The organism is Aeromonas sp. R10-2, from assembly GCF_040908445.1.
Lineage (GTDB): Bacteria > Pseudomonadota > Gammaproteobacteria > Enterobacterales > Aeromonadaceae > Aeromonas > Aeromonas veronii.
On the sequence record NZ_JBFODS010000036.1, the window covers coordinates 1 to 54,936 of the forward strand.

Annotated in this window: 46 protein-coding genes and 2 pseudogenes; 25 read left to right on the forward strand and 23 right to left on the reverse strand. The window is 59.5% G+C overall.

The features are described from left to right. A pseudogene (locus AB5Y97_RS09095) lies at window positions 1-880 on the forward strand (IS1634-like element ISAs25 family transposase); the annotation flags it as partial. Between the two features lie 155 nt (window positions 881-1,035). Here AB5Y97_RS09095 and AB5Y97_RS09100 read toward each other — a convergent pair. Together AB5Y97_RS09100 and smrB are read right to left on the reverse strand one after the other, a co-directional pair. Continuing rightward, window positions 1,036-2,331, reverse strand: coding sequence for a diguanylate cyclase (locus AB5Y97_RS09100; protein WP_368157661.1), 1,296 nt, complete (start codon window positions 2,329-2,331; stop codon window positions 1,036-1,038). 57 nt (window positions 2,332-2,388) lie between these two features. After that, entirely contained in the window at window positions 2,389-2,913 is a 525-nt protein-coding gene (gene smrB, locus AB5Y97_RS09105; protein WP_021230158.1) for an endonuclease SmrB, read from the reverse strand. A gap of 82 nt (window positions 2,914-2,995) precedes the next feature. Between smrB and prmB the strand changes: the two genes are divergently transcribed. Together prmB and aroC are read left to right on the forward strand one after the other, a co-directional pair. Further along, entirely contained in the window at window positions 2,996-3,931 is a 936-nt protein-coding gene (gene prmB, locus AB5Y97_RS09110; RefSeq protein ID WP_139462539.1) for a 50S ribosomal protein L3 N(5)-glutamine methyltransferase, read from the forward strand. A gap of 12 nt (window positions 3,932-3,943) precedes the next feature. Beyond that, window positions 3,944-5,032: a chorismate synthase gene (aroC, locus tag AB5Y97_RS09115; RefSeq protein ID WP_139462538.1), complete on the forward strand. Its 1,089-nt coding sequence runs from the start codon at window positions 3,944-3,946 to the stop codon at window positions 5,030-5,032. A 111-nt stretch (window positions 5,033-5,143) separates the two neighbouring features. Here aroC and AB5Y97_RS09120 read toward each other — a convergent pair whose 3' ends face one another. Continuing rightward, window positions 5,144-5,974, reverse strand: a complete 831-nt coding sequence (locus tag AB5Y97_RS09120) for an ABC transporter substrate-binding protein (protein WP_058057659.1) — start codon at window positions 5,972-5,974, stop codon at window positions 5,144-5,146. Between the two features lie 348 nt (window positions 5,975-6,322). Between AB5Y97_RS09120 and AB5Y97_RS09125 the strand changes: the two genes are divergently transcribed. Continuing rightward, entirely contained in the window at window positions 6,323-7,723 is a 1,401-nt protein-coding gene (locus AB5Y97_RS09125) for a DEAD/DEAH box helicase (protein ID WP_005333194.1), read from the forward strand. A 119-nt stretch (window positions 7,724-7,842) separates the two neighbouring features. Here the strand turns inward: AB5Y97_RS09125 and AB5Y97_RS09130 are convergent, their stop codons facing one another. The 5 genes from AB5Y97_RS09130 to cra all read right to left on the reverse strand — a co-directional run bounded on the left by AB5Y97_RS09130 (window position 7,843) and on the right by cra (window position 12,601). Then, complete coding sequence (locus tag AB5Y97_RS09130; protein ID WP_368157664.1) at window positions 7,843-8,472, reverse strand: hypothetical protein; 630 nt, start codon at window positions 8,470-8,472, stop codon at window positions 7,843-7,845. A 116-nt stretch (window positions 8,473-8,588) separates the two neighbouring features. Beyond that, entirely contained in the window at window positions 8,589-8,837 is a 249-nt protein-coding gene (locus AB5Y97_RS09135) for an MAPEG family protein (protein WP_368157666.1), read from the reverse strand. Between the two features lie 220 nt (window positions 8,838-9,057). Next, the gene (locus tag AB5Y97_RS09140) at window positions 9,058-9,615 is read right to left on the reverse strand and encodes a hypothetical protein (protein WP_201946565.1); all 558 of its coding nucleotides are present in this window, start codon (window positions 9,613-9,615) and stop codon (window positions 9,058-9,060) included. A gap of 253 nt (window positions 9,616-9,868) precedes the next feature. After that, window positions 9,869-11,062 (reverse strand): aromatic amino acid transport family protein, encoded by a 1,194-nt coding sequence (locus AB5Y97_RS09145; RefSeq protein WP_368157669.1) that lies wholly within the window; start codon window positions 11,060-11,062, stop codon window positions 9,869-9,871. Between the two features lie 552 nt (window positions 11,063-11,614). Continuing rightward, window positions 11,615-12,601, reverse strand: coding sequence for a catabolite repressor/activator (gene cra, locus AB5Y97_RS09150; RefSeq protein ID WP_021230150.1), 987 nt, complete (start codon window positions 12,599-12,601; stop codon window positions 11,615-11,617). 296 nt (window positions 12,602-12,897) lie between these two features. Here cra and fruB point away from each other — a divergent pair, with 296 nt between their 5' ends. From fruB to fruA, 3 genes are read left to right on the forward strand one after another with little or no spacing between them, the layout of a single operon-like run. Beyond that, window positions 12,898-13,998: a fused PTS fructose transporter subunit IIA/HPr protein gene (gene fruB, locus AB5Y97_RS09155; RefSeq protein ID WP_201946562.1), complete on the forward strand. Its 1,101-nt coding sequence runs from the start codon at window positions 12,898-12,900 to the stop codon at window positions 13,996-13,998. After that, a complete protein-coding gene (gene pfkB, locus AB5Y97_RS09160; protein WP_201946560.1) occupies window positions 13,998-14,987 on the forward strand; it encodes a 1-phosphofructokinase in 990 nt (329 codons plus the stop codon). The genes fruB and pfkB overlap by 1 nt, the downstream gene beginning before the upstream one ends. Further along, on the forward strand, window positions 14,984-16,708 hold the full coding sequence (gene fruA / locus AB5Y97_RS09165; protein WP_201946559.1) for a PTS fructose transporter subunit IIBC: 1,725 nt from the start codon (window positions 14,984-14,986) through the stop codon (window positions 16,706-16,708). Before pfkB ends, fruA begins: the two co-directional genes overlap by 4 nt. 101 nt (window positions 16,709-16,809) lie before the next feature. Here fruA and AB5Y97_RS09170 read toward each other — a convergent pair whose 3' ends face one another. Next, window positions 16,810-17,061: a DUF1289 domain-containing protein gene (locus tag AB5Y97_RS09170; protein ID WP_201946557.1), complete on the reverse strand. Its 252-nt coding sequence runs from the start codon at window positions 17,059-17,061 to the stop codon at window positions 16,810-16,812. A gap of 150 nt (window positions 17,062-17,211) precedes the next feature. Between AB5Y97_RS09170 and mltA the strand changes: the two genes are divergently transcribed. Then, window positions 17,212-18,363 carry a murein transglycosylase A gene (mltA, locus tag AB5Y97_RS09175; RefSeq protein ID WP_005352128.1) on the forward strand — a complete coding sequence of 384 codons (1,152 nt, stop codon included), beginning with the start codon at window positions 17,212-17,214 and terminating at the stop codon, window positions 18,361-18,363. A gap of 128 nt (window positions 18,364-18,491) precedes the next feature. On the opposite strand, the gene yfaE is transcribed toward mltA, so the two are convergent. The 5 genes from yfaE to ubiG all read right to left on the reverse strand — a co-directional run bounded on the left by yfaE (window position 18,492) and on the right by ubiG (window position 24,330). Beyond that, window positions 18,492-18,815, reverse strand: coding sequence for a class I ribonucleotide reductase maintenance protein YfaE (gene yfaE / locus AB5Y97_RS09180; protein WP_019838758.1), 324 nt, complete (start codon window positions 18,813-18,815; stop codon window positions 18,492-18,494). Further along, on the reverse strand, window positions 18,812-19,945 hold the full coding sequence (nrdB, locus tag AB5Y97_RS09185; protein ID WP_005336708.1) for a class Ia ribonucleoside-diphosphate reductase subunit beta: 1,134 nt from the start codon (window positions 19,943-19,945) through the stop codon (window positions 18,812-18,814). Before nrdB ends, yfaE begins: the two co-directional genes overlap by 4 nt. A gap of 80 nt (window positions 19,946-20,025) precedes the next feature. Continuing rightward, window positions 20,026-22,293 (reverse strand): class 1a ribonucleoside-diphosphate reductase subunit alpha, encoded by a 2,268-nt coding sequence (nrdA, locus tag AB5Y97_RS09190; protein WP_005336705.1) that lies wholly within the window; start codon window positions 22,291-22,293, stop codon window positions 20,026-20,028. Window positions 22,294-22,918: 625 nt separating this feature from the next. Further along, window positions 22,919-23,614 (reverse strand): HAD-IA family hydrolase, encoded by a 696-nt coding sequence (locus tag AB5Y97_RS09195; RefSeq protein WP_279458829.1) that lies wholly within the window; start codon window positions 23,612-23,614, stop codon window positions 22,919-22,921. Beyond that, a complete protein-coding gene (gene ubiG / locus AB5Y97_RS09200; RefSeq protein ID WP_042053701.1) occupies window positions 23,614-24,330 on the reverse strand; it encodes a bifunctional 2-polyprenyl-6-hydroxyphenol methylase/3-demethylubiquinol 3-O-methyltransferase UbiG in 717 nt (238 codons plus the stop codon). Before ubiG ends, AB5Y97_RS09195 begins: the two co-directional genes overlap by 1 nt. Before the next feature lie 198 nt (window positions 24,331-24,528). On the opposite strand from ubiG, the gene gyrA reads away from it, so the two are divergent. Beyond that, entirely contained in the window at window positions 24,529-27,276 is a 2,748-nt protein-coding gene (gyrA, locus tag AB5Y97_RS09205) for a DNA topoisomerase (ATP-hydrolyzing) subunit A (protein ID WP_043170192.1), read from the forward strand. A 107-nt stretch (window positions 27,277-27,383) separates the two neighbouring features. Here gyrA and AB5Y97_RS09210 read toward each other — a convergent pair whose 3' ends face one another. Continuing rightward, on the reverse strand, window positions 27,384-28,781 hold the full coding sequence (locus AB5Y97_RS09210; RefSeq protein ID WP_274161698.1) for an alpha-amylase family protein: 1,398 nt from the start codon (window positions 28,779-28,781) through the stop codon (window positions 27,384-27,386). Window positions 28,782-29,043: 262 nt separating this feature from the next. Here AB5Y97_RS09210 and AB5Y97_RS09215 point away from each other — a divergent pair, with 262 nt between their 5' ends. Beyond that, window positions 29,044-29,199, forward strand: coding sequence for a hypothetical protein (locus AB5Y97_RS09215; protein WP_164536862.1), 156 nt, complete (start codon window positions 29,044-29,046; stop codon window positions 29,197-29,199). Between the two features lie 113 nt (window positions 29,200-29,312). On the opposite strand, the gene AB5Y97_RS09220 is transcribed toward AB5Y97_RS09215, so the two are convergent. Next, a complete protein-coding gene (locus tag AB5Y97_RS09220; RefSeq protein ID WP_274161699.1) occupies window positions 29,313-30,368 on the reverse strand; it encodes a PA0069 family radical SAM protein in 1,056 nt (351 codons plus the stop codon). A gap of 173 nt (window positions 30,369-30,541) precedes the next feature. Here AB5Y97_RS09220 and AB5Y97_RS09225 point away from each other — a divergent pair, with 173 nt between their 5' ends. From AB5Y97_RS09225 to AB5Y97_RS09290, 14 genes are all read left to right on the forward strand, one after another. Further along, window positions 30,542-31,129, forward strand: coding sequence for a tetratricopeptide repeat protein (locus AB5Y97_RS09225; RefSeq protein WP_368157677.1), 588 nt, complete (start codon window positions 30,542-30,544; stop codon window positions 31,127-31,129). Window positions 31,130-31,361: 232 nt separating this feature from the next. Further along, a complete protein-coding gene (gene thrS, locus AB5Y97_RS09230; protein WP_279487216.1) occupies window positions 31,362-33,290 on the forward strand; it encodes a threonine--tRNA ligase in 1,929 nt (642 codons plus the stop codon). A 21-nt stretch (window positions 33,291-33,311) separates the two neighbouring features. Further along, window positions 33,312-33,842 (forward strand): translation initiation factor IF-3, encoded by a 531-nt coding sequence (infC, locus tag AB5Y97_RS09235; RefSeq protein ID WP_196783562.1) that lies wholly within the window; start codon window positions 33,312-33,314, stop codon window positions 33,840-33,842. Window positions 33,843-33,928: 86 nt separating this feature from the next. Then, complete coding sequence (gene rpmI / locus AB5Y97_RS09240) at window positions 33,929-34,126, forward strand: 50S ribosomal protein L35 (protein ID WP_005336688.1); 198 nt, start codon at window positions 33,929-33,931, stop codon at window positions 34,124-34,126. 15 nt (window positions 34,127-34,141) lie between these two features. Further along, entirely contained in the window at window positions 34,142-34,498 is a 357-nt protein-coding gene (gene rplT / locus AB5Y97_RS09245; protein WP_005336687.1) for a 50S ribosomal protein L20, read from the forward strand. Between the two features lie 380 nt (window positions 34,499-34,878). Beyond that, window positions 34,879-35,862 carry a phenylalanine--tRNA ligase subunit alpha gene (gene pheS, locus AB5Y97_RS09250; RefSeq protein ID WP_005336686.1) on the forward strand — a complete coding sequence of 328 codons (984 nt, stop codon included), beginning with the start codon at window positions 34,879-34,881 and terminating at the stop codon, window positions 35,860-35,862. Between the two features lie 12 nt (window positions 35,863-35,874). Further along, the gene (pheT, locus tag AB5Y97_RS09255) at window positions 35,875-38,262 is read left to right on the forward strand and encodes a phenylalanine--tRNA ligase subunit beta (protein ID WP_279498281.1); all 2,388 of its coding nucleotides are present in this window, start codon (window positions 35,875-35,877) and stop codon (window positions 38,260-38,262) included. Between the two features lie 3 nt (window positions 38,263-38,265). Beyond that, window positions 38,266-38,562 carry an integration host factor subunit alpha gene (gene ihfA, locus AB5Y97_RS09260; protein ID WP_005300715.1) on the forward strand — a complete coding sequence of 99 codons (297 nt, stop codon included), beginning with the start codon at window positions 38,266-38,268 and terminating at the stop codon, window positions 38,560-38,562. A gap of 15 nt (window positions 38,563-38,577) precedes the next feature. Further along, window positions 38,578-42,567, forward strand: coding sequence for a transporter substrate-binding domain-containing protein (locus tag AB5Y97_RS09265; RefSeq protein ID WP_368157682.1), 3,990 nt, complete (start codon window positions 38,578-38,580; stop codon window positions 42,565-42,567). Next, window positions 42,554-43,798 (forward strand): response regulator, encoded by a 1,245-nt coding sequence (locus AB5Y97_RS09270; protein WP_274161703.1) that lies wholly within the window; start codon window positions 42,554-42,556, stop codon window positions 43,796-43,798. Before AB5Y97_RS09265 ends, AB5Y97_RS09270 begins: the two co-directional genes overlap by 14 nt. A 3-nt stretch (window positions 43,799-43,801) precedes the next feature. After that, on the forward strand, window positions 43,802-44,443 hold the full coding sequence (locus AB5Y97_RS09275) for a GNAT family N-acetyltransferase (RefSeq protein ID WP_274161704.1): 642 nt from the start codon (window positions 43,802-43,804) through the stop codon (window positions 44,441-44,443). Between the two features lie 60 nt (window positions 44,444-44,503). Continuing rightward, window positions 44,504-45,277, forward strand: coding sequence for a Sir2 family NAD+-dependent deacetylase (gene cobB / locus AB5Y97_RS09280; RefSeq protein WP_005336680.1), 774 nt, complete (start codon window positions 44,504-44,506; stop codon window positions 45,275-45,277). Window positions 45,278-45,368: 91 nt separating this feature from the next. After that, a complete protein-coding gene (locus AB5Y97_RS09285; RefSeq protein ID WP_139733250.1) occupies window positions 45,369-45,845 on the forward strand; it encodes a hypothetical protein in 477 nt (158 codons plus the stop codon). Continuing rightward, window positions 45,845-47,494: a diguanylate cyclase gene (locus tag AB5Y97_RS09290; protein ID WP_274161705.1), complete on the forward strand. Its 1,650-nt coding sequence runs from the start codon at window positions 45,845-45,847 to the stop codon at window positions 47,492-47,494. Before AB5Y97_RS09285 ends, AB5Y97_RS09290 begins: the two co-directional genes overlap by 1 nt. An 83-nt stretch (window positions 47,495-47,577) precedes the next feature. On the opposite strand, the gene AB5Y97_RS09295 is transcribed toward AB5Y97_RS09290, so the two are convergent. The 7 genes from AB5Y97_RS09295 to AB5Y97_RS09325 all read right to left on the reverse strand — a co-directional run bounded on the left by AB5Y97_RS09295 (window position 47,578) and on the right by AB5Y97_RS09325 (window position 54,330). After that, window positions 47,578-48,582 carry a substrate-binding domain-containing protein gene (locus AB5Y97_RS09295; protein WP_019446363.1) on the reverse strand — a complete coding sequence of 335 codons (1,005 nt, stop codon included), beginning with the start codon at window positions 48,580-48,582 and terminating at the stop codon, window positions 47,578-47,580. Further along, entirely contained in the window at window positions 48,582-49,514 is a 933-nt protein-coding gene (gene rbsK / locus AB5Y97_RS09300) for a ribokinase (protein WP_274161706.1), read from the reverse strand. Before rbsK ends, AB5Y97_RS09295 begins: the two co-directional genes overlap by 1 nt. Before the next feature lie 108 nt (window positions 49,515-49,622). Beyond that, window positions 49,623-50,498: a ribose ABC transporter substrate-binding protein RbsB gene (gene rbsB / locus AB5Y97_RS09305; RefSeq protein WP_368157687.1), complete on the reverse strand. Its 876-nt coding sequence runs from the start codon at window positions 50,496-50,498 to the stop codon at window positions 49,623-49,625. Between the two features lie 30 nt (window positions 50,499-50,528). Further along, a complete protein-coding gene (gene rbsC, locus AB5Y97_RS09310) occupies window positions 50,529-51,497 on the reverse strand; it encodes a ribose ABC transporter permease (RefSeq protein WP_005336670.1) in 969 nt (322 codons plus the stop codon). Continuing rightward, a complete protein-coding gene (rbsA, locus tag AB5Y97_RS09315) occupies window positions 51,494-53,023 on the reverse strand; it encodes a ribose ABC transporter ATP-binding protein RbsA (protein ID WP_139730691.1) in 1,530 nt (509 codons plus the stop codon). The genes rbsC and rbsA overlap by 4 nt, the downstream gene beginning before the upstream one ends. A gap of 36 nt (window positions 53,024-53,059) precedes the next feature. Continuing rightward, entirely contained in the window at window positions 53,060-53,479 is a 420-nt protein-coding gene (rbsD, locus tag AB5Y97_RS09320) for a D-ribose pyranase (protein WP_058052594.1), read from the reverse strand. A 233-nt stretch (window positions 53,480-53,712) separates the two neighbouring features. Further along, entirely contained in the window at window positions 53,713-54,330 is a 618-nt protein-coding gene (locus AB5Y97_RS09325; RefSeq protein WP_064337957.1) for a glutathione S-transferase family protein, read from the reverse strand. 131 nt (window positions 54,331-54,461) lie between these two features. Between AB5Y97_RS09325 and AB5Y97_RS09330 the strand changes: the two are divergent. Next, window positions 54,462-54,936 (forward strand): annotated as a pseudogene (locus AB5Y97_RS09330) (IS3-like element ISAeme20 family transposase); the annotation flags it as partial.

Sequence of the window (54,936 nt, forward strand, 5' to 3'; positions counted from 1 at the left end):
CACTCTCAATGAGGCAAAGCAGGCCGTGGCAACCATAGGTGCACAACCGCTGACCGCTCTGGGCAATGGCTATCATGGCCGTTGGCAACACGCGAATTATGCCGGGGTCGCGCAACGTTGGTTGCTGGTGCGCAGCGAACAAGCCAGCCACCGCGAGCAGCAGACATTGGCCAAAAACCTGCTCAAAGACAGTACCCGCGAGCTCAAAGCCTTCGCCAAATTGTGTGCCCGACGCTTTGCTTGTGAGGCGGATGCCCAAGCTGAGTTGAGCTGTTTTACCGCCAGCTTGATGCTGCTGCAACTGGATGCCGAAGTGGTAGGTGAACCCGTTTATACAGGACGTGGCAGACCCAAGCGTGGCGAAGAGCCAATTGGCCATCAGTTTCAAATCACTGGGTTGGCGGCAACTAGCCTGGCTTGCGTTGAAGAGGCCCGCAACCAGACCGGGGTGTTCATCCTGGCGACCAATGACCACAGCGATACGCTGACCATGGCCGAACTTTTGGCCACCTATAAAGCGCAGCAGAATGTCGAACGGGGCTTTCGTTTTCTCAAGAGCCCGGAGTTTTTAACCTCCTCACTGTACCTGAAAAAGCCGGAGCGGATTGAAGCGTTGCTCATGGTGATGACCTGTAGCCTGATGATTTACGCAGCGTTGGAGCACCGGATCCGGCAGGGATTAGTGGAGCAGAATCGCAGTGTGGCGGATATGAAAAAGAAACCGACCCAGCAGCCGACGGCCCGTTGGATCTTTTTGCGCTTTGGTGGCATCCATGAATATCGACTGGGAGAAGCTCCGCCACAAGTAACGGAGCTAACAGGAGACCAGCAGATCATTTTGGAGGTATTGGGTGAGCGCTATCGGCAAATTTATTCCTAAATCAGGTGCGGAATGTCGGATTGAAGAGTGCACCAAAGGCAGAACGAAAAAAGCAGCGCTACCGAAGAGAGTCGCGCTGCTTTTTGTGTTCGCTGCGGTTGGCTATCTCTGCGGCACAGGTTAGCAGTGTCACCAGAGAGCAGGGGCGTACGCCATCAGGTCGGCTCCGGTACCTCTTTGCGGCAGCAGTTGCGCCCCTGTTTCTTGGCCAGATAGAGGGCGGTGTCGGCTCGTCTAACCATCTTCTCTACAGTGTCATGGCTGCCCTTGCTGGCGCTGATCCCGATACTGATGGTGAGGGAGATCTCAAGAGCCCCGTCCAGTGCATGGTGCTGGGATTCGATGGCGAGCCTGATCCGCTCGGCGCTGGCCCAGGCGAGCTCGAGGGAGGTTTCCGGGAGCAGCACGATAAACTCTTCGCCACCCCAGCGACCCAGCATGTCCACCTCCCGCAGCTGTTTGCTGATCCGTTTCACCAGACTCAGGATCGCCAGATCTCCCTGCTGATGGCCAAAGGTGTCGTTGACTTCCTTGAAGTGGTCGATATCGATCAGCAGCAGGCTCATGGTATGGCCGAAACGCTGGCAGCGCTGCATCTCGGCGTTGACCAGCTCGTTGAAGCGGCGCCGGTTGGCAATGCCGGTGAGGGGATCCGTGGTGGCGGCGACCTTCAACTCCTCCACCAGTCGGGCTCGCTCCGAGATATCCCGCAAGATGGCGGTCATCTCGGTGGTCGGGCCCAGATTGATCTTGGCGATGGTCACCTCCAGCGGAAATTCGCTGCCGTCTCGGCGCAGACCCATCACCGAGGCGCGGGCATGCATCGGGCGCGAATTGATGGGCGAGCTGCTGAAGGCTTTGAAATAGGTCTCGTGATTGGCGCGAAAACGCTGGGGAAGCAGGGTTTCCAGCCGCTTGCCGAGATAGCTTTCGTCGATGCCGAACATCTCGCAGGCAGCGGTATTGATAAGCTCGATGCGCGATTCGCTGCTGACACTGATGATGCCGTCATAGGCGGAGTTGACCACCGCTTCGAAGCGACGGCGACTGGTGGAGAGCGCCTCTTCCAGCTGCATCCTGGCGGTGATGTCGATAGCGGTCACGATGATCCGGTTGATCCGTGCCTGCTCGGGGATGATTGGGGAGAGAATAAAGCGCCACCAACTGGTACGCGACAGGCTGTCGATAGGCAGCTCGCTCTCTAGCCCGGTCTGCATGCGCACACATTCGTGCATTGGCGGCTCGATGGTATTGGTGATGTTGCGGGGAAACATCTCGCTCAACTGTTTGCCAATGCTGCCAAGGACATCCAGCTCGAACGCCTTGGCAAAAGTATCGTTGGCAGAGACCAGCACAAAGTGATCATCCTTGTCGAGGCTGAACACCGCCACGGCAGCGCCGATGGCGTCGAGAGATGACTTTATGTCGGCATGGGAACCCTGTGTAAACATGCGACCTCCACGGCGAATAACATATTGATATTCAGTATAGTGTGGTCGTTTGGCTAACTACTCTTCGATATCCAGCAACACCAGAATGGCGCTGTCGCCACCCCATTCGCGGGGAGCCTGATGGAAGGCGCGAACATTGGGGTGCTGGGCCAGCCAGCTGGGAATGCGCTGCTTGAGAATATGTTTGCCGATGCCGTGCATCACCGAGGCGACGTGAATGTTCTCTTTCTGGCAGAGGGTGAGCAGGGCGGCCAGCTCCTGTTTTGCCTGCTGCTGGTTCATGCCGTGCAGATCCAGGTAGATCTCCGGCGGATAAATGCCCCGCTTGAGCTTTTTCAGCTCAAATTTTGACACATCTTCCCGCACATAACGGGTCGGCCCATCATCGTCGAGATGGGGCTGATACTCATCGCTGAAATAGTGGTCAACCCCAAGCTTTTCGCGGGTTTCGCGCATTTCGCGTTTCTGCTTGACCGGGCGTAACTCGGCCCTTATGGTATCTTGCTTGATTTTCCGGGTACCTTTTATCGCATCGCGGAACAGCAGGGTTTCCTCGTCTGTCGGTGAGGGCGTTTTTTTCATCAGATGCTCATGTATTAGGTATGCGTCTTGCCCGCAACGTAAACGGGGCTCGGGCCGGATATTACTCGACTTGGAGGTGGATTTGGACAAGATATTTATCGATGAGGTGGTTGCCGAGATGCACACCATCCAGGACATGTTGCGTTGGGCCATGAGTCGTTTCAACGACGCCGGGATTTTTTACGGTCATGGAACCGACAACGCCTGGGATGAAGCTGTGCAGCTGGTACTGCCCGCGTTACATCTGCCACCGGATGTAGACCCGGCCATGCGCCACTCCCGTCTCACCAGCAGCGAGCGTCACCGTATCGCCGAGCTGATTATCCGCCGCGTACAAGAGCGGGTACCGGCCGCCTATCTGACCAACAAGGCCTGGTATGCCGGTTGGGAGTTCTACGTGGACGAGCGGGTGCTCATTCCCCGTTCCCCCATTGCGGAGATGGTGGCCAACCGTTTCGCGCCCTTCCTCAAACATGAACCGACCCGGATCATGGACTTGTGCACTGGCTCCGGTTGCATCGCCATCATCATGGCCCACGAGTTCCCGGAAGCGGAAGTGGATGCCATCGACATCAGCATCGATGCACTGAACGTGGCCGAGCGCAACATCAACGATCACGGGCTGGAGCAGCAGGTCATTCCGATCCGCTCCGATCTGTTCCGCGATCTGCCGGCGGGCGACAAGTACGATCTCATCGTCTCCAACCCGCCCTATGTGGACTCCGAAGACATGTCGGATCTGCCGGAAGAGTTCCGTCATGAGCCCGAGCTGGCGCTAGCGTCCGGCTCCGATGGTCTCAAGCTGACCAAACGTCTGCTGGCCCATGCGGCAGATTTCCTCAAGGATAACGGCGTGCTGGTGGTCGAAGTGGGCAACAGCATGATCCATCTGGAAGCCCAGTTCCCCGAGATCCCCTTTACCTGGGTTGAATTCGAAAACGGCGGTCATGGCGTCTTTGTGATGACCCGTGAAGAGCTGGTGCAGTATCAGGATCATTTCGCCATCTACAAGAACTAAGCAGGAGCGCGCATGGCAGGGAACAGTTTTGGTCAACTCTTTCGGGTTACCACCTTTGGCGAGAGCCACGGCTTGGCGCTGGGCGCCGTGGTTGATGGCTGCCCGCCTGGGCTGGAGATAAGCGAAGCCGATCTGCAGGGAGACTTGGATCGGCGCAAGCCGGGCACTTCCCGCTACACCACGCCGCGCCGCGAGCCGGATGAGGTGAAGATCCTCTCCGGGGTGTTCGAGGGCAAGACCACCGGCACCTCCATCGGGCTGCTCATCGAGAATACCGATCAGCGCTCCAAGGATTACTCCGATATCAAGGATCTGTTCCGGCCGGGTCACGCTGACTACACCTACCACCAGAAGTATGGTCAGCGGGACTATCGCGGCGGCGGTCGCTCCTCGGCACGCGAGACCGCGATGCGGGTAGCGGCGGGGGCGATCGCCAAGAAGTACCTGAAACAGGTGCATGGCATCGAGATCACCGGTTTTCTCTCCCAGCTCGGCCCCATCAAGGCCGAGGCGTTTGACGCGGCGCAAATTGAGCTGAACCCCTTCTTCTTCCCCGATGCGGGCAAGCTGGAAGAACTGGATCAATACATGCGTGACCTGAAAAAAGAGGGCAACAGTATCGGTGCCAAGGTGCAGGTCATTGCCAGCAATGTGCCGGTGGGCCTTGGTGAGCCGGTGTTTGATCGTCTCGACGCCGACATTGCCCATGCCATGATGGGCATCAATGCGGTGAAAGGGGTGGAGATCGGTGACGGTTTCGCGGTAGTGGAGCAAAAAGGCTCCGAGCATCGCGACGAGATGACCCCGGCGGGCTTTGCCAGCAACCACGCGGGCGGCATTCTGGGTGGGATCTCGTCGGGTCAGGATATCGTGGTGAGCATGGCGCTCAAACCGACTTCCAGCATCACTGTGCCGGGAAAGACCATCAATACCGAAGGCGAGGCCATCGAGATGATCACCAAGGGTCGTCACGATCCTTGTGTCGGCATTCGCGCCGTGCCCATCGCCGAAGCCATGCTGGCGCTGGTGTTGATGGATCACCTGCTGCGCCATCGCGCCCAGAACCAGGGGGTGTTGACCCATACCCCGCAGCTGCGCTGATCGCTGTTGCTGCTTATCGACTGATCGCTCCCTGTTTGGGGAACAAGTTCGACAATACCAAAAAGGCGACCTTCGGGTCGCCTTTGCTATTTCAGGTAGCGGCTTATCCCGTCAATGCTTGCGGAGAGTGCGGGTCAGCAGATCCGCGGCGCCCGGATCGGCATTGAGACGACACCTGGGGGGCGAGAACTTGTTGTGGGGTTTGGGCAAGGCATGAATGGCCTCGTTGACTTTGAGGATCTGTTCTTCGCTCACGCTGTTTTTGGCAAACATCAAGCTGACCGGCTGGTGGTGTAGCAACAGTTGGCAGCTGATAAACTCTTCGGCCCCCAGCTGGGCCAGCCGGTAGCGAGCATATTGCCACTCCATGATGATGCCATCGAGGCGGCGAGCCAGCAGCAGATCGATCATCCGCTCATCGGCGTTGTATTCAGTCGCCATTTTAAGTGCCGGGCAGCTATCCATCTGATGCATGGGGCGGGTGCCGCGCAACTTGCCTATCTTGAGCCCTTTCTCGTTGCACAACGCGGACAGATTATCGAGCTGCGCCCAACGATCCTGATGGCCCGGGATAGGGTCATTGCTCAGCAGCACATAGGCACTCTGGCGGTAGGGGGTTGAGAAGCGGGCATAGCTCTGGCGCTCCGGCAGAGGGAGGGCGGCCATCGCCACATCCAGCTGATCGTGTTCTACCAGATGCAGTGCCCGCGCCCAGGGAAGCTCGCGAAACTTGGGGGCAAAGCCCGCCTGGGTAAGGATCTGGCGGGTCAGGCTGACATCCAGCCCATCCAGCTCACCCCGGTTGTTGATTTGGCTGAAGGGGGGCCAGTGACTCCAGGCCACGGTCAGGGTCTGACTGGCCTGCAGTGCAGGGCTTAGCAGCAGAAGCAGCAGGCCAATCCTTGCCTGCCAGCTGCCGCGGGGACGATATGGCGTGGTCATAGCTAAACCTCGTTATTGTGTTCTTTTATCCCGTGCTTTTGCCCTGCGAGCCATGCCTGCGAGGGCTGATATTGTGTTGCCAGTTAATAGTGTGGTGCGTGCTACATCAATCAACGGGATTATTCGGGGGGCAGGAGGGGGATTTTCTGTTCGTGCTGGGAGGAGCATCACATTTTTCTCGTTTATCCCGGACAACTCCGTTAGACTGCGCCTCTATTCTTTCCCCTTTGCTCTGCTCCCCGGGGAAATCGTTGTTTTCTCAATAGGCCCAGATCTTGTGAGATGGCATCGGCTCAGCAGAGGAGCCCCACCACAAATCCCCGGCGCCCCTATCTCTAGCAGGTAATTATGAGTTTTACTTCCCTCGGTCTGGCCGAACCCTTGTTGCGTGCCGTTGCCGAACAAGGCTACGACACCCCGTCTCCCATTCAGCAGCAAGCGATCCCCGCCGTTCTGGCTGGCCGCGATCTGATGGCGGCGGCCCAAACAGGGACCGGCAAGACCGCAGGCTTTACCCTGCCGATGTTGCAACGTCTGATGGAGAGCAAGCGCAAGGTGTCTCCGAACCGCATTCGTGCGCTGGTGCTGACCCCGACTCGCGAGTTGGCCGCCCAGGTGGGCGAGAGCGTGCGTAACTACGGCAAACACCTGCCGATGCGCAGCCACGTGGTCTTCGGCGGCGTCAGCATCAATCCGCAGATGATGGCGACTCGCCGTGGTCTGGACGTGCTGGTGGCCTGTCCTGGCCGCCTGATGGATCTTTACAACCAGAACGCCGTCAAGTTTGACGAGGTGGAGATCCTGGTCCTGGACGAAGCGGACCGCATGCTTGACATGGGCTTTATCCGCGACATCCGCCGCATCCTGGCCCTGATGCCGAAGAAGCGCCAGAACCTGCTCTTCTCCGCCACCTTCGCCGACGAGATCCGCGAACTGGCCACTGGCCTGCTGGATAACCCGGCTGTCATTGAAGTCGCCCCGCGCAACAGCACTGCCGAGCGTATCGAGCAGCTGGTGCACCCGTGCGACAAGGCCAACAAGATCGCGCTGCTGAGTCATCTGGTCACCAGCAACAACTGGCAGCAGGTACTGGTGTTCACCCGTACCAAGCACATGGCCAACCGTGTTGCCGAGACCCTCGACAAGAACGGCGTCAGCGCCGCCGCCATCCACGGTAACAAGAGCCAGGGTGCCCGTACTCGTGCGCTGGCCGGCTTCAAGGATGGTAGCGTCAAGGTGCTGGTGGCGACCGACATCGCCGCCCGTGGTCTGGACATCGACAAGCTGCCGCAAGTGGTCAACTTCGAGTTGCCGAACGTGGCGGAAGATTACGTTCACCGCATCGGTCGTACCGGTCGTGCCGGTGCTGCCGGTCACGCCATCTCCCTGGTTGCAGCCGATGAAGGCAAGCTTATCAAGGCGATCGAGCGTCTGACCAAGCAGAACATCCCGTGCGAGCAGGTAGCCGGTTTTGAAGCCTCCCGCGAGACCCTCGACAACATCGCCCGTGGTATCGGCGCGCCGCTTCGCAAAGAGCCCCGCGATCCGAGCGAGCAGCGCCGTGCGCCGCGTCCGCAAGGTCAAGGCCAGCGTCAGGGGGCCGGTCGTTCCGCCTCCAATGGCAATGCGGGTGGTGCCCGTACCGGTAACGGTGGCAAGCCCAAGCCGCAAGGTGGTCAGCGTCCGGCTGATGGTGCCGGCAAACCGGCTCAGGCCCGTCGTCCACGTCGCTCTACCCACAACCAGTAAGCTGCTCGGGAGCTTGACTCCCCAGCTATGCGGTTGACTGAAAAAGCCCTGCCAATCTGGCAGGGCTTTTTGTTTTTTCAGCCATGTAATCGACACTGTGTGGTGCTGCGAGAACAGCGCTAGATGGCGGAGAGGTACTGCTTTTGCATCGCCAGCCAGCGGCCGTTATTGATAAACGCCAGCTGTACCTTGAGCAGGGCCGCAATTTCCGCTCGGTGCTTTTTATCGAGATAGAGAAAGACCTGCTCTTTGGTGATCTTCTGCCAGGGGGACGCCAGTGCAGGTTGAGAGGCGGGGCGCATCTTGATGAGCCAGTCCACTTTGCCTCGATTCAGTTGGGCAAGCCCCTGCTTCTCATCGTTCAACCAGATGACCTGATAGTTGCCGAGGAAGCGCTCGCACCACTGGATGCCACGCAGGCAGCCAATCACGGTACCCCTGGCAGGGGGCCAGCTCGGGTTATCCCTTGGCTGACCATAAATCGCCGCCTCCGAGATGGGGGCACCGATCTGCAGCAAGTGGGGATAGGTCTGATCAAAGCCCTTGATCCGGGCCATATCGCCATCGACGGCATGGTCTGCCTCATAGGTGCAGGGGATCAACTGAAAGTCGATGCCGGCCCGGCCAAACCAGTCATGAATAAAAGGGCGCAATATCGCAGTGTGTTCGACCGCTGCCGCCAGCTTTAGCGGGGTTGCGTGGGCAACGGGAGTCAGCCCGACAAGCAGTAACCAGCCAATCCACTTCATATCGTACTCCAGAATCGGGCTTGTTTAAGCAGCACTGTTGTGACTATCTGTGCAGTGAAGAATAGCCGATGGGGATGGCTGCCAGACCGCTTCGCCAGCTATTCGTGACGGCCGGGTCAGGGGAGCAGCGCCGTGATCAGGATATGGGCCGCGCTCACCAGGATCACCGTGAAGGTCAGCCCCATTCCCGCCACCCGATAACGGAAGTTCTCCGGCGTTCGGCTCATGCCAAATGCATGGCAGAGGCGGCCAAGCAGCAAGGCGCTCCCCAGCAGATGGATAAGCCAGGGAGTCTGGTTGCCGGTTTCGACGAAATAGACCAGCAGCAGGGCGAGCAGGGCCGCGTAAACAGGCAGTATGGTCATGGTATCTGGCTCCTTGTGTGATGATAACGAGTGGCTGGAGTTAAGAGACGCGATATTGCTCGGCATCTCAATGGCTTGCCTTGAGGGTAGCAGCAAACAGCCTTAGCACGACCGTCATCCACTCACTCGCCATCTGCCAAGCGCAGGCGCAAAACAAACAGCCCTGCCGAGGTGGCAGGGCTGTATTTTGACCGTGTTGATGGTGGGCTGCGCCCCGTCATTACCCCTCGTAAGGGAGGGAGGAGTGGTGTAGCACGATACGCACCTTGCCATCATCCCCCTTCTTGAAACCCCAGGTCTTGTCGACTGTAGTTTCCTTGTTGTCGCGATCTACCAGATGCACCTTGCCCATGGTCAGCGCCATGTCGCCGTTGATATAGACGGCGGCATTGTCATAGCGATAGCTCTGCCAGTTTTTCAGGGCGAACCCTTTGTCGGTGGGGTAGGCGCTGTTGTTGCCGACAAAGTAGGCCAGCGCCCCCTCGCGGTTGGTGCGAAAGGTCTGCTCGCCACCGGCAAGGGTGGGTTTGAACAGCACCGGCCCCTGCTGGTAGCCATAAGCGCTGTCGAGCACCGACTCGGCGGTCGCCTTGGCGCGCTCAATCCCACCGGCGTGATAGTCATCGCTGATCTTGATGAGCGCCGCGCCCCAACCATCCTGCGCGGCCTTGATCTCCGCCTCGGTAATATTGTTGTTGGTGATTTCGGCTGCGCTGAGTGCGCCGCTGGCGGCCAGCAGGACGAGGGCAAGGGTGCTCTTCTTGAGGTGCAACATCATTGTTTTCAAACTCCTGATAGCGATAAACGAGCGGGCAGTGTAGCGAAGGGGCATGAACGGTTTTTGAACTGATTATTCAGGGTTGGGTAGTAAAAAGGTCGGTATATAGCCGAAGGTTTGGGTGTTTGTTTGGTAAGGGTCGCACTCTTAATTAATGGCGGATGCCTGTATCCAACTTGATTTATTTACCAACAAAAAGCCCCGCCAAGTTAATTGGCGGGGCTTTGCTATTTAGGGCATTCAGTATCGGGGATTACAGCGCTGGCAGCATTCCAAGGCTGACGCTGATCTGTACGCCGACGATCAGCACGCCCATGGCGGCGGCCACTCCAAGCGCCACTACGCCACCCGGGGCGCGGTAGTGGTGGGCTGGCGCCTGTTTGCGGCTCTGCCATACCAGTGCCACCGGCAGCAGTACCGCGAGGATCGCCAGCGCAATGGCTGCGTAGCCCAGCGCCATGATAAAGCCCTGCGGGAAGTAGAGGGCAAACAGCAATGGCGGCACGAAGGTAATGAGGCCAGTCTGAGTGCGGCCCTGCCAGTTGTCCTTGCGGCGGGTTGCCTTGGCCATAAAGTCAAACAGCCCCAGCGTTACCCCGAGGAAGGAGGTGGCGAGTGCCAGATCGGCAAACAGGTGCATCGCCTGATTAAACGCAGGCCAGCTCACCAGCTTGCCGACGTTGGCCAGCAGGCTGTTCAGCGCGCCGCCGGTTTGCAGCAGGGCTTGCTGGCCGAGCAGACCGAGGATCGCCACCTGCCACAGCACGTAGAGGATCAGCGGCAGGGCTGAGCCCCAGACAAAGACCCGACGCAACTGCTTGGGGCAGTCACCGAGGTAGAGCATCACGCTCGGAATGGAGCCGTGAAAGCCGAACGAGGTGAAGATGACCGGCAGGCCCGCCAGCAACAGGCCCTGACCCAGCGGCATCGAGAGCAGATGCTGCCCTTCGGTGCGGGGCAGCAGCAACGCCAGCACCACCACCATGATCACCAGTTTGACGGTGAACATCAGCCGGTTGAGGTAATCCACCGAGCGGGTGCCGACACAGACCATGCCGCCAAACAGCAGGGTAAAAGCCCAGGCGGCCTGCTCTTGGCTGAGGGTCATGCCCGCATCGGCCAGTGCCTGTGCCAGCAGGCTGCTGCCGCCGCTGATGTAGGCGGAGGCCAGCGAGTAGAACAGCATCAGGATACAGAAGGAGGCGATGCGCTTGCCCCAGGGGCCGAGCAGATGATCCGCCAGCTGGTGCAGGTACCACTTGCCGGTGTTGAGGCTTGCCTCTACTTGCAGCATGGCGGTGAAGGCCATCAGGGCCCAGAGGCCGACCATCAACATCAGGGTGGCGGGGCCGCCGAGGGAGGAGGAGGCCAGCGGCAGGGCCAGCATGCCGGCGCCTATGGAGGTGCCGGCAATCAACAGGGTACAACCCAGGGTTTTGGTATTCATGTTATCCATCCGAACGTAGCGGTGTCAGTGCAAACAGGTGGTGTCAGCAGTGACGTCAACAAGAGGGGTCAATTGGCGTTATCAGCAGGCGCCTCCGGTGATAGGGCCGGAGGCTAGCAATATCGGAACGGGAACATCTGTACCTAAAACCTGTCAGTCGTAAAAGATTGTTGCCACGTTAGCGGATCAAAATAGCGGAAACAACCCCTTTTATACGGATCTTGTGCTGGCTTGTGGCAACAAGTGGAAATAAATGATGACAACGGTAGCTAATTGCAGAAAAAAGCACCGAAAAAATGACTGGCAGGGGGCTCATTTATACAGACCAGCCAAGTGGCAACAGTACGGATAAGGGAGCGAGGAGGGGGGCGTTGAGTTGTGCGGCGAACAGGGTGCGGAGGCCGGTTGTTTAGTCGGCCAGACGGTAGAGAAAGTAAAGCGGGCGGGTAGGGTTGTGGGGGAAAACGATAAGGCTGCCGATGCTGGCAGCCTTATTGTCATCTGTTCGCTTTACCCACCCATTGACAGCAAATCGGGTCTGCAGCGGTCAGGTTAGCGACGGCGCTTGAGGGTGCGGCTCACATAGTGCAGCCCGCTCTGGTAGTCGCCGTTCACCGCCTTGAGCGCTAGCTCCAGCGCCTGGCTCGCCAGGGCATCGTGCTGCTGGGGCAGGGAGTTGATGCCAAAGGGGAGAAAGTCAAGCAGCCGATCGTCCCCGAAGGTGGCCATGGCGAGCTGGCTCATATCGATCTCTTGCTCCAACAGGTAGTCGAGTACCCCCTCCATCAGGATATAGGAGGTAGTGATTAGCGCTTCGGGCAGTTGACCCAGCTGCTGGTGCAGATCTTTGATCAGGCGATACCCCTCAAGGCGAGAGAAGTGATCCCCCTCGCACAGGTGGCGAGCCGCGCTGTGACTGGCGACCGCCTGCTCGAAACCGGCTTTGCGCTCCTGACTGATCGTGAGTGCCGGCAGCGCGGTGATCAAGGCGATATGGCGCAGAGTCGGGGTGAGCAGGGAGCTGGTGAGATCAAAGCTCGCTTTCTCGTTTTCACTGGCGACGGTGACGAACTTGTCGGCTGCCATCGCCCGGTCGATGGCGAGGATTTGGCTGCCTTGCGCCTGCAATTTGCCGTAGAAGGGGTCGTCTGGCGGCAGGCAACTGGCCACCAGCAGGGCGTCCACATGGCGGCTCACCAGCATCTGGGCCAGCTCTTTTTCTGTGGCGGGCTCATCTTCCGAGCAGACGATGAGCAGCTGATAGCCCTGCGCCCGGGCCCCCTGTTCCAGCCGTTTGGCCAGCTTGGCGTAACTGGCGTTCTCAAGGTCGGGCAGGATAAAGCCCAGAGTCTTGGTCTGGCCGCCGCGCAGGGAGGCGGCGCGGCTGTCCGGCTGGTAGTTATGGGCGGTGACCACGGCCATCACCTTGTCGCGGGTGGCCTGGCTGATGCGGTATTGGTCGGCCTTGCCATTGATCACATAGCTTGCCGTGGTGCGCGAGACACCGGCGAGGGCGGCGATTTCATCCAGTTTCATCATATTGGCTCTGTTTGAGTTGCAAGGCCCACGGTCACTGCCGGGTGAGGGCACCGAAAAGTGTGCGCGGGATCATATCATTGAAAAGCACTCTTTGTGGGTACTTGATCAATTCGCTGAAACGATTCAGTCTGAGTGTAAGTGAAACGATTCAGCCTGTCAGCAGCGAAGAGACCCAGTGGCCTGAAAATCGGGCCCCGATCACAGTGAACCGTGTTCGGGTCTATTGTCAGCTGGCGAGTTACCCGAATGTTCAATTGTGACGTACCGGCGCGGCCGGAACCTGATGGAGAGTCTCTATGTTGAAGTTGGCGCGAGAGCAGATCTTGCTGGGACAGTCGGTGGCAACCAAGTCGGACGCCATTGCCCTGCTGGCAGGCAAACTGACCGAAGCCGGTCTGGTGGAAGCGGGCTATGTGGATGGGATGCTGGCTCGTGAAGCGCAGCATGCCACCTATCTTGGCAGCGGCATCGCCATTCCCCACGGCACCACCGATACCCGTCATCTGGTGAAGAGCACAGGCGTCATGGTGGCCCAGTTCCCCAATGGTATCGAGTGGGATGAGGGGCAGATCGCCTATGTCGCCATCGGCATCGCCGCCAAGTCCGACGAGCATCTGGGCATTTTGCGCCAGCTCACCCATGTGCTGGGTGACGAGCAGGCGGCAGCCCAGCTCAAAGAGGCCACCGATGCCGACACCATCATCAACATCCTGACCGGCGCCACTGCCGTCAAAGAGGTGCAATACCTGACCCTGGCCGACTTTCCGGCCGATGATCGCGACCAACTGCTGCTGGGAGCAGCCGCCCGCGCCAAATCGGCGGGCTGGGGCGATGCCGCCATGGTGAGCGCGCTGCTGGCAAGCGAACCTGCCTATCTGGGCGAGGGCGTCTGGCTGGCCCGGGCGCAAGCGGTCCAGACCGGTTGGGTGCTGGCCACCCCGAGTAGCGCCCTCACGGCAGGGGAGCTGCCGGTCAGCGCCATGCTGCTGCTGTGCGCCGCAGATAGCAGCCATCTGCCGCAACTGGAGAATCTGGCCAAACTGGCGGCTGCCGGCCAACTCGCTACGCTGGCGGGCGGCGAGGGACTGGCCATGCTGCAAGCAGGCCCCGCGAGCGGTCTTTCCGAAACCTTCACCATCATCAATCCCCACGGCTTGCACGCTCGTCCCGGCGCCATGCTGGTCAAGGTGGCCAAAGAGTTTGAATCCGACATCCGGGTTGCCAATCTGGATGGCAGCGGCGAGGCAGTCTCCGCCAAGAGCCTGATGAAAGTGATCGGCCTTGGCGTCAAGTGCGGTCACCGTCTGGCATTTCGCGCCGAAGGGGCAGATGCCGAAGCCGCCCTCAAGGGGATCGGTGAGGCCATTGCCGCTGGTCTCGGCGAGGGGGCGCATTGATGAAGATTGTCACCATTACCCTCAACCCCGCCCTTGATCTCACCACCCGTCTTGAGGCGATGAGCCTTGGCGAGGTCAATCTGGTGAGCGAGGCCAACCTGCGCGCGGCAGGCAAGGGGATCAACGTTGCCATGGTGCTCAAGGATCTGGGCCGCGACGTGGGCGTCACCGGTTGGCTGGGCGCTGACAATGAACAGAGTTTTGTCTCCCTGTTTGCCGAGCGCGCGCTGGATGATCACTTTGTCCGTGTCGCGGGCAGCACCCGCATCAACGTCAAGATCTCCGAGCTATCCGGTCGGGTCACCGATCTTAATCTGCCGGGGCTCACCATCGAGCAAGGGGAAGTGAGCGCGCTGGAGCAGGCCATCGACGAGTTGGCTCCGCATGCAGAGTGGTTCGTGCTGGCGGGCAGCCTGCCCAAAGGGGTGGCTCCCGATTACTGTGCCCATCTGATCCGCCTGCTCAAGGCCAAGGGCAAGCAGGTGATCTTCGATTGCAGCGGCGCGGCCTTAAGCGAAGGGATCAAGGCGGCGCCGACTCTGGTCAAACCCAATCTGGAGGAGCTGAGCCAGTGGGCGGATCGCCCCGTCAAGACCCTGAGCGAGCAGGCCGAGTGTGCCCGCGCGCTGCAGGCCAGCGGGATCCCCCACGTGGTGATCTCCAACGGCGCCGATGGCCTGATCTGGTTTGCCCCGGATGCCGTTTGGCAAGCCATTCCGCCGCGGATGCAGGTGGTCAGCACCGTGGGTGCTGGCGATTCTCTGGTGGCAGGTCTCGCCCATGGTCTCAGCCTTGGCTGGGCGCCGGAGCAGACCCTGCGGCTGGCTACCGCCGTCTCGGCACTGGCGGTCAGTCAGGTGGCGGTCGGTTTTAACGATATCAATGTGCTCAACCCCTTACTTGAACAGGTGCGCGTAGAGCGTCTGGATGAGCTGGCACCGGTTCAATGCCATACCCCCTCAATGGAAAACTCAGGAGATGCCCAATGAAAGCAATTCTGGTTACGGCTTGCCCGGCGGGCATAGCCACCAGCTTTCTCGCTGCCAAACGGATAGAACAGCAGGCCAAACTGGCTGGCTGGGAGCTCACCCTCGATGTCGGCTCCAGCGTGCAACCCCGCCAGGTGCCGAGCAAGGAGCAGATTGCCGCCGCCGATCTGGTGGTGGTTGTCGCCAGTGCCCCGGTGGATCTCGCCGCCTATGATGGCAAGCGAGTCTATCAGGGCAGCATGGATCTCGCCCTGCAGGATCCGGCTGCCTTGCTGGAAGCCGCAACCAGCGGTGCCAGCGTCTATCGTCATCAAGCCGCGCCCGCTGCCGCCAAACCGGCCGCCGCTGGCAAGCGCATTGTGGCGGTGACCGCCTGTCCGACCGGTGTGGCCCACACCTTTATGTCGGCAGAAGCGCTGGAGACCATGGCCAAACAGCTGGGTTATCAGATCCGTGTCGAAACCCAAGGCTCGGTCGGTGCCCAGAATGCCCTGACCGCCGAGGAGATTGCCGCTGCCGATCTGGTGTTCCTCGCCACCGACATCGAAGTGGACATGGCGCGTTTTGACGGTAAGCCGGTCTATCGCACCAGCACCGGCGCTGCGCTGAAGAAAACCCGTGCCGAGCTCGACAAGGCGTGGATCGAGGCGACACTCTATCGCCACAGCGGTGCCAGCCAGCCCAAGAAAGAGGAAAAAGCCGGCCCCTACAAGCACCTGCTGACCGGCGTCTCCTTCATGCTGCCCATGGTGGTGGCGGGCGGCCTTATCATCGCGCTCTCGTTTGTGTTCGGTATCGAAGCGTTCAAGGTGGAAGGCACTCTGGCCGCCGCTCTGATGAAGATCGGTGGTGGCTCCGCCTTTGCCCTGATGATCCCGGTGCTGGCCGGTTACATTGCCTACTCCATCGCTGACCGCCCGGGTCTCGCTCCCGGCATGATCGGCGGTATGCTGGCAAGCTCGCTGGGCGCCGGTTTCCTCGGCGGTATCGTGGCCGGTTTCCTGGCCGGTTACAGCGCCAAATACCTGAGCGACAAGGTGCGCCTGCCGACCACTCTGGAAGCGCTCAAGCCCATCCTGATCATTCCGCTCTTTGCCAGCCTCTTTACCGGTCTGGTGATGATCTATGTGGTGGGTGGCCCGGTGGCCGGCATCATGAATGCCATGACCGAGTTCCTCAACAACATGGGCTCTGCCAACGCCGTGCTGCTGGGTGTCATCATCGGTGCCATGATGTGCTTCGACATGGGGGGCCCGGTCAACAAGGCAGCCTACGCCTTCGGGGTCGGTCTGCTGGCCTCCAAAACCTATGCCCCGATGGCAGCGGTGATGGCCGCTGGTATGGTGCCGGCACTGGGGATGGGGATCGCGACCTTCCTGGCTCGCACCAAGTTCATCAAGGCGGAGCAGGAAGCGGGCAAAGCCTCCTTCGTGCTGGGTCTGTGCTTTATCTCCGAGGGCGCCATCCCGTTTGCCGCCAAGGATCCGATGCGCGTTATCCCGTCCTGTATGGTTGGCGGCGCCCTGACCGGTGCGCTCTCCATGCTGTTCGGCTGCGAGCTGATGGCACCCCACGGCGGCCTGTTCGTGCTGTTCATTCCGCACGCCATTAGCAACGTGATGATGTATATCGTGGCGATTGCGGCAGGCTCGCTGTTGACCGGTGTCTCCTACGCCATGCTCAAGCGCGGTGAAGAGCAGGCCAAGCTGGCCACCGCATAAGCCTTGCCCCCCGGCAACACGTCATAACCAAGAGCGGCCTGCGGGCCGCTTTTTGTTTTGTCGGGAGGATAGGTAACCTGTGAGGGGAAGATAGGGAGTGGTTAAAAGTCCCAGCCTTGTTGTTCTGGCAACTGGGGTTGCGCTCCTTCCAGCGCTTTGCGCCGCGCAGCCTCGACCCGGCGTTTGCGATCCTGGCACAGGCGCATCACCTCTTGTTGCTGGGCAGGGGTCATGGTGAGCCAGTTGAAACGCTCTTCGCGATTGCGCAGGCACCCCTTGCAGTAGCCTTTGTTGTTCACTTCGCAGACCCCGATGCAGGGGCTCTGCAGCGGGAATATTTCGAGCTGTTCCATCCATCACCTCGCACACCCTGTCACCTTGTTATAACCCAGCGGATCCCCTTTGGAGAAATCCTGCTTCAAGTGATTGATGTCGTTTGCTTTCCCCCTGCAAATTTGGCATCTTCCCCGCCGAGCATGGCTCTTGGCGTTATATGAGGACATATGAACAAACACGCGTACTGGCTGACCGCCGCAGTGCTGGGACTGGCCGGTTGTGCGGGCAACTCTGACAAAGCAGAAGTGCCCAAAAAACAGACCGACAACAGATGCTTTCTTAACTGCGAGGTGCCGGAAAATCTGGGCAAGCAGTATCTGGACGGGACCTTGCCAGAGGATCTGGTGAGGGTGGAGCGGGTCAATAGCCGTGCGCGTGCCGACTACAGCAAGTTTGGCCCGCAAAGCAGACTGGTATTGGAGCGCTCCGGCAAGATGACCCGCCGTTATGGCGAGCTCTATCACCAGCTCTCCCGCTGGGTGGCGGGCGGCGGCAATCCTGCCGACATCACCCGTTACGGTATCAGCCTGGCTCAGCTGGGCGGCGCCGATCGCATGGGGAACGTGCTCTTTACCGGTTACTACTCGCCGGTGCTGGAGGTGCGCCACCGCCCGGATGCCAAGTACAAATATCCCATCTATGCCATGCCCAAATGTGGCGGCCGTTGTCCTACCCGGGCCGAGATCCATCAGGGAGCGCTGGCCAACCGAGGGCTGGAGCTGGGTTACAGCAAATCCCTTATCGACAACTTCCTGATGGATGTGCAGGGCTCCGGCTTTGTCCACTACGGGGATGACGATCGGCTGCAATATCTGGGTTACAGCGGCAAGAACGGCCACGGTTACGTCAGTATCGGCCGGGTACTGATCGACCGCGGTGAAGTGCCCAAAGAGCAGATGTCGATGAAGGCCATCAAGGAATGGGCCAACCGTCAACCGGAGGAGACCGTCAAGGAGCTGGTGGAGCAGAACCCCTCCTATGTCTTCTTCGAGCGTCGCCCCACCAATGATGTGATCGGCGCTGCCGGTATCCCGCTGCTGCCGTTGGCGGCCGTCGCTGCCGACAAGACCCTGCTGCCGATGGGGACCCCGATCCTCGCTGAAGTTCCCCTGCTCGATAAAGAGGGCAACTGGACCGGCAAGCACCAGCTGCGGCTGTTGATTGCGCTGGATGTGGGCGGGGCGGTGAAGAAGGGGCACCTCGATCTCTACCACGGTATGGGTGAGAAGGCTGGCGTCGCAGCCGGTCACTACAAGCACTTTGGCCGGGTCTGGAAGCTGGGCCTGCACCACGGGCCGACCGCTGCCCCCTGGTTGTAATCCTCTGATGGGTTGGGCGTCTGTCATCGGGCGCCCGAGCAAACCCGAGCAAAGATGAAGAGACAAAAAAAGCCGCCGGATTGCTCCGGCGGCTTTCTATTTTGTGTGAGTTACAGCTGGTGGCTGCGTCAGCTCTTCTGGATATCCAGCCGGATGGCGCCGACCGGTTTGCAGCAGCAGGGGAGGCACTCCCCCTGGGCGACGAATGCCAAGGGCACCGCAGGATAGTGCACCTTGCCAGCCATCAGCGGAGTGCGGCAGGCGCCGCAATAGCCGCTGCGACACTGGAACTCCACATGATGACCATGGCGCTCCAGGGTCTCCAACACGCTTTCGCCGGGATGGGCGTGCAGCACGGCACCATCCCGGGTATGTACCCGTGGTGCCACGACCGCCTGCTGTTCAGCAGCTGCGTGCGGGGCAGGGGTCAGCGTGTTGGTGGCATCACTCACAGCTCGAAATCACCCAGGTCATCGGCATTGACTTCGCTGTCGATCTGACCGACCAGATAGGAGCTGACCTCTACCTCTTGCGGGGCGACCTGCACGTTGTCGGATGACAGCCAGGTGTTGATCCAAGGGATCGGGTTCTGCTTGGTGCCGGCAAAGGCTGGCTGCAGGCCGACCGCGCTCATGCGCAAGTTGGTGATGTACTCCACGTACTGGCAGAGGATGTCCTTGTTCAGGCCGATCATGGAGCCGTCCTGGAACAGGTACTCGGCCCACTCCTTCTCCTGAATGGCCGCTTCCTTGAAGATCTCGAAGCATGCCTGTTCGCACTCGGCGGCGATCTCGGCCATCTCCGGGTCATCCTGGCCGGTGCGCATCAGGTTCAGCATGTGCTGGGTGCCGGTGAGGTGCAGCGCTTCGTCGCGGGCGATCATCTTGATGATCTTGGCGTTGCCTTCCATCAGTTCACGCTCGGCGAAGGCAAAGGAGCAGGCGAAGCTGACGTAGAAGCGAATTGCTTCCAGCGCGTTGACGCTCATCAGGCACAGATAGAGCTTCTTTTTAAGCTCGCGCAAGGTGATGGTCACCTCGCGGCCCGCGACGGTGTGGGTCCCTTCACCATGCAGGTTGTAGAGGGCGGTCGCTTCGATCAGATCGTCGTAGAAGTGGCTGATGGAGCCAGCGCGCTTCAAGATCTGCTCGTTGGTCACGATGTCGTCGAACACCTGGGCGGGGGTGTTGACGATATTGCGGATGATATGGGTGTAGGAGCGAGAGTGGATGGTCTCGGAGAAGGCCCAGGTCTCAATCCAGGTTTCCAGCTCAGGAATGGAGACCAGCGGCAGCAGGGCCACGTTGGGGCTGCGGCCCTGAATGGAGTCCAGCAGGGTCTGGTACTTCAGGTTGGAGATGAAAATGTGCTGCTCGTGGGGCGGCAGGGCCTGATAGTCGATGCGATCACGGGAGACATCCACCTCTTCCGGGCGCCAGAAGAAGGAGAGCTGCTTCTCGATCAGCCGCTCGAACACTTCGTGCTTTTGTTGATCATAACGGGCTACGTTGACCGATTGGCCAAAAAACATCGGCTCTTTGAGCTGGTCGTTTTGGGTTTGGCAGAAAGTTGAATAGGCCATGGTTACCAGAATATGTGAATAGAGAAAACAGGAGAGCGGGAGCTTGTCGCTCCCGCCCGGTTATCAGTTCTTGCCGTGACTTAGATTTTGCAAGCCCCGCCAGCACAACCGTCATCTTGCAGGTCGGTCTGGGCATCGTCTGCACCATCACGGGTGTTGTGATAGTACAGAGTCTTGAGGCCGTATTTGTAGGCGGTCAGCAAGTCCTTGAGCAGCTGTTTCATCGGCACCTTGTTGCCTTCGAAACGGGCAGGGTCGTAGTTGGTGTTGGCGGAGATCGCCTGATCCACAAACTTCTGCATGATACCGACCAGCTGCAGGTAGCCGTCAACGCTCGGTTGCTTCCAGAGCAATTCGTATTGATCTTTCAGGCGATCATACTCGGGCACCACCTGTTTGAGAATGCCGTCTTTGGACGCCTTGACCGACACCAGGCCGCGCGGCGGCTCGATGCCGTTGGTGGCATTGGAGATCTGGCTGGAGGTCTCGCTCGGCATCAGGGCGGTCAGGGTGGAGTTACGCAAGCCCACGGACTTGATCTCTTCACGCAGGCTTTCCCAATCCAGATGCAGCGGCTCGTTGCACAGCGCATCCAGATCCTTCTTGTAGGTGTCGATGGGCAGGATGCCCTGGGCATAGGTGGTCTCGCCAAACAGCGGGCAGGGGCCGAACTCGCGGGCCAGCTGCACGGAGGCTTTCAGCAGATAGTACTGAATGGCCTCGAAGGTACGGTGAGTCAGGGCCAGACCGGAGCCGTCGGAGTAACGGGCACCGTTTTTGGCCAGGTAGTAGGCGTAGTTGATGACGCCGATCCCCAGGGTGCGACGACCCATGCTGCCCTTCTTGGCGGCGGCAATCGGGTAATCCTGATAGTCGAGCAGGGCGTCGAGGGCACGCACGGCCAGATCGGCCATCTCTTCCAGATCTTCCAGCTTCTCGATGGCACCGAGGTTGAAGGCGGAGAGGGTGCACAGGGCGATCTCGCCACTCTCGTCGTCGATGTTGTTGAGCGGCTTGGTCGGCAGCGCAATCTCGAGGCAGAGGTTGGACTGGCGTACCGGCGCCACGCTCGGGTCGAACGGGCTGTGGGTGTTGCAGTGATCCACGTTCTGGATGTAAATGCGACCTGTACCGGCACGCTCCTGCATCATCAGGGAGAAGAGGTCTACCGCTTTCAGGGTCTTCTTGCGAATGGCCGGATCCTGCTCGTACTTGACGTAGAGCTCTTCAAACTTGTCCTGATCGGCGAAGAAGGCATCGTACAGACCCGGCGCATCGGACGGGGAGAACAGGGTGATGTCACCACCCTTGATGAGGCGCTGGTACATCAGTTTGTTGATCTGCACGCCGTAGTCCATGTGACGGACACGGTTTTCTTCCACGCCGCGGTTGTTCTTGAGCACCAGCAGGCTCTCGACTTCGGTATGCCACAGCGGGTAGAACAGGGTGGCCGCACCGCCGCGCACGCCGCCCTGGGAGCAGCACTTCACGGCAGTCTGGAAGTATTTGTAGAAGGGGATACAACCGGTGTGGAACGCTTCGCCACCACGGATGGGGCTGCCCAGACCGCGGATGCGACCGGCGTTGATGCCGATACCGGCGCGCTGGGAAACGTAACGCACGATGGAGCTGGCGGTGGCGTTGATGGAGTCCAGGCTGTCGTCGCATTCGATCAGTACGCAGGAGCTGAACTGACGGGTCGGGGTACGCACGCCGCTCATGATCGGGGTCGGCAGGGAGATCTTGAAGGTCGAGACCGCATCATAGAAGCGCTTGATGTAGTCCAGACGGGTATCTTTCGGGTACTTGGAGAAGAGGCAGGCCGCAACCAGCATATAGAGGAACTGCGGGCTCTCGTAGATCTCGCCGGTAACGCGGTTCTGGACCAGATATTTGCCTTCCAGCTGTTTGACTGCCGCGTAGGAGAAATCCATGTCGCGCCAGTGATCCAGATGGGTGTTCAGCTCTTCGAATTCGGCCTGGCTGTAGTCTTCCAGCAGGTGCTTGTCGTACTTGCCCATGTCCACCAGACGAGCCACGTGCTGGTAGAGGTGGGGCGGTTCGAACTGGCCGTAGGCCTTCTTGCGCAGGTGGAAGATGGCCAGACGGGCGGCCATGTACTGGTAGTCCGGGGTCTGCTCGGAGATGAGGTCAGCCGTCGCCTTGATGATGGTTTCGTGAATGTCGGCGGTACGGATACCGTCATAGAACTGGATGTGGGATTTGAGCTCTACCTGGGAGACCGACACGTTGTCGAGCCCTTCGGCGGCCCAGTCCAGCACGCGGTGAATTTTATCCAGATCGATGGGTTCTTTGTGTCCGTTACGCTTCGTCACAAACAAGTTCATTGGCTGATGACCTTCAGTTGATTCCCGAAAAACCATCGCACAATGGCGCCACCCAAGCTCCGGCGGTGTGCGGGAGTTGGGTAGAGATTGTGCGATGAATCACAAGATGTAGTGTTATTTTAAGTTCGAGCTACAAGATAGTGAGGTCAGCCCGCCATTGCAATGTGTGGATAAGTGACGAGCTGTGGATAAATTGTGAGTCTTGCCCCATCAGTTAGTGACCGCTCACAGTGAGCGGGTTTTCATTCGTCCGCTCCGCTAAATGCAAGTCTCCCGATCGAAGATGGAAAATTTAAATAACTTTTTTTGCTTGCGGAACAGGGTGCTTTTTACTAGCAAACGGCGGCTGATTATCCCTTATGCAATAAGGGTCAAAAGCTGTCCAGTTGTTCTAGCCGCGGGCTCAGCGTGGCAAGGGCTTTGCATCAGACGATGGGGTGTTGTGGCCGCTGTGTGACGTCTATAAGCTTGTCAAATGGGCATCCAACAGGCGGTAAGTTGCCTTTATTATCCATCAATAGAGGAGTGACGGTGGCGCAGGACGCGGGAGCGTAATGGAAGAGAGATTCAGGGGGCGGAGAGTCTCTTCGCCCCGTTATCGCATGTCAGCCGGTAAGGCTGCGCGTTACGCCTTGGCCGTCAACTCATAGCGCAGCCAGTGGTGCAGGGCCTGCACGGTATCAAACTGCAGATCGGCGCCCCACTGGGCGGGATCTTCCTCATCATTGAGATAGCCCCAGCCAGCGACCGCGGTGCGCATGCCAGCATTGCGGCCGGCTTCGATGTCCCGCACATGATCCCCCACATAGAGGCAGTGAGCTGCTTCGACCCCCAGCTTCTCACAAGCAAAGAACATGGGGGCGGGGTCGGGCTTGCGTACCGGCAGGGTATCGGCGCTGACCGTTACGCCGCAGCTGGCGAGCTGTGGCAGGGCCGCCAGCAGCGGCTCGGTGAGAAAGCCCGGCTTGTTGGTGACTATGCCCCAGGGGAGCTGTTTCTCGTCGAGCCACTCGATGAGATCCACCATTCCCTCATAGGGGCGGGTACCGACGCAGAGATTGGCCGCGTAGTAGTCGAGCAGGGCATTGCGCAGGCGGGTGGCACCCAGCTCTTCAAGCAGTTCGTTGCCGAGCCCTGCTTTGAGCAGCCCGAGCGCTCCGTGGGAGGTGGTCTGACGAATGATGTCGTCAGAGAGCGGCGCAAAACCTTCGTTTATCAGCACATGGTTGACGGCGGCGCCGAGATCCGGGGCCGTGTCGAGCAGGGTGCCATCCAGATCGAACAGCACGCAGCGCAGGGGCACAGGGTGAGAGGCGCTCATCAACCGTGCTCCGGGCGGACAAACTCCACCATATAGTTGACGTCGACATTTTTGCCGAGCTTGAACTGGTTGGTGAGCGGGGCGTAGTGGACACCGCTCATATCCCGCACCAGCAGGCCAGCTGCTTCACCCATGCGACACAATTCGGCCGGGGTGATGAATTTTTTGTGATCGTGGGTACCCTTGGGCACCATCTTCATCAGGTATTCGGCCCCGATGATCATCATCAGATAGGATTTGGGGTTGCGGTTGATGGTGGAGACGAACACCCGTCCGCCCGGGCGTACCAAAGTCGCGATGGCGCGCAGCACGGAGGCGGGGTCCGGCACATGCTCCAGCATCTCCATGCAGGTGACCACGTCATACTGGCCCGGCACTTCGGCGGCATGGGCTTCGGCAGTGATCTGGCGGTACTCGAGCTCGACACCCTGCTCAAGGGCGTGCAGGCGGGCGACGCCGAGGGGCTCCTTGCCCATGTCGATGCCGGTGACCCTGGCGCCACGGCGGGCCATGCTCTCGGAGAGGATGCCGCCACCACATCCGATATCGAGAATGCGCTTGCCAAACAGACCGCCACTTTTGTCGGTGATCCAGTCAAGGCGTACCGGATTGATTTGATGCAGGGGTTTGAATTCACCTTCCATGTCCCACCAGCGGGAGGCGATGGCTTCAAACTTGGCGATTTCTGTCAGATCGACATTGGCATCACTGTTCATTTTTCGAAGATCCTGTGGCAGGGCGCCCGCTTCTGAGTCATGGGCGCAATCTATTGTCCTGGCGGGCATTATAACGGACGGACTTTGTCACACCAGCCCGATCTGATACCCGATTTGTGGCTTAAGGTATTTGGCTCAGTGTGTTACCATGTCGCGCTGTTTAAGCCAAAGAACAACTAATTAGGGATAAGGCTTTCTATGAGCGATCTGGCCAGAGAGATCACGCCGGTCAACATCGAAGAAGAGCTCAAGAGTTCCTATCTTGATTACGCCATGAGCGTGATCGTAGGACGAGCTCTGCCGGATGTGCGTGATGGCTTGAAACCGGTTCACCGCCGCGTTCTGTTTGCTATGAACGAGTTGGGGAACGACTGGAACAAGCCCTATAAAAAATCGGCCCGTGTGGTCGGTGACGTAATCGGTAAATATCACCCGCACGGCGATATCGCTGTGTATGACACCATTGTCCGGATGGCGCAGGATTTCTCCATGCGTTACATGCTGGTCGATGGTCAGGGCAACTTCGGTTCAGTCGACGGCGACAGCGCCGCGGCGATGCGTTATACCGAAGTGCGGATGGCCCGCATCTCCCACGAGCTGCTGGCTGATCTGGACAAAGAGACAGTGGACTGGGTGCCGAACTATGACGGCACCGAGATGATCCCGGCGGTCATGCCTACCAAGGTTCCCAACCTGCTGGTCAACGGCTCCTCCGGTATTGCGGTGGGCATGGCGACCAACATTCCGCCTCACAACCTCACCGAGATTGTCAATGGCTGTCTGGCGCTGATCGAAAATGGCGACCTCACCATTGACGAGCTGATGACCTACATCACCGGCCCGGATTTCCCCACCGGCGGCATTATCAACGGTCGTTCCGGCATCGTGCAGGCGTACCGTACCGGTCGTGGCTCCATCTATGTGCGGGCCAAAGCTGAAGTGGAAGTGGACGAGAAGACCAGTCGCGAGACCATCATCGTTCACGAGATCCCCTATCAGGTGAACAAGGCTCGACTGATCGAGAAGATTGCCGAGCTGGTCAAAGAGAAGAAGATCGAGGGCATCAGTGCCCTGCGCGATGAGTCTGACAAAGACGGCATGCGCATCGTTATCGAGATCAAGCGCGGCGAGTCCGGCGAGATTGTGCTGAACAATCTCTACAAGCACACCCAGATGCAGACCACGTTCGGCATCAACATGGTGGCGCTCGATAACAACCAGCCCAAGGTGATGAACCTTAAAGAGATCCTGGATGCGTTCCTGCTGCACCGCCGTGAAGTGGTGACTCGCCGGACCGTGTTCGAACTGCGCAAAGCGCGGGATCGGGCACACATTTTGGAAGGTCTGGCGGTTGCGCTGGCCAACATTGATCCCATCATCGAGCTGATCCGTCACAGCGCGACCCCGGCAGACGCGAAAGCGGGCCTGGTTGCCAAGGGCTGGGAGCTTGGCAACGTGGCCGCCATGCTGGAAAAAGCGGGCGACGATGCGGCACGGCCAGAGTGGCTGGAGCCCGAGTTCGGTATCCGTGAAGGTCAATACTTCCTGACCGAACAGCAAGCCCAGGCCATCCTTGACCTGCGTCTGCACAAGCTGACCGGCCTCGAGCACGAGAAGATCCTGGAAGAGTACCAATCTCTGCTGGATCTGATCGCCGAGCTGCTGCACATCCTGGCGAGCCCTGCTCGTCTGATGGAAGTGATCCGCGATGAACTGCTGGCCGTGCGCGAGCAGTATGGTGACGAGCGTCGCACCGAGATCAGCATGTCCAGTGCCGAGATCAACATCGAAGATCTGATCACCCCGGAAGATGTGGTGGTTACCCTGTCTCACCAGGGCTATGTGAAGTATCAGCCGCTCTCCGACTACGAGGCCCAGCGCCGTGGTGGTCGTGGCAAGTCGGCCACCCGGATCAAGGAAGAGGACTTTGTGGAGCGTCTGCTGGTGGCCAACACCCACGACACCATTCTGTGCTTCTCCACCCGTGGCAAGGTCTACTGGCTCAAGGTTTACCAGTTGCCGGAGGCGTCCCGTGGCGCCCGTGGTCGTCCGATCATCAACCTGCTGCCGCTGGAAGAGGGTGAGCGTATCACCGCTATCCTGCCGGTGAAGGAGTATGATGCCGAGAAGTATGTGTTCTTCGCCACCGCCAACGGTACCGTGAAGAAGACCAGCCTCTCTGACTTCAGCCGTCCGCTCTCCTCCGGTATCCGCGCCATCAACCTCAAAGAGGGTGATGAGCTGATCGGGGTGGATATCACCGACGGCAGCAACGAGATCATGCTCTTCTCCGACGCGGGCAAAGTTGTTCGCTTCGCGGAAGGCAGCGGTCGCGCTGATGCCGATGTCAGCGATGACGTTGAAACCGACGACGATGCCGGCAATGACGATGATGGCAGCGACAACGGCGAAGGCACCGAAAGCAAGGGTACCTTCAAGGGTGTGCGTCCGATGGGCCGTACCGCGGCCGGTGTACGCGGCATCAAACTGGGTGCCGGTGACAAGGTGGTTTCCCTCATCGTTCCGCGCGGCGAAGGTGCCATCCTCACCGCCACCGAGAACGGTTACGGCAAGCGGACTGCGTTGGCCGAATACCCGACCAAGAGCCGTGGTACCCAGGGCGTTATCTCCATCAAGGTGGATGAGCGTAATGGCAAGGTGATCGATGCGATCCAGGTCGAAGATACCGATCAGATCATGCTGATCACCAACGGCGGTACTCTGGTGCGTACCCGTGTTGCCGAGGTGAGCGTCATTGGCCGTAACACCGGCGGTGTCCGTCTGATCCGTACCGGTGAAGACGAGACCGTGGTTGGCCTGCAGCGTATCGCCGAGAGCGACGAAGACGAGAACGACGCGTTGGCCGTTGACGGTGAGGTATCTGAAGGTACCGATACCGCGACCGGCACTGATGCGGTCGATGCTGGGGAAGCGGGCGACGAGTAATCGTCACCTGTTACCCGAGCAACGTCTCTGAGCAAAAAGAGCGACCCTGGTGGTCGCTCTTTCTATTTGTCTGCTTTTTATGTCTCTACGCTGCTCTTACGGCTGGATCACTCCTGCAGCCACATTCTGGCGCTGCGGGCGGGAATGGCGACCCGTACCCACTGGCTCTGCACGTTGACTACGGCCCCTTGGTCGAGCACGTCCCGATAGTTGCGATACCAGTTCATCTCGAACCTGGCGGTATCGAGCCAATACTCCTGCTCGTAGTCGCACTTGTTGATACCGACCAGCCCCTGTTTGCCCCGTTTGAACAGCACGAAGCAGTCACCGCTGCCGACCAGCTGCATGGGTTGACCCTGCACCGCATTGTGGAAGCGGATCATCCCCTTGAGATCGGCGCGCTGGTAGTAATCCTGCCAGCGCAGTCCATCCTTGGCCTGGGTCTCGCCGTGATCGGAGTAGATCAGCGGCGAGCCACCATCGCGGCCGAGCAGGTAGGCATAGGCCAGCTTCTCGTCAGTCTGGCTTAAGATCTGATAGCGGAAGCCGTCGTTGGTGGGGATGTCGTGGGTCACGGCAAAGGTGACGGCGCGACTGCCCGGTAGCGCCTGACCGTAGGCGCCCGGATCCGCCAGCAGGTTCATGCTGCCGCCATACCCCAGCGCGCCGCGCAGGGAGGCAAACAGCGGAAAGTCATAGGCTCCCTGGCCGCTGCTGTCGAGGTAGGGTTTGAGGAAGCGCTCGTAATCGGTGCTGCCTGCGCCCCCTGTGGTGATCACCTCGCCAAATACGTGCATCCCCTGTTTGATCTCGGGGGTGAACACGGCATTGATCTGGTAATCGCTCATGTGTTTGACCGCATCGACCCGAAAACCCTTGATCCCCATCCCCTTGAGCGCCTTGAGGTAGGCCTGTTGCTGGCTAACCACCCAGTTATTGGGATCCAGATCCGGCAGCCCCTTGTCACCGGCACCACCACAGAGTCGCCAATACTGGACATGACCCGGATCGCTCCAGTCGCTGATGCACCCTTCGGGATGAAAATCCTGACCGGAGAGGAAGTTTTGCCCGAGATCGCCAAACAGTTTCTGGCGCTCGAAATAGGCCGGGTTGCTGGCGTAGCTTTGCAGCAGTTCGTTGCCGGGATAGTTGAGATCGCTGCGTTTCCAGCTTTCGTTGGCCATGTGGTTGAGCACCACATCGGCATAGACGGCGATGCCCCGCGCCTTCATGGCTGCGATCAGCTGCTCGAGATCCTGCTTGTTGCCAAGGGGTGAGTCGACAAGACGCAGATCCTGCGGCTGGTAACGGGCCCACCATTCGTTGCCTGATGACTTGAGAGGCGGCGAGATGAGTACCTGTTTGTAACCGGCCGACTTGATAAGGTCGGCTTTGGCGGTCACTTCACTGTACTTCCAGTTGAAGGCGTGCAGTATGACGTCGGCGTGCGCCAAGGGGGCGATCAGCATGCCTGCGATCGCCCATATTCCCGCTGTGTGTTTCATTATTGTGTCCCTGTTTTTATAGATGCCTGAATGGGCAACCCAGCTTTGGCGGGAACAGGGTGGGCTGCAATCCACAACCTGCAGATTTGTGACCGCTTTCAGGATGATTTCGCCGATTATGTGAGCTATTTCGGCTTTTCCTTGTCACGGCCAGTTGCCTTTTTACAAGTGATTTTTTTGTCATTTCCCTGTCATTCCCAGCCGCTATCCTGCCAGGCGAGTGGTGCGTTGTTGCCATCACCTTCACCGTCAGGAGCTGCATATGACCAGTTGGATCACGTGGGAAATTTGGTGGAGCCGGGTATGGGGCGAGTCAGAGGTGCCGCTGTATGAAGAGGATGAGCACGAAGTGGCTTATGAACCCTCGCGACTGCCAGTTGAAATGGTGGAGCAGGGGCGGGATCAGCGCGCAGGCTAAGGCGCTAGCCCTCTCTTTAGCGGATAGCGCGATCCTGTCGCGACAATCCTTCCTATAGACCTCTTGGCAGGCAAGGGCTGTGCACCTGATATATGCAGGGCATGAGAGGGGGATTAGAAGAGCGACAGCTGCTCCCCGGGGCGGATAAACCCATCCAGCTTGAGCTGAATATGGCGTTTGCCCAGATCAAGGCGCTTGCTGATAAGGCGAAAGCGCTGGGCCAGCAGATCGGCAAAGAGCCCCTCACCGCGCATGCGGGTACCGAAGGCGGTACTGTTGAGCCCGCCACCGCGGCTGGTTCGCAACTGATTCAAAATAGCTTCCTTCTGGCCCGGATAGTGGGTATCGAGCCAGTCCCCAAATAGCGGCGCCAGTTCGTGGGGCAGACGCAGCAGGATGTAATCGGCGCAACTGGCGCCTGCCTCGGCCGCCGATTTGATGATCTGCTCCAGCTCCGGCTCATTGAGCCGCGGGATCATGGGGGCGGCCAGTACCCCCACCTGCACGCCAGCGTTGGCCAGCTTCTCGATCACTTTCAAGCGGCCTGCACCCGTGCTGGCGCGGGGCTCCAGCTGTCGGCGCAGGGTTTCGTTCAAGGTCGTCACCGACACCATCACCTGACACAGTCCCTCTCTGGCCAGCTCGGTCAACAGATCGAGGTCGCGCAAGATCATGGCGCTCTTGGTAATGAGCCCGACCGGATGGCGGTGGGCCAGCATCACTTCCAGCAACTGCCGGGTGAGGCGATAGCGCTGCTCGATGGGTTGATAGGGGTCGGTATTGGCGCCAATGAAGATGGTCTGTGGCTGATAGGCAGGTTTGGCAAACTCCCGGCGCAGCAGGTCGGCTGCATTGCGTTTGGCAAACAGCTTGCTCTCGAAATCGAGGCCAGGGGAGAGCTCCAGATAGGCATGGCTGGGTCTGGCATAGCAGTAGATGCAGCCGTGTTCGCACCCCTGATAGGGGTTGATGGAGCGACCAAAGGGGACATCCGGCGAGCTGTTGTAGCTGATGATGCTGCGTGCATCGATCTCCCGCACCTCGGTGCCAGGCACAGAAGAAGTGAAGGCGGCATCCCAATCGGACGATTGCCAGCCGTCATCGACCGCTTCGACAAGGAGGCCGCTAAAACGGTGATCGATATTGTGGGGGCTGCCTCGTCCTGCCATGGTGCGCACCTGCACTGTTTATACATACAGTTATTTTGCAGGTGCCCCGGATAAATGACAACTACTGCTGATAGACCGGGTGCAAAAAGGGTTGTCGCAGGGATCTCTAGCTTGATCGCGGCGCTACATTTCGTTTACATAGACGAAATGAGAACTGGATCACGGAAATCATCATGAGACCCACCACTTCCCGCTGGCTGTTTATCTGTCTGCTTGCCCTTGTTATCTGGCGTCTGCTTCCGCTCTCCACCGAGCAGGAGATGGCTGCCGCCAACCGTGCCTGGCGTACCGGTCACTTCGATGAGGCGACCCGGATCTGGTTGCCACTGGCCGATCAAGGCCAACCTCGGGCGCAGGCACTCATGGGCTGGAGCCATGAAGTGGGGCAGGGGAGCGAGCAGGATATCCATCAGGCCATCAGCCTCTATCGCCAGTCGGCGCAGGCAGGGGATCCCTTCGGCCAATATCGGCTGGCAGAGCTCTATCTGCGCGGTGTCGGGGTCAAGCGAGATCTGCGCCAAGCCTTTCACTGGATGGAGCAGGCTGCCCGCAATGGTGATGTCCCGGCCATGCTGAAAGTCGGCGTCCTTCATCTGATGGGGGTCAGCGGCAGGGTCGATCTGCCTCAGGCGAAACAGTGGCTCTATCAGGCGGCACAAAAGGGCAACAAGCTGGCGCTTCAGGTGCTGCAAGAGCTGGCGTTGGCCGAGGAGGGGAGCAGTGACTTTGACTTCAACTGGCAATCCCTGCTTGGTGAATAGTCGGCAGGCGACTCATTTGACTGTAGAAAATATCTGCAAATCCGATACAGCACGCCCGACTTCTGGTAGCATGGGACCGTTTTGGCTTGGTTTGTCACGTTAGACATGTGGTTTACGTGTCAGGCCGTCTTCGCAAAGTGCTGTGGAGAACCAGAACATCACCTTTTTGAATCTCTTTTCCATCCCGCATGTGACCTTTGGTAGGGGTCACCACTGTATAAGGAAACACATAATGCCAATCATTACTCTGCCTGACGGCAGCCAACGTCAATTTGCCCACTCTGTTTCCGTCATGGATGTGGCTGCGGACATCGGTCCCGGTCTCGCCAAGGCGTGCATTGCCGGTCGGGTAAACGGTGAACTGGTGGATGCGTGCGAGCTGATCGAAGCCGATGCTGCGCTGGCCATCATCACCGCCAAAGACGAAGAAGGTCTGGACATCCTGCGCCACTCCTGCGCCCACTTGCTGGGTCATGCTATCAAGCAACTCTGGCCCCAGACCAAGATGGCCATCGGTCCTGTCATCGACAACGGCTTCTACTATGACGTTGATCTTGACCGTACCCTGACCGATGAAGATCTGGCTGCCCTGGAAGAGCGCATGCTGGCGCTGGTAGCCAAGGATTACGACGTCATCAAGAAGAAAGTCTCCTGGCAAGAAGCGCGCGATGTATTCGAGGCGCGCGGCGAGTCTTACAAAGTCGAAATCCTGGATCAGAACATTGCCCGTGATGACCAGCCAGGTCTCTATTATCACGAAGAGTACATCGACATGTGTCGCGGCCCGCACGTGCCCAACATGCGCCACTGCCACCACTTCAAGTTGCTGAAGATGTCCGGCGCCTACTGGCGTGGCGACTCCAACAACAAGATGCTGCAGCGTATCTACGGTACCGCCTGGGCTGACAAGAAGCAGCTCAAGGCCTATCTGCAGCGCCTGGAAGAGGCCGCCAAGCGCGACCACCGCAAGATTGGCAAGCAGCTCGACCTGTATCACATGCAGGAAGAAGCACCCGGTATGGTGTTCTGGCACAACGATGGCTGGACCATCTTCCGTGAGCTGGAAACCTTTATCCGCGGCAAGCTCAAAGAGTACGACTATCAGGAAGTGAAAGGTCCGTTCATGATGGACCGCGTTCTGTGGGAGCGTTCAGGTCACTGGGAGAAATACGCCCAGGCCATGTTCACTACCCAGTCCGAAAACCGCGAGTACGCCATCAAGCCGATGAACTGCCCGGGTCACGTCCAGATCTTCAACCAGGGTCTGAAGTCCTACCGCGATCTGCCGCTGCGTATGGCCGAGTTTGGTTCCTGCCACCGCAACGAGCCGTCCGGTTCCCTGCACGGTCTGATGCGGGTGCGCGGTTTCACTCAGGATGACGCTCACATCTTCTGTACCGAAGAGCAGATCATGGAAGAGGTCTCCGGCTGTATTCGTATGGTCTATGACGTCTACGGTACCTTTGGCTTCGAGAACATCGTGGTCAAGCTCTCCACTCGTCCCGAGCAGCGTATCGGCTCCGACGAGATGTGGGATCGCGCCGAGAAAGCGCTGGCCGAAGCGCTGGAGCTCAACGGTCTGAAGTACGATCTGCAGCCGGGTGAAGGGGCGTTCTACGGTCCCAAAATTGAATTTACCCTGCACGATTGCCTTGATCGTGCGTGGCAATGTGGTACCGTGCAGCTCGACTTTGCCCTGCCTGGTCGTCTGGGTGCCACTTATGTGGGCGAAAACAACGATCGCCATGTACCTGTGATGATCCACCGGGCCATCCTGGGTTCTATCGAGCGCTTCATCGGTATTCTGACTGAAGAGTACGCCGGTCTGTTCCCGACCTGGTTGGCACCGACTCAGGCTGTGGTCATGAATATCACGGACAATCAGGCCGATTATGCGGTGAAAGTAGCCAAAGCATTGAATGATGCGGGCCTTCGCGCAAAAGCGGACTTGAGAAATGAGAAGATTGGCTTTAAAATCCGCGAGCATACTTTGAAGCGAGTACCTTTCATGCTGGTCTGCGGCGATAAAGAAGTTGAAGCCGGTAAGATTGCAGTACGGACTCGTAAAGGGGCTGACCTGGGCACTTATCCTGTTGAAGAGTTTATCGCTCTGTTGACCCAGGAAGTTCAGACCCGCGGACAAAAGAAAGTGGAGGAATAAGCTATAAAAGGCGGAAAAAAACTGGGCAAGCAACCGCAAGCCCGCGCTCACCGGATCAATGAAGAGATCCGTCTGAAAGAAGTTCGTCTGACTGGTCTGGATGGTGAAGCCATTGGCATTACCTCCATTCAGGATGCTCTGAACTTGGCCGCAGAGGCCGGAGTTGATCTGGTCGAGATCAGTCCAAATGCTGAGCCGCCCGTTTGCCGGATCATGGATTACGGCAAATTCCTCTACGAAAAGAGCAAAACAACCAAAGAACAGAAGAAAAAGCAGAAAGTCGTCCAGGTTAAGGAAATCAAATTCCGTCCTGGCACTGACGAAGGCGACTATCAGGTAAAACTACGCAACCTGGTTCGCTTTCTGGAAGACGGGGACAAGGCTAAGGTCACCCTGCGCTTCCGTGGTCGTGAAATGGCCCACCAGGATCTTGGTATCAAGGTTCTGGAGCGCGTCAAGAACGATCTGGAAGAGTTGGCCGTAGTCGAGTCGTTCCCGAAAGTCGAAGGCCGTCAAGCTGTGATGGTCCTCGCACCTAAGAAGAAATCTTAAGGCCCACAAGAAATTGACTCATGGGGCTTGCCCCATGAGTTGGTTCGCCTTGCGATTTTGTTGTCACTCACAATGCGGAGTATGAAATGCCGAAGATGAAAACCAACCGGGGTGCTGCAAAGCGCTTCAAGAAGACTGGCTCGGGTCGCTTCAAGTGCAAGCACAACCACCTGCGTCACATCCTGACCAAGAAGAGCAGCAAGCGTAAGCGTCAGCTGGGACCGAAATTCATGGTTTCTGCTGCCGACCACAAACGTGTTGTCGCTTGTCTGCCGTACGCATAAGGGGGGATGTGAAAAATGCCAAGAGTTAAACGTGGTGTGACCGCTCGAGCTCGTCACAAGAAAGTAATGAAAGCCGCCAAAGGTTACTACGGCGCCCGTTCCCGTGTTTACCGCGTAGCGGTACAAGCGGTAACCAAAGCTGGTCAGTATGCCTACCGTGACCGTCGCCAGAAAAAGCGTCAGTTCCGTCAGCTGTGGATTGCGCGTATCAACGCTGCAGCCCGTCAGAACGGTCTGTCCTACAGCCGTCTGATCAACGGTCTGAAGAAGGCTTCTATCGAGATCGATCGCAAGATCCTGTCCGATATCGCCGTTCACGACAAAATGGCTTTCACCGCCCTGGTTGAAAAAGCTAAAGCAGCTCTGGTTTAATCCAGTTCTGTTATAAACGCTAAAAGGAGGCTCAGGCCTCCTTTTTTGTATCTATAACCATCTGTTTTGCATCACTATTTCCTTTCTCTCATCCACGTTTTGTTCGCTTTTTGCACGAGTTATAGATTTCTCTACATACAAAGCGATATGTGCGAGATGACCTTTTCTACAAATGGTTTATATGCCAACAAACTAGATGTTTATTCTAATATTTCAGGAGTGGCGGTGAGTCAATGAGACTCGCTTGATATAACAAAATGATTTGTAGGGAGAAAAGCCCACCTTAACTATGGTCAGCGAAGGGGCTTTTTTTGTATTATTCCCCTCTTGACCTTATTTAGCCTAAAGGCTCCTGTACCGGGAGTGGTGACGAGGAAGACATGCAACAGCTTGAAGAAGTAGTCGGCCAAGCCAGAGCCGAAATTGAGGGCGTGAGCGATATCGCTACCCTCGACGAAATCCGGGTCAAATATCTGGGTAAAAAGGGCTTTTTTACCGAGCAGATGAAGGGCCTGGGTGCCTTGTCTGCCGAAGAGCGTCCCGCCGCGGGCGCCGTGATCAACCAGGCAAAACAGCAGGTTCAGGATGCGCTGAACGAGCGTCGTGAAGCGCTCGAGGTTGCTGTGCTGAACCAGAAGCTGGCTGCCGAGACCATCGACGTCAGCCTGCCGGGTCGCCGCATCGAGAATGGCGGTCTGCACCCGGTAACCCGCACCATAGAGCGCATCGAGCGCCTGTTTGGCGAGATGGGCTTCAAGGTTGCCCGTGGTCCCGAGATTGAAGATGGCTTCCACAACTTCGATGCGCTGAACATTCCGGCTCATCACCCGGCGCGTACCGATCACGATACCTTCTACTTCAATCCTGATCTGATGCTGCGTACCCACACCTCGGGCGTGCAGATCCGTACCATGGAGCATCAGCAGCCGCCGATCCGCATCATTGCACCGGGCCGCGTCTATCGTAACGACTACGACATGACCCACACCCCGATGTTCCATCAGGTTGAAGGCCTGCTGGTTGACGAGCATGCCAGCTTTACCGAGCTGAAGGGCATTCTGCACGACTTCCTGCGCAACTACTTCGAGGAAGACCTGACCATTCGCTTCCGTCCTTCCTATTTCCCGTTCACCGAGCCGAGCGCTGAAGTGGACGTGATGGGCAAGAACGGCAAGTGGCTGGAAGTGCTGGGCTGCGGCATGGTGCACCCGAACGTACTGCGTTCGGTCGGCATCGATCCGGAAAAATACTCGGGCTTTGCCTTCGGCATGGGCGTTGAGCGCCTGACCATGCTGCGTTACGGGGTCAACGACCTGCGTGCCTTCTTCGAAAACGACCTGCGCTTCCTCAAGCAGTTCAAGTAAGGGCGAGAGAACATGAAATTCAGTAAATCCTGGGTGATGGAGTGGGTCCGCACCGAGTTGAGTGACAATGCACTGGCCGAGCAGATCACCATGGCCGGTCTGGAAGTGGACGCCGTGGAAGCGGTGGCTGGCCAGTTCAACAATGTGGTGGTGGGTGAAGTGGTCGAGTGCGCCCAACATCCTGACGCCGACAAGCTGCGGGTGACCAAGGTCAACGTGGGTGAAGCCGAGCTGCTGGACATCGTCTGCGGCGCGCCAAACTGCCGTCAGGGCTTGAAAGTGTGTGTGGCCAAAGTAGGGGCGACCCTGCCGGGTGATTTCACCATCAAGAAAGCCAAGCTGCGTGGCCAGCCGTCCCATGGCATGCTCTGCTCTTTCAGTGAGCTGGGTATCGACGTTGAAGCCGATGGCATCATCGAGCTGCCGGCCGATGCTCCCATCGGTACCGATATTCGCGACTACCTCAATCTGAACGACGTCTCCATCGACGTGGATCTGACTCCGAACCGTGCCGATTGCCTCGGTATCGCCGGTCTGGCCCGCGAGATTGGCGTGCTCAACAGCGTGGACGTGGTCGAGCCGACCTGGGCACCTGCTGTTGCCACCATTGATGCAACTTTCCCGATCCGGGTTGAAGCAACCGCCGATTGCCCTCGTTATCTGGGGCGCGTCATCAAGGGGCTGAACCTGCAGGCCCAGAGCCCGCTCTGGATGCAAGAGAAGCTGCGTCGGGGCGGCATTCGCTCCATCGACGCCATCGTCGACATCACCAACTACCTGCTGCTGGAATACGGTCAGCCGATGCACGCCTTCGATCTGGCTACCCTGGAAGGGGAACTGGTGGTGCGTCGTGCCCACGCCGATGAGCCGATGACCCTGCTCGATGGCAACGAAGTGAAGCTCAAAGAGACCACCCTGGTGATTGCCGATGCCAAAGGTCCTGCCTGCATGGCCGGTATCTTCGGCGGCAACCGCACCGGTGTTTCCGAGACCACCACCGACATTCTGCTGGAGTGCGCCTTCTTTGCGCCGCTCTCCATCACTGGCCGTGCTCGTGCTTACGGTCTGCACACCGACTCTTCCCATCGCTTCGAGCGCGGGGTTGATCCCGAGCTGCAAGCCAAGGTGATGGACAGAGCCACCCGTCTGCTGCTGGACATCTGCGGCGGCGAAGCGGGTCCGGTCATCGAGGTCAAATCCGATGCCCATCTGCCGAAAGCGACACCCATCAAGCTGCGTCGCACCAAGCTCGACAAGGTGATCGGTATCAGCGTGGCTGACGCTCAAGTGGTCGAGATCCTGACTCGCCTTGGCATGCAGGTTACTGTGGATGCTGACGGTTGGACTGCGCTGGCACCCTCCTGGCGTTTCGATATCGCCATTGAGGAAGACCTCATCGAGGAAGTGGCCCGCATCTACGGCTACAACAACATCCCGAACCTGAAACCCGCCGCCTCTCTGGCGATGGTGGAGCAGGCAGAAGGGCAGGTGACCCTGAAGCGCGTGCGCGACCTGCTGGTTGACCGCGGTTTCCAGGAGGCGATCACCTACAGCTTCGTTGATCCCAAGACCCAGCAAACCCTGTTCCCGCAGAGCGATGCCATCGTGCTGCCGAACCCGATCTCGGTCGAGATGTCCGCCATGCGTGTCTCTCTGTTCCCGGGTCTGGTGCAGGCCGTCGTTTACAACCAGAACCGTCAGCAGCCGCGTGTGCGTCTGTTTGAACAGGGTCTGCGTTTCATCAAGGATGAAAGCGCCGAGAATGGCATCCGTCAGGAGCCGATGCTGGCCGGTATCATCACTGGCAACCAGAGCGACGAGCACTGGGACATCAAAACCCGCGCAGCCGACTTCTTTGATTTGAAAGGGGATCTGGAAGCGGTGCTGGATTTGACCGCCGAAGGGGCCACCTTTACCTTCGAGCGCACCGAGCACAGCGCCCTGCACCCGGGCCAGAGCGCAGCCATCCTGCGCAATGGCGAGATCATCGGCCACATCGGCGTGATCCACCCGAGCCTCGAGAAGAAGCTGGGCCTCAAGAGCCGCGCGGTGATGTTTGAGCTGGAGCTGGATAAGCTGACCCCGGCCAAGGTGCCTGTGGCTGCCGAAGTTTCCAAGTTCCCGGCGAACCGTCGCGACATCGCCGTCGTGGTCGATCGTCAGGTTCTGGCAGGTGATGTGCTTGCGGTAATTAAAAAAGTTGGCGGAAATCAGGTAGTTGGAATAAACTTGTTTGACGTATACCAGGGTGCTGGTATGGCAGAGGACAAGAAGAGCCTGGCCATCAGTCTTGTATTGCAAGACACCCAGCGCACCCTGGAGGAGAAAGAGATTGCCGAGACCGTAGACAATGTCGTGCGGGCCCTTGGTGAAGAGTTGAATGCATCCTTGAGGGATTGATCTATGGCGCTTACCAAAGCCGACATTGCAGAGCACCTGTTCACCCAGCTCGGGATGAGCAAGCGTGAAGCCAAAGATATGGTGGAAGCCTTCTTTGAGGAAATCCGACAGGCGCTTGAGCGTGGTGAACAAGTCAAGATTTCAGGCTTCGGTAACTTTGACCTTCGTGAGAAGAATCAGCGTCCCGGACGCAACCCCAAGACGGGCGAGGATATTCCTATCAGCGCCCGCCGCGTGGTGACCTTCCGGCCTGGCCAGAAGCTCAAGGCCAGGGTAGAAAATGTTGAACCCAACGAGTGATAAAAAGCCAGGCAGATGCCTGGCTTTTGTTTTCAGATGACCAAATTCCCCATTTTTCTTCTGGGTGCCGTGCTGGCACTGCCATTGCACGCCAAGCCTTTGCAGACCACAGTGCTGCCGTTGGCGCCGGCGGCCCAAGCTTATGTAAATTCACTGAGTCAGCTTTCGCTCTGCTATCCTGCGACGCTTCCTCCACCATACCTGATGGCCGAGGGGGGACTGCTCAAGGATCGTCTCGCCCGGTTGCAGGAGCTATTCCCGGTTCCCCTCGTGCTCAAAGAGTTGCCCGATTGGCAGACATTGCGCAATGGGCTCGCAGAGGGTGACTGTGACATCATTCCCTATGTCGGAACCCGCAAGAAGGCCGTGGAGGGCATGCGGTTAAGTCGTCCGATGATGGAGACCGATGCCGCCATCCTCTACAAGGGTGAAAATCTCAAACAGGCCCGCTTTCTGGTCTACTCGCTGGCAGACTCTGCCCGCCTGCTGCACGAGCTCTATCCTCAGGCGCGCATTATTTCCCTAAAAAGTGGAGAGAAGGTCTACGACGCGCTGCAGAGTGGCAAGGGTGACGCCTATCTGGGGGACTATCTGCAACTGCGCTATCTGATGCGCGAGTTTCCTGCCGATGGGTTGCGCCTGCGCCGCCTGTTTGGTGAGGATCGGATCATCAGCTATCGCCTGATGATGCGTGATCAGCCGGAGTTGGCCAATCTGGTGGACACCCTGATCCGCCATATGCCTGCCGGTACTATCTATACCGATCTGGCTCGTTATCTCGATCAGGGGTCGCTATATGTCAACCAGCCCCACTTCAGCGATACCGAGCAGGCCTGGTTATCCGGCCGCGGGCGCACCATTCGCCTGGTGGTCAATCCCGAGTTGATGCCCTATAGCGGCGTCAATGATCTGGGGGAGGCGAAAGGGTGGAGCGCGGATGTGCTGCGCTGGGTCACCCAGGAGACCGGCCTGAAATACAAGCTGGTGCCTGCCGCCAGCAAGGCGGAGGCCGTAGAAAAGCTGCGCCGTGGTGAGGCGGATATGATGGCCGGCTTGCCGGAATCCCCGGCATTGACGGATCAGTTCATTTTCAGTCGGACGATCTCCACCAACCGGTTTGCCTTGATCAGCAAGCGCAAGCTGGCTGCCGATCGCATGGCGCAGCTCAAGCGGCAGCGTATTCTGGTGCCGGAATCCCTCTACGATCCCTCCTTGCTCGCCCTGCTCGGTGATCAGGAGTGGGTTCGCACCGACGGCCTCGAGCAGGGGCTTGCCGCAATCAAACAGGGCAAGGCTGACGCCATGCTGAGCGAGCTATATCAGCTGCAATATCCCCAGCGTACCAACTTGCTGGAAGGGCTCGATATCGAGGAGCTGGAAGATCGCTTCAGTCTTGGCTTTGCCATCAACAAGAGTCAGACCGAACTGGCCGGGGTGATGGATCGCAACCTGATGGCGCTGACCAGCACCCAGATTGACGAACTTAACCAGCGCTGGCGCCGCTTGCTCGTTGTGCAGCAGCCCGGCGTGAGCTACGCCGCCTGGTTTGGCTCCATTGCCATGGCACTGCTGATCAGCGGTATCGTCATCGGCGGGATCTGGCGTTCCCGCCAGCAACTGGCGAGGGAAGTGGCCCAGCGTCACGCCGCCGAGAAGGCGCTGGCCATCGAGAGCGAGCTGCGGGAAACCATGTTTCAGGCGTTGCCGGTGCCCGTCTATCTGCGCAATAGCCAGGGCAAGGTGATCAAATCCAATAAACAGGGGCGACGTCTGGCCCTGCGCTATTCGCAACAGTTGATGCTGCCGCCGGTACAGCCGCAAAAGAGTGAAGGGGAGCTGGTGCTGGGGGATCAGGTCTTCGCCTATGCCCAACATCCGCTGCGACTGGACAAGCAAGCACCTGCCACCGATCTCATCGCCCTGTCGGATATCAGTGTGCTGCGTGAGCAGGCCCGTTTCCTGCGTCAGGCAGAGCGCCGCCTGCGCGCCCTGACCAATACCGTTCCCGGCGTGGTGCTGCAGTTTATGTTCGAGCGGGGACGGGTAGGGGGGATCGAGTTTATCAGCCGGGGCTGTTACGAGCTGCTGGGGCTGGCGAGTCAGCAGATCCGCCGTGAGCCTAAACGGGTGCTCACTATGCTGGAGCGCGAGGATCGCCGCCGGGTAAGCCGTGAGATGTTCGCCATGTTGCAGGCTGGCAAACCCTTCGCGTTCACCATGCGCTATTACCATCCGACCAAGGGTCTGCGCTGGTTGCAGCTCTATGGCCGTGGCCGCAGTCAGCCGCAGGGTTGGCGGATCTATGCGGTGATGCAGGATGCCACTACCAGGGTCGAGCAGGATCAGGCATTGCAGCACTCCCATGAGCAGGCGCAACAGGCAGTTCTGGCCAAGGGGCGCTTTCTGGCCGCCATCAGCCACGAGATCCGCACGCCGATGAACGCCATGCTCGGCTTGCTGGAGTGGCTGGCCAGCACTCCTTTGTCGAGAGAGCAGGATTCGGCGCTGGCGCGGGTGCGTCAGGCGGGGGATGAGCTGCTCGGCCTGCTCAACGATGTGCTCGACTTTAGCCGCAATGAAAACAGCAAACTCTCCCTCTCGCCGCAACCCACCGATTTTGCCGAGCTGTGCGAGCACGTGGCGGCAGTGCACTGGACCAAGGCGCGGGCCAAGGGATTGCAACTGCGCCTTAAGTTGGATCCAGCTCTGCCAGCCCTGCAGACCCTCGACCCTCACCGGGTACGGCAAGTGCTCCACAACCTGCTCTCCAATGCCATCAAGTTCAGCCTGCGTGGGGAAGTGGTGCTGTGGGCCGAGGTGGTCGCATCGACCTTGCGCTTTGGTGTGGATGATCAGGGACCGGGGATCACCGCCAAGATGCGTACCACGCTCTTTATGCCGTTCGAGCAGTTTGCCGTTGAAGGGCAGTTGCGGGCGCCGGGCACCGGTCTTGGTCTGGCGATCTGCAAGCAGCTGATCGAGCAGATGGGTGGGCTTATCGATGTCGAGGGGCGCGCCGGTGGTGGTAGCCGCTTCTATTGCGAGTTGCCCCTCAAGCGGGTGCAGCAGGAGCCGGACTGGCAGCCCAATGTGCGGCAGCTGGCGCTCTCTTTACCGCACGGTGAGGCGCAAGCGCTGTCGCCCTGGCTCAGTCGATTGGGGATCGCCACCGTCAGCAACGCCGTTGATACGCTGCAAGCGGAGGTGGACGAGAAGGGGCTCTACTATTGGGCCTGGCAAGGGGAGTCCTGGGTGCCCGGGACCATCATCACTCTGCTGCAGCCACGGTTGACCCCGGATCAACCGGTGGCCGGTACCCAGCCCGGGCTTGGCATGCGGGTACTGCTGGTTGAAGATCACGATGTCAATCGCGAGCTGATCAGCCTGCAACTGGGGCAACTTGGTGCCAGCGTTATCACTGCCGCCAACGGGCAGCTGGCGCTGGAGATGCTGGCACAGCAGGAGGTGGATTTTGTGCTGACCGATCTGCAGATGCCGGTGATGAACGGGGCCGAGCTGTGCAGGCAATTGCGCCAATCCGCCTGTTGGGCCCGTCTGCCGGTCTATGTGATCACCGCAGATCTCAGTGATCAGGCGGCAAGGGAGCTGCAATCCTGCGGTTGCGATGGTCATCTGGACAAGCCGGTCGCCCTCAAGGAGCTGGCGACCTTGCTGCGCCATATTGCCAAAGAGAGGAGCAATGTTGTCGCCCCGACACCGGTTGCCTCGCTGCTGACCGATGAACTGGCTGCCCTTTATCTGAAGGCTACCCGTGATGATTTGGCCGAACTTGAGCGCTGCAGCACAGAAGAAGATGAAGTTGGCGTGAATGCTGCTTTACACAAGTTGAAGGGGGCCGCCAGAATGGTAGGGGCGACTGCGTTGGTGGCGGTCATTGAAGAGTGGCAACAGGCGCCCCGTCCGATGCTGCAAGCCAGATTGAACCGGGCACTGGATGAGTTCAGCCAGCAGTTTTCAAAGAGGGCTCAAGATGATCATCACTGATGAAGAATTACTGGCGTTGCTCGATTCGGAAGAGCATGAGGCGGCAGGATTTTGCCCCATTGTGCTCTATGCCCTCGACAGCACCGCCCATGAGTTGGCCAGCACCATGACATTGCCCTCCTATGTCACGCTGCACCGTACCCGACCGGATGCCTGCTGGCAGTGGGAAGGGTTGTTTGCGGCAGGTGCCATTGCCCTTTACGACCCCGCCGCTCATCAGCAGGCGGACTATTTCCCCCAGTTGCAGCAGCATGAGGGGATCTACGCTATCGGCGAGGATTGGCTGGGGGGGCTTGCCGCCAGTTACCGTAACTGGTGCAACTGGATGGCCGCTAACAAGGTGCTGCTGCTCGAGGATCACCCGTTTCAGGGGATGCAATTGCAACAGACCATCGCCGGGTTGGGGCTCTCCTGTCAGTGGGTACAGGATGAATCGGCCTGTCTTGCGGCATTGTCGGCGGGCGACATCAGCCTGCTGGTGTGCGATCTCAGTCTGGTGGAGCAAGATGCCATCAGTCTGCTGATGAACCAGCCCCAGTTGCAGGAGGCCGGGCTGCCCATTGTGCTGCTCTCGGCCCATGAACAGACGCTGATCGACGGTGCCCGCCGTCTGTTGCACGATGCCGGTTTCAACATTCTTGCAGCACTGGCCAAGCCGCTTGATTGCGACGAGCTGCTCAGGTTGCTGCGTCGACTCTATCTGGGCCCGCTGCGTCAACAGCGCTTGAGCGGCCAGCGCCGCACCATCCGCCGGTGGCAGGGGGAGGTGCAGGGTCAGCTAGGGCTGCTCTCCAGTCCCGCGACCCCTCATCCGGTCTGGCTGGCGGTGACGGGTTTGCCCAGCCGCTGGGAAGCGCTCAAGGATTGGCTGACGGAGCAGTCGCGCACCCCAGCCGAACTGACCCTGCTGATCCACCGTCGAGACCACCTGCTCGGCAATGCCGATCGCTTCGCACTGGTGCTGCAAGCCAGTCTGGCGGGGAGCAAGCTGGCGCTGCTGCTCGATAACAGCCAGCATCTGCCATTCGATCTGCTGGAGCGTTTGCCGCTGCAAGCCTTGCTGCTGGGGCAGGGGATCTTGCCAGAGATGGAGTCCTTGACCGGTGACTCCCTGCTGGGGCGTTTTATGGCCCGGGTTCGGGAGCTGGGGATCGCTGTCTATCTGGATGATCCTTACAACCTGCTCGACGTCGAGGTGTGGCGAGAGCGCGGTATGACGGGGCGCTGGTAAGCCATGCCGCGCTACCTCTGCTGGCCCATGCACCGGGAGCGCCTTGGCAAAGGACTGGATGGATGGCCTCATCCGGCTTCCCGGACCGCGTTGCCACTGGCTATGGAGGTCTCCGAGGTGCCTTGCTTGCTGCGCGAGCTGCATGGGGTGGCGCCTGCCCGCATGCTGGCTGCTTACGATGCATTGAGTGAAGAGAGCATCTATCTGCGCTTTATGCGTCCGAAACGGACACCGCCACCGGAACAGGTAGCCCAATTTCTCAATTACCATCCTGAACAACAGATTTCGCTGTTGCTGACCGATCTGGCTGGTGAGCCGCTGGCTCAGGCGCAATCAATCCGCCGCCGCCTTCATCCCGATCGGGCGGAGTTCTCCTGCATCGTGGCGGATCACTTCCAGCACAAGGGGGCGGGGCGACGCATTCTGCTGGCGCTGGCACTGCTGGCCAGGGCGGACGGGATCCGGGAGTGGACGGCGGAAGTGCTGGCCCAGAACCGGCCCATGCTGACCCTGCTCAAGCGCCTTGGCTTGCCGCTGACCCTGGTGACCGGACGGGAGATGGTCTTTGTCAGGCTGGATCTGTCGGTACTGGATGCCTGGTTGTCCGTGCCGCCAGCGGTGCCGCTTAAGACCAAGGGCGAATAGTGACACTTTTTTCCCTGTGCTAAGGTCACATTTATTGTGCGGGGATAGACGGAGCAGCTTATGGCGCAGTCATATAAACATATCGTGATCCTGACCGGCGCGGGGATCTCTGCCGAATCCGGCATCAAGACTTTTCGTGCCTGCGACGGTTTGTGGGAAGAGCACAAGGTCGAGGATGTGGCGACCCCCGAGGGGTATGCCCGGGATCCCGAACTGGTGCTGCGCTTTTACAACTCCCGCCGCAAACAGCTGCAACAGCCCCAGGTTCACCCTAATCCGGCCCACTATGCGCTGGCCCGCCTCGAACGACTGCTGCCCGGTTCGGTGACTCTGGTCACCCAGAACATCGACAATCTGCACGAGAGCGCGGGCAGCAAGAACCTTATCCATATGCACGGCGAGCTTCTCAAGGCCCGCTGCCCCGAGTCCGGTCAGGTGATCGAGTGGCGCGGTGATCTCCATCAGGACGAGCTCTGCTCCTGCTGCCAGTTCCCCCAGCCGATGCGTCCCCATGTGGTCTGGTTTGGCGAAATGCCGCTCGGGCTGGATCGCATCTATAGTGCGCTTGCCCAGTGCGATCTCTTTATCTCCATCGGCACCTCTGGCGCCGTCTATCCGGCCGCCGGGTTTGTCCATGAGGCGGGATTGAACGGGGCGCACACCATCGAGCTCAATCTCGAACCGAGCGAGGTGGGTAGCCAGTTTGACGAGAAACGTTATGGCCCAGCCTCCCTGCTGGTGCCCGCCTATGTCGATGAGTTGCTGGAGGCGTGCGGTATTCATCAACCGAGGCAAGTCGAGGGACACAACTGGATGGAGATGCGCGGTCCCTGAGCTACTGTGCGACGGGACAGTTGCAATGGTTCGGTGAAATCGCCACACTGGCAACCATTAAAAAAATGGGACGCAGTTGGCGCAAATTACCATGACCGCAGTAAAGCAATGGATCGCTTTTTTTCTCCTGATGCTGGCCAGTGCCAGCGCATCGGCCTCCATCCCCCTGATGACCCTGGTACTGCCAGATGGCCAGCAGGTGACCCTCGATGAGGCGGCCATCTCTGCCTTGCCACAGACCGAATTCACCACGACTACTCCCTGGACTCAGGGCGCCCACCACTATCGCGGGCCGACCCTGTCTGCCGTGCTGGCAGCGCAAGGGATCCCGGATGCTCGCAAGATCGCCGTCTCGGCCCTCAACGGCTATCAGCAGGTGGTGGATCTGGCCCTGTTCGACGGCGTGCCGCTGACCCTGGTGCGTCAGGAGGACGGCAAACCGCTGACCCGGCGTAACAAGGGGCCGCTCTGGCTGCTCATCCCGTTCACCACCTATCCCAAGCTGGACGTGCCTGCCATTCACAACTGCATGGTGTGGCAGGTGACCCGCATCGAGATCGTCGATTGATGGGGCTATCCCGCCAAAATCTGCTGTTGGTTGCGGTGTCGCTGCTGTTTCTGCTCTCGTCGGGCAGCAGCCTCTATCTGCAGTATCGGCAGGAGCAACTGGTCGATACCTTCTACCGCAATGTCCACTGGAACATCAGCCAGGTAATGCTCGAATCCCAGCGTTTCCTCTACGACTTGCAGCTCTATCGGGCTGGCAGACTGTCGATGGAGACCCTGAGCCTTGATTACGATCTGCTGTGGAACCGGCTCGATATCTTCCTCATCAGCAGTGAAACCGCCGAGATGCGCCAGCGGCACGGGCTCGGCAAGGTGCTGGCCACCCTGTTCGAGCAGATCAAGCAGCTCGAACCCCAGATGGAGGCCGGTGCGCTGCGCGAGGGGGCTGAGCTTGCCCGCTTGCAGGAGGCGATCGCCAGCCAGACCCGTCTCATCGAACAGATAGGGGATCAGATCCTCTCCGGCCAAGAGCGGGAGCATTCGGTCAGCCAGATCCGCAACAGCCTGTTCTGGCTGCAGATCTGGCAACTGATCCTGTTGCTGACCGGTGGCGCTCTGGTCGCTGCCCTCATTCGCGCCAATCTGGCGAACCGTCGGCTTGCCCTGCTCGATCCTCTGACCCAGCTTGGCAACCGCCGTGCCCTGCAGGAGCAGCTCTCTCGCGCTCTGCATGCCGGCGAGGTGAGCGCTTTGGTGGTGCTCGATCTCAAGCGCTTCAAGCAGGTCAATGATCTGCTGGGTTATCAGGTCGGTGATCGGTTGTTGCAGATGGTGGCCAACAAGCTGCAACAGGCCCATGGCAGTCACGCTTACCGGCTCGGTGGTGACGAATTTGCCGTGGTGCTGACCAAGGCGGATGATGCGCAGGAAACCGCCATTCATGAGCTGGTGGATCTGCTCCATTTCGAGTTCGTGACCCGGGAGTGCAGCTTCGATCTGGCCTGTCGACTCGGGGTCGCCAAGGCGCAGCAACAGGATGCCGCCCGGTTGCTGGATCAGGCCATCCTGGCCCTCAACCAGGCCAAGCGCAGCCAGGAGGGGGCGATCAGCTGGTTTGAGCCTGCCATGCTGCAGCAGTTGCAGTTGAGTCAGCAGCAGCTTCATCAGCTGCGAGAGTGGCTGGCGGGGCGCGAGCCTGCACCGCTGCGAGTGGCATTGCAGGCGCTGACGGACGGACAGGGCAACGAGATGTGGCAATTGGCGCTTGAGTGGCGTGAGCTGGGGGCGCCCTGCCAGATGCGCTGGCTGCAGGAGTGCGGCGTACTGGGGCCCGTGTTGGCCCGTGTGCTGCAAACACACGAGGCGCAGTATGCCGATGGTCGGGCACTGCTGGTCCCGCTCGACAATCAGGCCCAGCTGACCCATCTACTGGCCTATTTGCCGGAGGCTTCCCGTACGCCGCTGGTGTTGCTGATACCGACGCTGCAGCAGGATAGTGCCTTGCTGGCGGGATTGCGGCAGCAGGGTTGCACTTTGGCGCTCAGAGAGATTGGCAGCACCACCTCGGCGCAGCTGGCAGCCGGCTGGCCTGTTCGCTACTGGTTGCCGCAGGGGGATGATGATGGCGAGTTGTTGCAGCCTCTGGCCAGACGATTGGGGCTGGCGCCACTGCAAGTGCTGGCAGCCAGGGAGACCCGGTCGCTGGCCTGAGGGCAAAAGCGGTATTGCACGGCAGAGATAAAACGAAACAAGGCGACCTCTGGGTCGCCTTGTTCTTTTGTTGCCCCTGAAAATCAGGGGCGGGGCGCGCAAGATTGTCTGATCACCAGGTCAGGGTCGACGGTGATCAGGTGATTCTCCACCGCTTCGCCGTTGATGCGGGCCAGCAGGCGGGTGACGGCGAGGCGACCCAGCTCCTCTTTGGGCTGATTGACGGTGGTGAGCGGCGGCGACATAAATTCGGCCAGCGCCACATTGTCATAGCCGACGATGGAGATATCCCGCGGGATCACCAGCCCCGCCTGATGGGCGGCACTGATGGCCCCCATCGCCATCATGTCGTTGCAGACAAAGAGGGCGGTGGGACGCTCGGGCAATGCCAGCAGACGAGTCATCGCCTGATGGCCGCTGGCGCAGTCAAAGTCCCCCTCCTGGATCCAGTCAGGATTGAGCGTGAGACCCGCCTCCTGCAACGCCTGCTCGAAGCCAGCTTGGCGCTGGTTGGCGGGGGCGCGGCTGTGGGGGCCTGTGATGCAACCGATGGCGGTATGGCCCAGCTCAATCAGATGGCGGGTTGCGAGATAACCGCCGTGGAAGGAGTTGTCGGCGATAAGATCCACATCCTCGCTGACCAGCCCCCAATCCATCACCACCACCGGCAGGCTCTTGAGCCAGTCGAGCTGGTTGAACACCTCTTGTTGGCCTTCGCTGCACATGATCAGCAGGCCATCGACCCGCTTGCGCAGCATCATCTTGAGGTAGGAAAGGGCCGTCTCGGCCTGACCCTCGGTGTTGCCCAGCATCAGGTTGTAGCCCTGCTCGAAGCAGTAGCGCTCCACCCCGCGTACCACCTCGGCAAAGAAGGGGTTGCTGGAGGTGGTGACCAGCATGCCGATACTGTTGGTCTCCTTCACCTTGAGGCTGCGGGCCACCAGACTCGGGGCATAGTTGAGGTCGCGCATGGCCGCAAAGACCCGCTCGCGGGTCTCCTCGGCCACGAAACGGGTCTCGTTGATGACGTGGGAGACGGTGGTGGTCGAGACCCCCGCCAGGGCTGCCACCTCCTTGATATTGGCCATCAGTGCCCCTGCGCAGTCTGCTCAAGCAGGAAGGCGTCGACCTCCTGCTTGCTCGGGATGGAGCTCTGGGCGCCGAAGCGGGTGACGGAGAGTGCCGCCGCCCCGTGGGCAAAGCGCACCGCACCGTGGAAATCGGCACCGGCCAGTTCCGCCGCCAGCAGGGCGCCGTTGAAGGTATCGCCCGCGGCTGTGGTATCCACCGCCTTGACCCGAAAGCCCGGGATCAGCTGTTGCTGCTGTGCGTTGCTGCAATAGACCCCCTGCGACCCCAGGGTGATCATCACGTCCGCAATGCCCATCTGGTGGAAGCGGGCAGCCGCCTCGCGGGCACTCGCTTCGTCGGTGACTTTGATGCCGGTCAGCAGCTCGGCTTCGGTCTGGTTGGGGGTGATAAGGTCGACCAGCGCCAGCAGCTCGCTTGAGAGCGGACGGGCAGGGGCGGGGTTGAGCACCACCCGGGTGCCATGGGCGCGGGCCAGCCGTGCAGCTTCATGGACGCTCTCGAGCGGCACTTCCAGCTGCAACAGTAGGGTGTGGGCGTCGGCGATCATCGCTTCGTGGCTTTTCACCACCGCAGGGGTGATGGCGCCGTTGGCTTCGGCGGAGATACCGATACTGTTCTCCCCCTCATCGCTCACATAGATGATGGCGATGCCGGTCGGGAGCTTGGGATCGAGCTCGACGGCGCTCACGTCAATACCGTCTTTGGCAAAGCCGCTCTTCATCTGGTGGCCGATGGCGTCATCACCGATGCGGGCGATAAAGGAGACGGGGGCACCAAGGCGGGCAGCCGCAACCGCCTGATTAGCCCCCTTGCCACCCGGGACCACCTGATAGCTGTGACCGGTCAGGGTTTCACCCGGGCGAGGAAAGTGGGGTACGCGCAGCACATGGTCTGCATTGACACTGCCCAGAACGACGAGACGATTCATGTTGACTACTCCTGATGCATCTTGGCTTGAACACTGTGATGGAGTGAGCCCAAGCCGGGAGGCACCTGAACGAGAGGGAAAAGGGGAGGCGAACCTCCCCTCGAGAACTTACTTGCTGACCACTTGCAGCGGTACCGGAATGGATTTCTCGACCGGCTGACCTTTCAGCACCTTGTCGGCAGTCTCGACGCCGATGGCACCGATCAGCGCAGGCTGCTGGGCCACGGTGGCGGCCAGTTTACCCTTGGCAACGGCGGCTTTGCCATCGTCAGTGCCGTCGAAGCCGACGATCATCACTTCTTTACCGGCAGCTTGTACCGCGCGGATGGCACCCAGCGCCATCTCGTCGTTCTGGGCGAACACAGCCTGTACGGTCGGATGGGCCGCCAGCAGGTTTTCCATGACGTTCAGACCCTTGGTGCGGTCAAAGTCAGCAGGCTGGGAAGCCAGCACTTGCAGCTTGTTGGCCGCCACGGCCAGGGCAAAACCTTCGCCACGGTCGCGGGCGGCGGAGGTACCGGCAATCCCTTCCAGCTGGATCACCTTGGCACCGGTACCCAGTTTCTCGGTGATGAAGTCACCGGCCAGCTTGCCGCCCGCCACATTGTCGGAGGCAATGTGAGCCTTGACCTCACCCTGCGCGGCGCCGCGGTCCAGAGTCAGTACCGGAATGCTGGCACGGTTGGCCAGACGAATGGCGTTGCCGACCGCTTCGGAGTCGGTGGGGTTGATCAGGATGGCGCCGACCTTGCGTACGGTCAGATCTTCCATGTTGGAGAGCTCTTTGGCCGGGTCATTCTGGGAATCCAGTACCACCAGCTCGTAGCCAAGCTCTTTGGCTTTGGCTTCGGCACCCTCTTTCATGGTGACGAAGAAGGGGTTGTTGAGGGTGGAGACCAGCATGGCCAGGGTTTGATCGGCGGCATGGGCGGTGCCCAGCACGGACATGATGGCGGCAGCGAGCAGGGTATTGAGCTTTTTCATCATTTCATTCCTTGTGTGTGGCTTGTCTTATCAACGATTGCTTTTGTTATCGATCATCACGGCAAGCAAGATCACGCTGGCCTTGGCGATCATCTGGTAATAGGAGGATACGTCGAGCAGGTTGAGGGCGTTGTTGAGGAAGCCGATGATCAAGGCACCGATCAGGGTCCCCATGATGCGGCCCTTGCCGCCCATCAGGCTGGTACCACCCAGCACCACCGCGGCGATGGCATCCAGCTCGTAACCCATGCCCGCCGTCGGCTGGGCAGAGGAGAGACGAGAGGTAACGATAAGCCCTGCCAGCGCCGAGAGCGCGCCGCACAGACCATACACCGCCAGCTTCACCCGATCCACATTGATACCGGAGAGGCGGGTGGCAGACTCGTTACCGCCCAGCGCGTAGATGTAGCGACCGAGACGGGTGTGGTTGAGCATGAACCAGGCGAGCAGGAAGACGATGGCCATCAGCCAGATGGGCACCGGCAGACCGAACAGGTAACCGGTACCGAGCCAGGCGAAGTGATCGGCGCCGTCACTGAAACCGGTGGAGATGGGGCGGCCCTCGGTATAGACCATGGTGATACCACGCAGGGCGGTCATGGTGACCAGAGTAGCGATGAACGCCTGCACCTTGCCCTTGGCAATGATGAGACCGCTGACGCCACCCAGCAGGGCACCGGCACCCAGAGTGAGGGGCACCACCAGCCAGATGGGCAGCTCCATGGCGACCATGGTGGCGGCCAGCGCGCCGCACAGGGCCAGTACCGAGCCGACCGACAGATCGATACCGGCGGTGAGGATAACCAGCGTCATACCGACCGCCATGATGGCGTTGACCGAGGTCTGGCGCAGGATGTTGAGGAGGTTGTCGGCGGTGAAGAAGTTGGGGCTCAGGAAGGAGACCACACCAATCAGGACCAGCAGCGCGACCAGGGATTTGTTCTCGATCCACCACGCCTTGCTCATGACGCCACGGCGGGAAAGGGTTTGGGTTGTCATTGGGATGCCTCTTGCTCTGCTTGCCACTGTTTACCGACTGCCGCCGCCATCAGCTTTTCCTGATTGGCATCGCGGGTGTTGAACTCTGCGCTGATGCGCCCTTCGTGCATCACCATGATGCGATCGCTCATGCCGAGCACTTCCGGCATCTCGGAGGAGACCAGAATGATGCTCATTCCCTCCTTCTTGAACTGGTTGATCAGCTGATAAATTTCCTTCTTCGCCCCCACGTCGACGCCGCGGGTCGGCTCGTCGAGGATCAGCACCTTGGGCCTTGTCAGCAGCCCCTTGGCGATGGCTACCTTCTGCTGGTTGCCGCCGGAAAGCAGCTTGATCAGCTGATCCTGACTCGGGGTCTTGATGTTGAACAGACGTACATAGTCACTCACCGCCTGCCGTTCGGCCTTGCCGTCAATCTTGCCGTTGCTGATGAACTCGTCGAGGGCGCACAGACTCATGTTTTCGCGCACCGAGAGTTCCAGCACCAGCCCATCCCCCTTGCGATCTTCGGAGATATAGGCGATGCCTGCGGCCAACCCGTCGGCCGGGCTTTTGGGCACCAGCGCATGACCGTCAACTTGCACTTCACCGGCGCTGATGGGGCTGGCGCCGTAGATCAGCTTCATCAGCTCGGTACGACCGGAACCCATCAGGCCGCTAAAACCCAGAATTTCACCCTGACGCAGGGAGAAACTCACCCCGCGCACACCGGGACCAGCCAGATCTTTCACCTGCAGGCTGACGGGGCCAAGCTCGCGCTCAAGACGCGGATACTGCTCTTCCAGCCGGCGACCCACCATCATCTCGATGATCTTGTCTTCATCCAGATCGCTTACCGCCTTCTCGCCGATCCACTTGCCATCACGCAGCACAGTGACCCGATCGCAGATCTCGAAGATCTCCTTGAGGCGGTGGGAGATATAGACGATGCCGCAGCCTTGTTCGCGCAGCTCGCGGATAACCTTGAACAGCTGCTCGGTTTCGGTATCGGTCAACGCATCGGTGGGTTCATCCATGATGATGACGCTGGCATCGAACGACAGCGCCTTGGCAATCTCCACCATCTGCTGTTCGCCGATGGAGAGATCCCCGAGCCGGGTATCCGGCCCGTGCTTGACGCCAAGTCGTGCCAGCAGGCCGCTTGCCCGCTCGCGCAGCTGTTTGTGGTCGATGCTGCCAAAACGGGTACGGGGTTCGCGCCCGAGGAAGATGTTGGCGGCAATCGACAGCTCCGGCAGCAGGTTCAGCTCCTGGTGGATGATGCTTATCCCCTGATCCTGAGAGTCGCGGGGGCCCTTGAAGTGAACCGGCTGGCCGCGGTAGCTGACGCTGCCCGCATCGGCCTGATAGATACCGGTCAGCACCTTCATCAGGGTGGATTTACCGGCGCCATTTTCGCCGAGCAGGGCCATCACCTGGCCCGGATAGACCCGCAGACCCGCTTCGTCGAGGGCGCGCACACCGGGGAAGGTCTTGACGATCCCGGTCAGCTCCAGAATGGGTGAGAGGGGGGAGGTTGTGCTCATTTGCAGCTTCCTTGAAGAGGCCTTCTTTGAAGAATGTCAGAACGCCACACCGGCGCAGAGGATCAGGTTGGCGTAGGGAGTCACCTCGCCGCTGCGCACGATCGCCTTGCTCTGGCGGGAGCGGGTTTTGAACTCTTCGTGCAGGCAGTATTCGATGGCGATGGGCTTGCCCTGGGCGGCTGCGTGCGCTTCAAGCTGATCGACCAGCGCCTGATGGGCGGCGGGGCTGATCTGCTTGATCTCGCTCGCCATGATCACCTTCTCCACCACCAGATCGGTGAGCAGGGCGGTCAGTACGGTTTCAAGGCTGGGCGTCCCCGCCATCAGCGCCAGATCGATCCGCTCCGGACCTGCCGGAATGGGCAAGCCTGCATCGCAGACGGTGATCTCGTCGGTGTGGCCCATCTGTGCCACCAGAGCACTCAGGGGAGCATTGAGCAGTACGCCTCGTTTCATACAGCACCTCATCAGGCCTTAGCCCGTCAATCTGTGAACCGCTAAGCAACCGGTTACGCAACCGGTTGCGTCATGGCGCAAAGATAGGCTTTTTACCGGGGAAGGGCCACGGCAAAACCACGGAAATGTGAAAACGATCTCAAAGGCGGGAGAAGAAGTGCAGGGGAGGAGGCAGGAAGGGTGTCAGCAGAGCCCTGGCACCCTTGTTATTTATCGAGCTATTGATTTTATGGTTAGTTGGCCAGTGCCTTGGCGACCGCCGGACGGCTCAGCATGCGCTGATAATGCTCGGCCACTTTGGGGAATTCACTGATCTCGACCCCATCGCTTTTCAGCCAGCCCGCGACCACGAACAGATAAATGTCCGCCACGCTGAACTGCTCGCCCAGCACCCAGGGGCCTGCCAGATAGTGCTGCTCAATCTGGGCAAAGCCATCGCGCATATTGCTGGCGACTTTCTGCTGCATGGCGGCAATGGCCTGCTCGTCATCGGCCCAGCGGCTGCCACGGCGACCGTGGGCGTGGGAGACATGCACGGTGGAGGCGAGGAAGCTGTTGACCTCCTGCATGCGGGCCAGCAGGAACGGATTGTCCAGCGGCGCCAGCTTGGCATCGGGGAAGCGCTGCGCTACATAGAGCAGCAGGGCCGGGGTCTCGGTCAGGGTGCCCTGAGCGGTGACAAGGGCAGGCACCCGCCCTTTGGGGTTGATGGCAAGATACGCAGGATCACGCTGCTCACCGGCGGCGAGGTTGACGAGACGGGGTTGGAACGGGGCATTCGCTTCCAGCAGGGCAATCTGCACGGCCATGGCACAAGTGCCGGGAGCGAAATAGAGGGTCAGATCGGACATGAATACTCCTGATTGGCTCAGGCCACCCGCGATATTGGCGAAAGATTGCTTCGCGGAGCACCACGGGCATGAGGTATCCTGATTTTCACAGACAGTCCCGATTGTTACGATGAGACAATCGGGGGTATTGAATGAAATCGAGAGAACACTATTCACCAGAGTTTCGGGCAGAGGCGGTTCGACTGGTGTTGGAGCAAGGCCTTGGCCAAGCTGAAGCCGCCAGAAGGTTGGGTATTGCCAAAGGCACACTGAGCAACTGGGTGGTCGCAGCCAAAGGAGGAAAGGATACATCGGCCATTCCCGGAGCGCGTTCTGTCGCCGAGCTGGAGGCTGAAGTGGCCCGGCTACGCAAAGCTCTCGCACAAGCCAACATGGAGCGCGACATCATAAAAAAGGCCGCCGCGTACTTTGCTCAGGAGTCACTGCCAAGTACGCGTGGATAGCCAACCAAAAGGACATCTATCCCATTTCCGTTATCTGTCGTGTGCTGGAGGTCTCTCGTGCGGGCTTCTACCACTGGCGCCAGCGTCCACCGTCACAGCGCCAACAAGAAGATGAACGACTCAAGGTCGCCATTCGGGCTGCTCACAGCAAGACGCGCCAGAC

What these genes read in the sequence shown, in the direction of transcription:
- AB5Y97_RS09295 (WP_019446363.1), bottom strand. Translation starts at nt 48,582, where the DNA reads ATGGCCAATATCAAGGAGGTGGCAGCCCTGGCGGGGGTCTCGACCACC.
- rplT (WP_005336687.1), top strand. Translation starts at nt 34,142, where the DNA reads ATGCCAAGAGTTAAACGTGGTGTGACCGCTCGAGCTCGTCACAAGAAA.
- rbsK (WP_274161706.1), bottom strand. Translation starts at nt 49,514, where the DNA reads ATGAATCGTCTCGTCGTTCTGGGCAGTGTCAATGCAGACCATGTGCTG.
- mltA (WP_005352128.1), top strand. Translation starts at nt 17,212, where the DNA reads ATGAACAAACACGCGTACTGGCTGACCGCCGCAGTGCTGGGACTGGCC.
- gyrA (WP_043170192.1), top strand. Translation starts at nt 24,529, where the DNA reads ATGAGCGATCTGGCCAGAGAGATCACGCCGGTCAACATCGAAGAAGAG.
- AB5Y97_RS09265 (WP_368157682.1), top strand. Translation starts at nt 38,578, where the DNA reads ATGCCTGGCTTTTGTTTTCAGATGACCAAATTCCCCATTTTTCTTCTG.
- rbsA (WP_139730691.1), bottom strand. Translation starts at nt 53,023, where the DNA reads ATGAGCACAACCTCCCCCCTCTCACCCATTCTGGAGCTGACCGGGATC.
- nrdA (WP_005336705.1), bottom strand. Translation starts at nt 22,293, where the DNA reads ATGAACTTGTTTGTGACGAAGCGTAACGGACACAAAGAACCCATCGAT.
- AB5Y97_RS09215 (WP_164536862.1), top strand. Translation starts at nt 29,044, where the DNA reads ATGACCAGTTGGATCACGTGGGAAATTTGGTGGAGCCGGGTATGGGGC.
- pfkB (WP_201946560.1), top strand. Translation starts at nt 13,998, where the DNA reads ATGAAGATTGTCACCATTACCCTCAACCCCGCCCTTGATCTCACCACC.
- AB5Y97_RS09225 (WP_368157677.1), top strand. Translation starts at nt 30,542, where the DNA reads ATGAGACCCACCACTTCCCGCTGGCTGTTTATCTGTCTGCTTGCCCTT.
- pheS (WP_005336686.1), top strand. Translation starts at nt 34,879, where the DNA reads ATGCAACAGCTTGAAGAAGTAGTCGGCCAAGCCAGAGCCGAAATTGAG.
- AB5Y97_RS09290 (WP_274161705.1), top strand. Translation starts at nt 45,845, where the DNA reads ATGGGGCTATCCCGCCAAAATCTGCTGTTGGTTGCGGTGTCGCTGCTG.
- cra (WP_021230150.1), bottom strand. Translation starts at nt 12,601, where the DNA reads ATGATGAAACTGGATGAAATCGCCGCCCTCGCCGGTGTCTCGCGCACC.
- fruB (WP_201946562.1), top strand. Translation starts at nt 12,898, where the DNA reads ATGTTGAAGTTGGCGCGAGAGCAGATCTTGCTGGGACAGTCGGTGGCA.
- AB5Y97_RS09325 (WP_064337957.1), bottom strand. Translation starts at nt 54,330, where the DNA reads ATGTCCGATCTGACCCTCTATTTCGCTCCCGGCACTTGTGCCATGGCC.
- AB5Y97_RS09220 (WP_274161699.1), bottom strand. Translation starts at nt 30,368, where the DNA reads ATGGCAGGACGAGGCAGCCCCCACAATATCGATCACCGTTTTAGCGGC.
- AB5Y97_RS09285 (WP_139733250.1), top strand. Translation starts at nt 45,369, where the DNA reads ATGACCGCAGTAAAGCAATGGATCGCTTTTTTTCTCCTGATGCTGGCC.
- AB5Y97_RS09270 (WP_274161703.1), top strand. Translation starts at nt 42,554, where the DNA reads ATGATCATCACTGATGAAGAATTACTGGCGTTGCTCGATTCGGAAGAG.
- AB5Y97_RS09130 (WP_368157664.1), bottom strand. Translation starts at nt 8,472, where the DNA reads ATGAAGTGGATTGGCTGGTTACTGCTTGTCGGGCTGACTCCCGTTGCC.
- fruA (WP_201946559.1), top strand. Translation starts at nt 14,984, where the DNA reads ATGAAAGCAATTCTGGTTACGGCTTGCCCGGCGGGCATAGCCACCAGC.
- AB5Y97_RS09125 (WP_005333194.1), top strand. Translation starts at nt 6,323, where the DNA reads ATGAGTTTTACTTCCCTCGGTCTGGCCGAACCCTTGTTGCGTGCCGTT.
- AB5Y97_RS09275 (WP_274161704.1), top strand. Translation starts at nt 43,802, where the DNA reads ATGCCGCGCTACCTCTGCTGGCCCATGCACCGGGAGCGCCTTGGCAAA.
- AB5Y97_RS09120 (WP_058057659.1), bottom strand. Translation starts at nt 5,974, where the DNA reads ATGACCACGCCATATCGTCCCCGCGGCAGCTGGCAGGCAAGGATTGGC.
- cobB (WP_005336680.1), top strand. Translation starts at nt 44,504, where the DNA reads ATGGCGCAGTCATATAAACATATCGTGATCCTGACCGGCGCGGGGATC.
- ubiG (WP_042053701.1), bottom strand. Translation starts at nt 24,330, where the DNA reads ATGAACAGTGATGCCAATGTCGATCTGACAGAAATCGCCAAGTTTGAA.
- AB5Y97_RS09210 (WP_274161698.1), bottom strand. Translation starts at nt 28,781, where the DNA reads ATGAAACACACAGCGGGAATATGGGCGATCGCAGGCATGCTGATCGCC.
- rbsD (WP_058052594.1), bottom strand. Translation starts at nt 53,479, where the DNA reads ATGAAACGAGGCGTACTGCTCAATGCTCCCCTGAGTGCTCTGGTGGCA.
- AB5Y97_RS09140 (WP_201946565.1), bottom strand. Translation starts at nt 9,615, where the DNA reads ATGATGTTGCACCTCAAGAAGAGCACCCTTGCCCTCGTCCTGCTGGCC.
- aroC (WP_139462538.1), top strand. Translation starts at nt 3,944, where the DNA reads ATGGCAGGGAACAGTTTTGGTCAACTCTTTCGGGTTACCACCTTTGGC.
- AB5Y97_RS09170 (WP_201946557.1), bottom strand. Translation starts at nt 17,061, where the DNA reads ATGGAACAGCTCGAAATATTCCCGCTGCAGAGCCCCTGCATCGGGGTC.
- nrdB (WP_005336708.1), bottom strand. Translation starts at nt 19,945, where the DNA reads ATGGCCTATTCAACTTTCTGCCAAACCCAAAACGACCAGCTCAAAGAG.
- thrS (WP_279487216.1), top strand. Translation starts at nt 31,362, where the DNA reads ATGCCAATCATTACTCTGCCTGACGGCAGCCAACGTCAATTTGCCCAC.
- smrB (WP_021230158.1), bottom strand. Translation starts at nt 2,913, where the DNA reads ATGAAAAAAACGCCCTCACCGACAGACGAGGAAACCCTGCTGTTCCGC.
- rbsC (WP_005336670.1), bottom strand. Translation starts at nt 51,497, where the DNA reads ATGACAACCCAAACCCTTTCCCGCCGTGGCGTCATGAGCAAGGCGTGG.
- AB5Y97_RS09135 (WP_368157666.1), bottom strand. Translation starts at nt 8,837, where the DNA reads ATGACCATACTGCCTGTTTACGCGGCCCTGCTCGCCCTGCTGCTGGTC.
- rpmI (WP_005336688.1), top strand. Translation starts at nt 33,929, where the DNA reads ATGCCGAAGATGAAAACCAACCGGGGTGCTGCAAAGCGCTTCAAGAAG.
- pheT (WP_279498281.1), top strand. Translation starts at nt 35,875, where the DNA reads ATGAAATTCAGTAAATCCTGGGTGATGGAGTGGGTCCGCACCGAGTTG.
- AB5Y97_RS09145 (WP_368157669.1), bottom strand. Translation starts at nt 11,062, where the DNA reads ATGAATACCAAAACCCTGGGTTGTACCCTGTTGATTGCCGGCACCTCC.
- AB5Y97_RS09195 (WP_279458829.1), bottom strand. Translation starts at nt 23,614, where the DNA reads ATGAGCGCCTCTCACCCTGTGCCCCTGCGCTGCGTGCTGTTCGATCTG.
- ihfA (WP_005300715.1), top strand. Translation starts at nt 38,266, where the DNA reads ATGGCGCTTACCAAAGCCGACATTGCAGAGCACCTGTTCACCCAGCTC.
- AB5Y97_RS09100 (WP_368157661.1), bottom strand. Translation starts at nt 2,331, where the DNA reads ATGTTTACACAGGGTTCCCATGCCGACATAAAGTCATCTCTCGACGCC.
- rbsB (WP_368157687.1), bottom strand. Translation starts at nt 50,498, where the DNA reads ATGAAAAAGCTCAATACCCTGCTCGCTGCCGCCATCATGTCCGTGCTG.